The sequence below is a fragment of the Murinocardiopsis flavida genome (genome assembly GCF_003014485.1).
GTDB lineage: Bacteria > Actinomycetota > Actinomycetes > Streptosporangiales > Streptosporangiaceae > Murinocardiopsis > Murinocardiopsis flavida.
The window spans coordinates 334,789-389,038 of the sequence record NZ_PYGA01000003.1 but is presented as its reverse complement, the minus strand read 5'-3'; the positions used below and the strand labels follow the sequence as shown (position 1 = coordinate 389,038).

Here is a 54,250-nt window from a genome sequence, read left to right as displayed (position 1 = left end):
TCACGCACGTAAATACGCAGGTCAAGACGGATATTCCTGAGTGTTTACCGAGTGATGAACGAGCCGGTCCGGTGCCGTCAGGCCCCTTCCGAGCGGGCGATCCGCGCGATGCGCACCGCGAGGACGACCGCGCTGGCGGCGACGCCGATCCGGAGGCCGATCAGTCCGGTGTCGAGCAGCGACTCCAGGATCACCTGGTCGATGAACGGGGCGTTGCCCTGCCACAGCGCCATGCCGATCGCCGTCGCCGCGACCGGCACGCCCACCGCCACCCACTTGTCGTTGACCTCCCACACCGAGCTGAGCACCACTTGGACCGCCCCGATGACCCACACGAAGGCTATGGCGGTGATGAGCCCGCTGACCAGGTAGAGGGCGATCGAGAACACGTCCATGGGGTACCGCCGCGCCGCGGTGGCGAACCACAGCATCAGCATCGCGGGCGAGTTCTCGCGGAGCCCGCCGCCGCCTGCGGACCCGCCGCCGCCCGTGAAGGCGGTCTTCGCGCCGCCCGCGGGGGCGGGGTCGATGTCGGCGCGGCGCCGCAGCCGGGACCGCTTGGGGCCGCCCCGCCACGGCGGCGGGTCGCGCTCCAGCCGGACCGGCTGCGCCAGCCGCCCCAGCGACCGCTTGGGCTTCTTGCCGCTCACGGCGTGGGTGGTCCGTTCCGGGTCCGCGGCACCGGAATCGGCGGCGGCCCGCTCGGCTTCGGCCTTCTCGGCCACCTCGCGGGCGACCAGCGCGACCGGGTCGCCGAACCTGCGCAGTACCTGCCGCACCCGTGCGTCGTCGTCGCCCTTGCCCTTGGCCCGCGCGGCGTCGATCCGGTCCCGCAGATCGGCGACGTAGGCGGTGCGCCGCGTGGGCAGCAGGTACTGCTGCGCGGCGTCCGACGCCTTCGCCAAGTACTCCAGGACGAGCTGCTCCGCCCGCTCCGTCATTGCCGGCCCCCTCCGTCGTAGAAGACATGGTGCCCGAAGATCGCATTCTGGGCGTGGCCAATGGGGGTGGTATCCCACGACCACAACACCCACCCCGGCAAACGGCCTACCGGCAAGGCCACCCAACCGCACACTTCCGCCCCAGGGAGTGGGCCGCCGCCGCCCTCACCGCACACCCCCGACCCAGGGCGTGTGCCGCCGTCGCGGATGCGAAGCACCCGGCGGCACGAAACACCACGCCGTACCGTCCGCGCCAGCCCCGGGCCGAGGCGACCGCGCCCCCAAGCCGCCGCGACGCCCGACCGCAGCCCCTGGGCTGCGGCGACGTCCGACCGCGGCCCCTGGGCCGTGCGATGGCATAGCGTTGACACCGATGAGTGAGAACGAGCGACGGGGAGGCGGGCGGCCGCACACCTTCACCGCGTGGCTGCGCGACCGGCCCGACAGCGGGCTCGACGCGCTGTTCGCCGCGCGGCCCGACCTCATCACCCCGGTCCCCGCCGACATCGGAGCGCTGGCGGCGCGCGCGGTGGCGAAACCTGCGGTGCTGCGCGTCCTCGACCGCCTCGACCGCTTCGGGCTGCATGTCCTCGAAGCGCTGGTGGCGCTGGGCGACGACCGGCTGAGCGGCCCTTGGCGCGCCGGCGGCGACACCGGCACCGATCCGGACGCGCTCCCCGACCTGCTGGAGGCGCCGGCCGAGGCCGTCCGCGACACCGTCGGGCACCTGCTCGCGACCGCGCTGGTGTGGTCGGACGGCGGGCGGGTGCGGCCGGTCGCGGTGCTGCGCACCATCCTCACCACCCCGCTGGGCCTCGGCCCGCCGTTGGCGGCGCTGCTCGACGAGCTGCCCGCCGAGGGCGTCGAACGGGTCACCGCCGCGCTCGGGCTCCCCGGCGGGTACGGGGCGGGCGGCCCCGCCGAGCGGGCCGCCGATGCGCTGGCACGCCCCGACCGGCTCGAACCGCTGATCGCGGCGGCCGGAGCGGACGCCCGCGGCGTGCTGGAGCGGCTCGCCTGGGGGCCGCCGCACGGCAGCGTCAACGGAGCGGCGCGGCAGGTCGACGTCGCGTCGGCCGTGTCGCCCATCGACCGGCTGCTCGCGCGCGGCCTGCTGATCGCGACCGGCCCCGATACCGTGACCCTCCCCCGCGAGGTCGCCCTGCACCTGCGCCGCGGCCGCCTCGCCCGGCGCTCCGCCGCGCACGCCGACAGCGCAACCAACAGCACACCCGACAGCGCACCCGGCGCCGCCGCCGGGCCGGGGACGGCCGTGGCCGCCGCACCCGGGCCGCCCCCGCTGACCGGCCCGCAGCACACGCCGCGACTCGCCCTGCGCGCGGCGGCCGGCCAGGCGTTCACCGCCGTGCGCTCCGTCGAGGAGCTGCTGGAGCTGTGGGGCGCCGACCCGCCCGCTGTGCTGCGCAACGGCGGCCTCGGCGTGCGGGAGCTGCGCATCGCCGCGCGGGCGCTCGACTCCGACGAGGCGACCACCGCTGTCCTCGCCGAGACCGCCTACGCCGCCGGGCTGCTCGCGGCGGACGGTGACGTCGACGGCGAGTGGCTGCCGAGCACCGGCTACGACCTGTGGCGGGCGGCGGAGCCCGCCGCGCGCTGGGCCGCGTTGGCAGCGGCGTGGCTGCGCGGGAGCCGGGTGCCGAGCCTGAGCGGGTCCAAGGACGCGCGCGGCCGCACCCGCAACGTCCTGGGCGAAGGGCTGGAGCGCCGGTCGGCGCGCGAGGTGCGCGTGGACGTCCTCGACGCGCTCGCGGCGGCCCCGGAGGGCTGCGCGCCCACCGCGGAGTCCGTGGCCGAGCGCCTCGCCTGGCTGCGTCCGCGGCGCCAGGGCCCCGCCTACACGGAGCTGGTCGCCGCCGCGACGAACGAGGCCGCGGTGCTGGGGCTCACGGGGCGCGGCGCGCTCTCCCCGCACGGCAGGGCGCTGCTGGCCGAGCTGCGCGAGGGTGGCACGCTCGCGGAGGCGTCGGCCGCCGAGGCGTCGCTCGCTCCGGAGCTGCCCGAGCAGCTCGACCATTTCCTCGTCCAAGGCGATCTCACCGCCGTCGCGCCCGGCCCCCTGGTGCCCGCTCTCGCGCGGGAGCTCGCGCTGGCCGCCGACGTCGAGTCCACCGGCGGGGCGACCGTGTACCGGTTCAGCGACGCCTCGGTGCGGCGGGCGCTGGACTCGGGGCGGGGCGCCGCCGAGCTCACCGAACTGCTGGAGCGGCACTCCACGACCCCGCTGCCGCAGCCGCTGCGCTACCTCATCTCCGACGTGGCGCGCAGGCACGGGCGGCTGCGCGTGGGGACCGCGTCGAGCTACCTGCGCTGCGACGACCCCTCGGTGCTCGCCGAGTTGGCGGGCGACCGCAGGACGGCCGACCTCGCCCTGGTCCGCCTGGCGCCGACCGTCCTCGCGAGCCGCACCGCCCGGCCGGTCCTCCTCGCGCGGCTGGCCGAGCTCGGCTACCCGGCGGTGCCCGAGTCGGTGGACGGGTCCGTCCAGCTGAGCCGCCCCGAGGTGCGGCGCAGCGACGCGGGCACCGTCGCGGCCGGCGCCGCCGAGCCGCCCCAGCCGGGGCCCGCCGAGCGCGCGGCGTCGGTGCGCGCGGTGCGGGCCGGCGACGAGGCGGCGAACGCGGAACGCCACCCGATCGACCCGCCGGGCAGCGACCCGCCCCGTTCGGCCGCGTCGCACACGCTCACGGTGCTCTCGGCCGCGGCGTCGCAGGGGCGCCGGGTGTGGATCGGCTACCAGGACGCCGACGGGCGCGCGAGCAGCCGCATCGTCGACCCGGCGCGGGTCGAGGGCGGCTTCCTCACCGCCTATGACGCCACCCGCGCGGCGGTGAGCCGCTTCGCCGTGCACCGCATCACGGGGGTCGCCGACATCGCGGCGGCCGAACCGGCAGAATCGGGGCAGCGGTCGGGCGCTGCGGGCTCCCGCACCGGCCCGGGGCCGACCCGCCAGGGCGTCTGACAGGACGCCTGCGGGCCGCCGTTTCGGTCATGGGCCCCGGTTCGGCGGGGTCTTGGGGCGGCCGACCGGGTATGACGGTGCGCGGACCCCGCTGCGGGCGGGGCCGGGCCGATCCAGGGATCCGCGGAGAGGGACAGCGAGCACCGATGAGCAACCAGTCGCTACCGCCCGGGGCGTCCTCCCCCCGGGACGACCGTCCCGGGGCGCAGCGCGGCCGCGCCCCCCGCTGGGCCGGGGAGGTTCCCGAGCGCACCGGCGACCGCGCGGAGCGGGCCGCGGCGCCGCGCGCGGGCGCGCGGGGGTCCGACGGCGGGGACACCGCGGAGGACCGCGCCGCCCCCAGCGGGGGCGGGTCGAGCAGTTCCACCATGGCGATGTTGCTGAACGCGATGAGCATGCTGTGCTGCGCCAATGTGATCTTCGGGATCCCCGGTATCGTGTTCGCGGTGCGCGCCGCGCACAAGCGCGACCGCGGCCGCATGGCCGAGGCCGAGACGCTGACCCGCTACTCCTGGTACTGCCTCGGCGCGGGGGCCGTCTTCTTCGTGACGACGCTGATCCTGTTCGGTGTGCTGCTCACCCAGGCGGGCTCCTGGATCCAGGGGGTCAGCCCGGTCGACCAGTGGTGACCGGCCGCGGTGCCGCCGCGGAACCCGCGCCGGCCGCACCGCGTCCAAGGAAACGGCCGCTCGCCCCCCGGAGCGGCCGGCAGGAGGATGCCCGTGGAACCTCACGACTACGGCCCGGCCGCCGGCTCCGGCCCGGCCCACCGCCCCTGGTGCCGCACCGGCCCCGTGCCGCGTTCGGCCGATCGGATTCGGCGCGCCGCCGGACGCTGCACGGCGGGGGCGCGCGCCGGTCACGTGTGCGGTCCGCTCCGCCGGTGCCGTGCGGAGGCGGCGGCGCCCGTACGGCGGCACCGCCCATGATGGACAGTGGTCCCGACATCGTCTTCGAGGAGCGCATCGCATGAGCAACCAATGGCCCGGCGACTACTGGGGCCAGCAACCGGGGCACGGCGGCTACGGCCCGCCGCCGCCCGGCGACCCGTGGACCGGGGGGCAGCCGTCCGGCCCGTACGGCTCCGCGCAGGGCCCCTACGGCGGGTACCCGCCGCCCGGGGGTGGCTACCCGCCGCCCGGTGGCGGCGGCTACCCGCAGTCGCCGCCGGCGAAGGGCAGTGCCATCGCCGCGCTGATCGTGGCGATCCTCACTGTCGTGCTGTGCTGCGCGACGAACATCATCGGGATCGTGTTCGCCGCCATCGCCATCGGCAACGACCGCTCCCCCGAGGAGATGGAGAAGTTCACGCGCTACGCGTGGATCGCCAACATCGTGCACGTCGTCCTCGTCGTCGTGGGCTTCGGCGGCATCATGCTCCTCGGGCTCTCGGGCAGCCTCGACTGATCCGCGCGGCGGCCCCGCGCATATCCTGTGAGCCGCCCCGCGCGCACCCCGTCCGGTGCGCGCCGCGCGGCCCGGGCCGCCGTTTCGAATGCGAGGTCACCGAGTGAGCTGCCTGATCGTGCAGTCCGACAAGACGCTGCTGCTGGAGGTCGACCACGACCTCGCTGTCGACTGCCGGCGCGCGATCGCACCGTTCGCCGAGCTCGAACGCGCCCCTGAGCACGTGCACACCTACCGGATCACGCCGCTGGCGCTGTGGAACGCGCGGGCCGCCGGGCACGACGCCGAGCAGGTGGTCGACGCCCTCCTGGAGTACTCCCGCTACCCCGTGCCCCACGCGCTCCTGGTCGACATCGCCGAGACCATGGACCGCTACGGCCGGCTGCGGCTCACCACCCACCCCGCGCACGGGCTGGTCCTCCAGGCGCTCGACCGCGCCGTGCTGGAGGAGGTGGTGCGCGCCAAGCGGGTCAAGCCCATGCTGGGCGAGCGCATCGGGACCGACACCGTCGCCGTGCATCCCAGCGAGCGCGGGAACCTCAAGCAGGCGCTGCTGAAGCTCGGCTGGCCGGCCGAGGACGTCGCGGGCTTCGTCGACGGCGAGGCGCACGACATCGACCTCACCGAGGACGGCTGGGAGCTGCGCGGCTACCAGCGCGAGGCCGCCGACGGCTTCCACGCGGGCGGCTCGGGGGTCGTGGTGCTGCCGTGCGGCGCCGGCAAGACCATCGTCGGGGCCGCCGTCATGGCGCGCACCAAGGCCACCACGCTCATCCTGGTCACCAACACCGTGTCGCTGCACCAGTGGCGCGACGAACTGCTGCGGCGCACCTCGCTCACCGAGGACGAGATCGGCGAGTACTCGGGGACCCGCAAGGAGATCCGGCCGGTCACCATCGCGACCTACCAGGTGCTGGCGTCCCGGAAGAAGGGCGTCTACACCCACCTCGAACTGTTCGAGGCCCGCGACTGGGGCCTCGTCGTCTACGACGAGGTGCACCTGCTGCCGGCCCCGATCTTCCGCATGACCGCCGACCTCCAGGCCCGGCGCCGGCTCGGGCTGACCGCCACCCTGGTGCGCGAGGACGGCCGCGAGGGCGACGTCTTCTCCCTCATCGGCCCCAAGCGCTTCGACTCCCCGTGGAAGGAGATGGAGAACCAGGGCTGGATCGCCCCGGCCGACTGCGTCGAGGTGCGGGTCACCCTCACCGAGCCGGAGCGGATCGCCTACGCCACCGCCGAACCGGAGGACCGGTACCGGTTCTGCGCGTCGACCCAGGGCAAGACCGACGTCGTCCGCGAGCTGGTCGCCCGGCACAATGGCGAGCCGACCCTGGTCATCGGCTCCTACATCGACCAGCTCGACGAGATCGGGGCGGCGCTCGACGCGCCCGTCCTCAAGGGCGAGACCCGGGTCAAGGAGCGCGAGCGGCTGTACGCGGCGTTCCGTTCGGGGGAGCTTCCGGTGCTGGTGGTCTCCAAGGTCGCGAACTTCTCCATCGACCTGCCCGAGGCCGGTGTGGCGGTGCAGGTGTCGGGCTCGTTCGGGTCGCGCCAGGAGGAGGCGCAGCGGCTGGGCCGGGTGCTGCGGCCCAAGTCCGACGGCCGCACCGCGCGGTTCTACGCCGTGGTCGCCCGCGACACCCTCGACCAGGACTACGCTGCGCACCGCCAGCGGTTCCTCGCGGAGCAGGGCTACTCCTACCGCATCGCCGACGCCGGGGACGTGCTCTCGGGCGAGGAGATCTGAACCGCCGGGTGCGGCCCTCGGACAGGCCCGCGGGTCAGAACGACGGCAGCGCGCCGAGGACGTAGGTGAACCCGGCGAGCGCCCACGCCACCATGGAGTACAGCAGGGCCTGGGTGCGCAGTTCGGGGCGGCCGCGCAGGCCGGGCGCCGCGAACGCGGCGACCAGCAGGATGAGGGCGAGCATCGCCGGGATGAGCGAGGCGACGGCGAAGAGGGTCATCTGCTGGGTGCACGCCGTGTAACCGGGGGTCAGTTCGTCACCACAGAACACGGCCACTCCAAGGCTCATGGCGGCTTCATCGGACGGCGGGGCGGTCCGGCCGGGACCGCGGAACTCCGCCGGTACCGACGTTACCGCCGCGCGGCGGCACCCGCGGCCCGGAACGCGGCGGCGGAGCGATTCCACCGCCCGCACCCTTTACACGGGACGCCTCGGTGTCAAATCATGGGGGATGCCGACCGGCCCCGTGGAGGGAAGCGCCATGCCCGAACCGTCAGCGCCCGCACGCACCGCCCCCTACCGCGATGGTTTCCATTCGCTGCGCCCCGGCGGGCTGAACTGGGACTCGTTCCCGTTGCGGCTGTTCGCGAAGGGCAACGCCAAGTTCTGGAACCCCGCCGACATCGACATGTCCGCCGACGCCGCCGACTGGGAGTCGCTCACGGCGGAGGCGCAGGACCGCATCCTGCGGCTGTGCGCCCAGTTCGTCGCGGGCGAGGAGGCGGTCACCGAGGACATCCAGCCGTTCCTGCGCGCGATGGCCGCCGAGGGGCGCATCGGCGACGAGATGTACCTGACCCAGTTCGCGTTCGAGGAGGCGAAGCACGTCCAGGTGTTCCGCATGTGGCTGGACGCCCTCGGGGTCACCGCCGACCTGCACGCCCACGTCCGCGACAACCCCGGCTACCGGGTGCTGTTCTACGAGGAGCTGCCGGCGGCGCTGAACGCGCTCGACGCCGACCCCAGCCCGTACAACCAGGTCCGCGCCTCCGTGACCTACAACCACATCATCGAGGGGTCGCTGGCGCTGACCGGCTACTACGCCTGGAACCACGTGTGCACGGCCCGCCGCATCTTCCCCGGCATGCGGCAGATCATCCGCCGGATCGGCGACGACGAGCGCCGCCACATGGCGTGGGGGACGTTCACCTGCCGCCGCCTGGTCGCCGCCGACGACTCGCTGTGGGACGTGATCACCCGGCGGTTCGAGGAGCTCGTGCCGCACGTCCTGGCGACGGTCGACCGCACCGGCGAACCGCTCATGACCGTGGAGGAGCGGCAGTACCAGATCCCCACCGACGAACTGCTGGCCTACGCCACCGACCGGGCCGGGCGGCGGCTCGGCGCCATCGAGACCGCGCGCGGCGCGCCGCTGGCGAAGATCGACGTGGACGCCGCACCGGAGGTCCTGGAGGAGCGGTTCGGCGCGGAGGACCGCGCCGCTATGGAGCGGCTGGGCTGATCAGCGCTGGCCCTCGGCCAGGACCAGGTCGACGGTGATCCCGGAGGCCACGACCAGGGTCTTCAGCGGCTCGGGGAGGTTGGGGTAGCGGGGCCACAGCACGTAGGTGTCGGCGGCGGTGAACAGCTCGCCGAGGTCGGCGACGTGCCGGTTGACCTTCGCGATGGGGTGCTCGTTGGCGTCGACGATCTCGAAGTCGAAGCCCCAGAAGTCGCCCTTGATCGTGCCCAGGTGCCGCTTGTAGGGGTCGAGCAGCCGGAACCCGGCCTTGAACAGCTTGAAGTCCTGGTCGATGTAGCCGATGGGCGGGCCGCCCGGCACCGAGATGACGGTCTGCGCGGTCCACATCGACCACTTCTTCTCGATGACGAGCCGCGGGCGCCCCCATGCGTCGTCGACCCGGACGGTGCGGGCGAAGCCGGTGGTGTTCTTCGCCATGAAGCGGAGCGCCTGCATCCCCGCGCCGAGGTCGGCCTCGTGGACGTGCGCGATCTGCCGGCCCTGCGTGTCGTAGCAGAAGTACTCGGACTTGTCGACGAAGTACCGTTTGGGCTGCTTGACGACGACCGGTGCGGTGTTGAAGAGATCCACGGTGCGCTTAGACGCGCGCGCGGGCGCCGGGGTTCCGTGCCGGGGCAGAAAATCTCGCCCCGGCACGGAACGGCGCTCAGTACTCGGACGGGTCGGGGGCGCCGGTCATCGGGGGCCGCCTTCCCCGGGGAACGGCGCGCGGCGGGTGTTCTGGAAGGCGGCGAGGCGCCACCCGGATTCGGTGCGCACGGCAACGAGGGAGACGCGGGAGTCGTGCCCGGGGTCGGGCTCGTCTCCCGCGGCCATGGCCATGCCGCCCGCGTGGACGATGTGCGCGACGTCGGGGGTGAGGACGCGGATGGCGGGTTCCTCGGCGGGGGTGCTGCCGCGCCCGATGCGGGTGCCCTTGAGCGGGCCGTCGAACAGCCAGCGGTGGGCCTCGGTGATCTCGGTGCGCCCGTTCTGCTGCATCCCGTTGAAGACGATGTAGGTGGCGTCCTCGGTGAACAGGGCGCCGTAGGAGTCGGCGTCGCCGGCGTTCCACGCGGCGTAGAGGCGGTCGACCAGGTCGGCGGCTGCCGCGCGGGCGGATTCGGTGGCGGTGGCGGCGGTGTTGTCGGCGTACATGGTGTCTCTCCTGCTTTCCTGGTGCGGAATCGGTGTCCGGTCCGCTGGAGCAGGCGCCTATCGTGGTGGCTGTGAGGCCCGTGGTCGGCGCCGCTGTGCGGATCGTTCGGTCTCGGGTGGCCCCCGCCGGGTGTTGGCGCACGCGGCGGGGGCTTTCTGTATGTGTGCCGGCTTCTGCGTGGGTGCCGGCTTCTGGATGGGTGCTCAGTCGCTCCTGGTCATCCCTCCCGGAATGTTCTTCGACAGCTCCGTCATGTCGTCGGGCCACGACAGCGCCCCGGAGTCGAGGTCGGCGATCAGGGTCCGGACCCACTCCAGCTCGGCTGCGCGCAGGGCGCGCAGGTACTCGTTCTCCAGCAGCAGCACGCGCGGCAGGCCGAGCGAGGTGCTGCTGATGTCGAGCGAGGCGACCTCGCTCTCCAGCGCGGCTGCGCGGTGGCCGAGGCAGAAGCGGGTCTCGCCGATCGGCAGGCAGCCGATGAACGACATGGCCGCGACGAACGGCCGCGGGTCGGTGTCGGGGCGCTGGAGCAGGTAGCGCAGCCGCGATGTCAGCTCGGCGCGCCCTTCGGCGGTGAGCCGGTACACGGTGCGCTCGGGCCGGCCGCCCTCGCGGACCGTCTCGACCGATTCGATGAACTCGTCGCGCTCCAGCCGGGTCACCGCGTGGTAGAGGCTCCGCGGCAGGCCGGTGACGAAGTCCTTGTGCGTTTCGAGGACGATCCGGTGCATCTCGTAGGGGTGGCGGGGGCCGGTGTGGAGCAGCGCGAGAACGGTCAACCCGGTGAGGTCGGTCACCCCGCGCCGTTTGCCCGCCATTGCGCCCTCACTCCTCCACTCCTCGGTTCCTCGGTAGATAGTGCGGATTTCATTACTGCAATCTGCACTATAGCGCGGTGCATGTTCGGGTGCCAGGGGTCCAGGGTGCCAGGGGTCTAGGGTGCCAGGGGTCTAGGGTGCCAGGGGTCGGAGCGCCAGGGTTCCGGGGCGGGCGGCCGACCCTGGGGCTCCCCGCCCCATAGGCTGGCGCGCATGCGAACGAGTACTCCCGGCCCGCCACCGGCCCCGGCGATCGACGCGATCGCCTGGGTCCACGTGCGCGACGGCAGCCTGCTCTGCGTCCGGACCCGCGGCGTCGACCTCTTCTACCTGCCCGGCGGCAAGCGCGAACCGGGCGAGAGCGACGAGAGCGCCGTCGCCCGCGAGGTGAGCGAGGAGGTCGGGGTGGCGCTGCGCGCCGGGACGATCCGGCCGTTCGCCGTCGTCGACGAGGCCGCGCACAACTATCCCGAGGGCACCAGGGTCCGGCTGTCGTGCTACACCGCCGACCACGAGGGCGACCCCGTTCCCGCCAACGAGATCGAGGAGATGGCGTGGCTCGGCAGCGCCGACCGCGACCGCTGCGCCCCAGCCGTCCAGCGGATCCTCGACGCCCTACACCTCCGCGGCGAGGTGCGCTGACCCCGCGCCGACCGCCCGCCGCGGTCGGCCGACCGGTCAGCCGAGAGGAGGCGGATCCGGCAGGGCCGTGCGGGCGTCGGGGAGCCGTTCGCCGCCGCGGTGCGCAACGAGGCCGTCGGCGTTCGACCGGCCCGACAGCCACGCCAGCAGCGCGGGGCCGGGGCCCGAGGCGGTCAGCCCTTCGGGGGCCGGCGCACCGATGCGGTACTCGGCGCCGGTGTCGGCGTCGCGCAGCAGCACCGGCCCGAACCGGCCGTCCTCCGTGAACCGCTCCGCCAAGCGGGTGAGCTGGGCGGCGACGAACCCGGGGGCCCAGTGCCCGGGGCCGTACCCGGCGTCGAGGTCCACGTGGTGGTACTCGACCTCGGACAGGCGCATCGCCGGGACGTCGGCCGCGGAGAAGCGGAAGCCGCGGCGGTGCAGGATCCGGTACTCCCAGGCCGCCGGTTCGAGCGCGCGGGCCGCCGCGGCGAGGCGGTCGGCCGAGGCCCGGAGGTCGGCGCACTGCTCCGCTGCGGGCCGCCCGGCACCGGCGTCGATGTCGGCGTCGCGGGCGTCGTCGGAGGCGTACATGGGGACGTCGGCGCCGGTGCGCGCCGCGGTGAGGCCGTTCAGCAGGGCGTCGGCGTTGCGGCACAGGTGGCTGAGCACGTGCCCGCGGCTCCACCCCGGCAGCAGCGACGGCTCGGCGACCTCGTCGGGGGTGAGCGATTCGGCCGTGCGCAGCAGCCGCGCGGTGGCGCGGTCGAGGGCGGCGAGGTCGGTCTCCGGCGAGTAGTGGTGCCCGGCTTCGGTGCTCATCGGTCTCCTTACGCGGCGCCCCGCCACCCGCTGGCGGAGAGCGGAGCCGACTCTACCGTCGCCGCCCCGGCGGGGGCGGCCCCGGGAACGCCGAACGGGCGGCCCCGCGAGGGGACCGCCCGTTCGTGGGCCGGTGACGCCGGGGCGCCGGTGGCAAAGGACTCAGAAGTCCATGCCGCCCATGCCGCCGCTCGGGTCGGCGGCCGGGGCCGACTTCTCGGGCTTCTCGGCGATGACGGCCTCGGTGGTCAGGAACAGACCGGCGATGGAGGCCGCGTTCAGCAGCGCGGAGCGGGTGACCTTGGTGGGGTCGATGACGCCGTCCTTGAACAGGTCGGTGTACTCGCCCGTGGCGGCGTTGAGGCCGACACCGGCGTCGAGGTTCTTCACCTTCTCCGCGACGACGCCGCCTTCGAGGCCGGCGTTGATCGCGATCTGCTTCAGCGGCTCCTCGATGGCGCGGCGCACGATCTGCGCACCGATGGCCTCGTCGCCCAGCAGCTCCAGCTTCTCGAAGGCGGGGACGCCGGCCTGGAGCAGCGCGACGCCGCCACCGGGCAGCATGCCCTCTTCGACGGCGGCCTTCGCGTTGCGGACGGCGTCCTCGATGCGGTGCTTGCGCTCCTTGAGCTCCACCTCGGTGGCCGCACCGGCCTTGATGACCGCGACACCGCCGGCCAGGCGCGCGAGGCGCTCCTGGAGCTTCTCGCGGTCGTAGTCGGAGTCGGTGCGGTCGATCTCGCTGCGGATCTCGTTGACGCGCCCCGCGATGGCGGTGGCGTCGCCCGAACCGTCGACGATGGTGGTCTCGTCCTTGGTCACGACGACCTTGCGGGCGCGGCCGAGCATGTCGAGCTCGGTGTTCTCCAGCTTGAGGCCGACCTCCTCGGAGATGACCTGGCCGCCGGTCAGCACGGCGATGTCGCCGAGCTGGGCCTTGCGGCGGTCGCCGAAGCCCGGGGCCTTGACGGCGACGGACTTGAAGGTGCCGCGGATCTTGTTGACGACGAGGGTCTGGAGCGCGCCGCCCTCGACGTCCTCGGCGATGACCATCAGCGGCCGGCCGGCCTGGAGGACCTTCTCGACAACGGGCAGGAACTCGTTGTTGTTGGAGATCTTGGAGTTGACGATGAGGATGTAGGGGTCCTCGAGGACCGTCTCCATGCGCTCGAGGTCGGTGGCGAAGTACATCGAGATGGCGCCCTTGTCGAAGCGCATGCCCTCGGCGAGCTCGAGCTCGAGGCCGAAGGTCTGGCCCTCCTCGACGGTGATGACGCCTTCCTTGCCGACCTTGTCCATGGCCTCGGCGATGATCTCGCCGATCTGGGCGTCGCCGGCGGAGATGGAGGCGGTGGAGGCGATCTGCTCCTTGGTCTCCACGTCCTTGGAGAGGTTCGCCAGCTCGTCGTTGATGCGCGCGACGGCGGCCTCGATGCCCTTCTTCAGGCCGACGGGGTTGGCGCCGGCCGCGACGTTGCGCAGGCCCTCGCGTACCATGGCCTGGGCGAGCACGGTCGCGGTGGTGGTTCCGTCACCGGCGACGTCGTCGGTCTTCTTGGCGACCTCCTTGACGAGCTCGGCCCCGATCTTCTCCCACGGGTCTTCGAGCTCGATCTCCTTGGCGATGGAGACACCATCGTTGGTGATGGTGGGCGCGCCCCACTTCTTCTCCAGGACGACGTTGCGGCCCTTGGGGCCGAGCGTCACCTTCACGGCGTCAGCGAGCTGGTTCATGCCGCGCTCAAGGCCGCGCCGGGCCTCTTCGTCGAACGCGATGAGTTTGGCTGCCATAGGGTTCTAGTCCTCCCGGGACCGGGCTGGTACGCGAAGGAACGAGCCGATGCCCGCGACGGACGGCCGCGTGGCTGCCGGCAACCCGTCTGCCGGAGACCGCGGCCTCATCGCTCGATCCTGGATTAGCACTCGTGATCTCAGAGTGCTAACGATCCCTTTTTTAGCACTCTCCCCAGGCGAGTGCAAATGGCCGGCCCCTGCGACGCGCCCCTGATCCGCTCCAGTTCAGCGCGCGGGTCGCGGAGAGACGCGGCCGCCCCGCCCCAGCGCACCGCACTGCGGTGCCGGCCGGGACGGGGCGGCCCCGCAGTGGTCAGCAGCCCCCGGCGACCGCGGGGATGATCGACACCTGCGCACCGTCGGGGATCGCGGTGTCGAGGCCGTCGGCGAACCGGACGTCCTCGTCGCCCACGTAGACGTTCACGAAGCGGCGGACCTTGCCGTTGTCGTCCAGGATCCGGGCCCGGATCCCCGGGTGGTTCGCCTCCAGGTCGGCCAGCACCTCCTTGAGGGTGACCCCTTCGGCGGCGACCTGGGCGGCGTCCTTGGTGTAGGTGCGCAGGATCGTCGGGACGCGGACGCTGATGCTCATGGGTGCTGCAACTCCTCGGGTGACGGGCCGGCGGGACCGGCCGCGGGCAATCTGTCGGGGCGGGCGGGGCGGGGTAGGCGGTGGGGGCGGGGTCACACCAGCCCGGCGCCCTTGAACGCGTCGAGGGACGGCTTGATGGTGGCGGTGACACCGGAGTCGGCCACGGCGTTGAGGGTCTTGAGTCCGTCGCCGGTGTTCAGCACGACCGTGCTCGCTTCGGGGTCGAGCACGCCGTCGGCGACCAGCGCGCGCAGCACACCGGTGGTCACGCCGCCCGCGGTCTCGGCGAAGACGCCCTCGGTGCGGGCGAGCAGCTTGATGGAGTCGACGATGGCGTCGTCGCCCACGTGGACCACCGACCCGCCGGTGCGGCGGCAGATGTCGAGGACGTAGGGCCCGTCGGCGGGGTTGCCGATGGCGAGCGACTTGGCGATGGTGTCGGGCTTGACCGGCTGGATGACGTCGTGCCCGGCCTCCCACGCCCGCGCAACGGGCGAGCAGCCGGTGGCCTGCGCGCCGAAGATCCGGTAGGGCCGGTCCTCGACCAGGCCGAGCGCGATGAGCTCCTGGAACCCCTTGTCGATCTTGGTGAGCTGCGAGCCCGAGGCGATCGGGATGATGATCTGCTCGGGGAGCCGCCAGCCCAACTGCTCGGCGATCTCGTAGGCGAGGGTCTTGGACCCCTCGCCGTAGTACGGGCGCAGGTTGACGTTGACGAAGCCCCAGTCCTCGCCCGCGGGGTCGCCGATGAGTTCGGAGCAGAAGCGGTTCACGTCGTCGTAGTTGCCGTCGATGGCGACGACCTTGCCGCCGTAGACGGCCGCCATGACGACCTTGCCCTCCTCCAGCCCGGCCGGGATGAACACGCAGGACTCGAAGCCGGCGCGCGCGGCGGCGGCGCCAACGGCCCCGGCGAGGTTGCCGGTGGAGGAGCACGACAGGGTGCGGAAGCCGAAGGTGCGGGCCGCCTCGACCGCCATGGCGACGACGCGGTCCTTGAAGGAGTGGGTGGGGTTGGCGGAGTCGTCCTTGACGTGCAGGGAGCGCAGGCCCAGCTCGGCGGCGAGGCGGTCGGCCCGCACCAGCGGGGTCAGCCCGGGGTTCATGTTCGGCAGGTCGGCGACGTCGGCGGGGACGGGCAGCAGGCCGGCGTAGCGCCAGATGTTCTTGGGGCCGCGGGCGATCGACTCGCGGGTGACGGCGCCGGGCGTGAAGTCGTAGGCGACTTCGAGCGGGCCGAAGCAGAACTCGCACGCGAAGGTCGGGCCGAGCTCGACGCGCTGCCCGCACTCGCGACAGGACAGGGCCGTTGCGGGGCCGAAGGATCCGGTGGAGGCGGCGGGTTCGGTGGCGGTGAGCGCCATTGCGAGGTGTCTCCCCTCATCTGCCCCGGTGATCGATTTGATCCCGGGCCGGAGTTGGCACCTGTCCCGGCCGCCCCGCTCCTGTTAATGCGGGAGTCGAACGCCGAGATGGTTGCCGGGGCTTCGCAGGGCCGGTCCCTCCACCCCTCTGGATGAGCAATGTGAAGTTGTGGGGGCCGGGGTGATCGATCACCCTGGTCCGTTGGTCACTGTAACCGACGGCGCGCCCGCTTCTCCATCCCGGGTGACACGGGTCACTCCGGCCCGTCCACGGCGGACGGATCGGCGCCCCGGGCGGGCGAACGCCCGCGAAGCCGCGCGAAACGGCTCAGCGCAACGGACAAAACGGGTTTGCGCCGCGTCCTCCGGGGCGAAACCCACTCCGAGCGCGCGGTGGACCGTGGTCCGCCGCTGCGCGCGCGATCGCATCCTGGTGAGAGGCGGATTAGGTGGACAAGGCGCAGATCCTCGTCGCATCGAACAGAGGACCCGTGACCTTCTCGGTCGCCGACGACGGCTCCCTCGGTTTCCGGCGCGGCGGGGGCGGGCTCGTCTCCGGGCTCAGCGCCGTCGCCGACTCCGGCGCGGTCGACAGCCTCTGGGTGTGCGCCGCGCTGTCGGACGCCGACCGCAAGGCCGCGGCCGCCGCCCCCGACGGCCGCCTCGACCAGGCCGGGTACGGGCTCGACGGCTCCGGCGTCCGGATGCTCGACATCCCCGCCGCGACCTTCGACAACGCCTACACGCGGGTCGCCAACTCCACGCTGTGGTTCGTCCACCACATGCTCTACGACACACCCAACAAGCCCGTGTTCGACGCCGACTTCCGCGCGCAGTGGGCCGACTACCGCGCCTACAACGCCGCGTTCACCGAGGCGCTCATGACCGGCGCGGCGCAGAGCGCGCGGGTCGCCGTGCAGGACTACCACCTCGCGCTGGTGCCCCGGATGATCCGCGGCCGCCGCCCCGATCTGCGCATCGCCCACTTCTCGCACACGCCGTGGGCGCCGCCCGAGTACTTCCGGATGCTGCCGTCCGACATCGGCAGGGAACTCCTCGAAGGCATGCTCGGCGCCGACCACCTGGGCTTCCTCAGCCGCCGCTGGGCCGACGCGTTCCTGCGCTGCTGCGAGGCGTTCCTGCACAACGAGGTGAACTGGGACAGCCGCACCGTGGAGTTCGGCGGCCGGATCATCCGGGTCGGCGTCCACGGGCTCGGCGCCGACGCCGAGGGGCTGCGCGAACGCGCGGCAGCGGACGACGTCGCCGAGCGCCGCGAGAGCCTGCGCGCCTCGGTGGGCGACCGCCGCCTCATCGTCCGGGTCGACCGCACCGAGCTGTCCAAGAACATCGTGCGCGGCCTGGCCGCGTACCGGGAACTGCTCACGACCCGCCCCGAATGGCGCGGCAACGTCACCCACCTCGCGTTCGCCTACCCCAGCAGGGGCGACGTCCCCGAGTACCGCGCCTACACCGAGTCCGTGCGCACGCTCGCCGAGGAGATCAACCGGGAGTTCGGCACCGCCGACTGGACGCCGCTGATCCTCGCCGTGAACGACGACTACCCCCGCTCGCTCGCCGCCTACCAGCTCGCCGACGTGCTGCTGGTCAACCCCATCCGCGACGGCATGAACCTGGTCGCCAAGGAGGGCCCGGTGCTCTCGGCCGAGGGCTGCGCCCTGGTCCTGTCGACCGAGGCCGGGGCGGCCGACGACCTGGGGCGCGACGCGATCCTGATCAACCCCTTCGACGTCTCCGAGACCGCCGAGGCCCTGCACCGGGCGCTGTCGATGGACCCGGCCGAGCGCGCCGCCCGCTGCGGCCGCATGGCCGAGGCCGCCGCCTCACTCCCGCCGGAGCTGTGGTTCACCGACCAGCTCCGCTCGCTGGGCTGACGCGCCCCTACCCGGGACGGGCGGCCTACCCGGGGCGCCCGCCGTCGAGTGCGGCGGCGAGCTCCGCCAGCAGCTCCACCACGCCGTCGGGGCCGTCGACCACCAGGTCGGCGCGCTCGGCCAGGCCCCGCACCTCGGCCGACCCGCTGCACACCGTGATCCCGGCGACCGTGCCGAGGCGCAGCCGCTCGACGGCGTCGAACGCCGCGACGTCGCCGAGGTCGTCGCCGGTGTACAGGACGGACTCGGCCCCCTGCTCGGCCACGAACCCCGCGAGGGCGACGCCCTTGTCGGCCCCGCCGGGACGCAGCTCGATGACCAGCCGCCCGGGCTCGACCAGCAGCCCGGTCTCGCTGGCGAGCTCGGCGAGCGGGGTGCCGACCAGGTCGAGTGCCGCCTCGGGGTCGGCGGTGCGCCGGGTGTGCACCGCGAGCGCCTGGCCCTTGTCCTCGACCCAGATGCCCTCGGGCGCCTCCAGGTCCTTCAGCAGCTCCGGGAGCGCGTCGCGGGCCTGCTGGACGCCGGGGGACGGGTCGGGTGCGGACAGGACCCCGCCCTCCCACCGCTCCCTGCCGTACTGGCCGAGGACGACGATGCCCGGCACGGAGTCGAGGCCGCCGTACTCGACCGCCCGCTCTGCGGGGCGGCCGGTCACCACCGCGATCGACCGCACCAGCGGGGACAGGGCGCGCAGCAGGGGCGCGGCGCGGGGGTGCGCGCGGGCGTCGCGCGGATCGGGCACGACCGGCGCGAGCGTGCCGTCGAAGTCGAAGGCCAGGACTGCGGACGAGGGGGCGGCGACGATCCGTGCGAGTGCGGCGGCGCCGGCCGTGGTCCGAGGGGAAGGCAAGGTCATGCGTGCATTGTCGCGTAGCGGCCGCTCGTGGGGTACTCGCGGCCCGCCGGACGGGGCCGGGGAGCGGACCCGGACCGCGGGGCTAGAGCTGGATGCCGAGGGACCGCGCGGTGCGCTGGCGGCGGCGGTCGGCGCGCACCCGGCGCAGGCGCTTGACGGTCAGGGGGTCGAACGCCAGGGCGTCGGGGCGTTCGACCAGCCCGTTGAGGAGCTGGTAGTAGCGGGTGGCGGAGAAGCCGAACTCGTCGCGGATGGCCTGCTCCTTCGAGCCTTCGAGCTTCCACCACTGGCGTTCGAAGATGAGGATGCGGCGGTCGCGTTCGCCCAGGTCGGAGTCTTCCGCCGGACTCGCATCGGATGGTGGTGATTCGGATATTTCTTGATCAAATGGGCCGACATTCGGCATCGTGCGCCTCCTCGTCCGGATTGGCGCGACTTATGCTAGCGACTCATCGGGCGTGCGGAAGAGTAGATACCCTATGTCTGACCTTGCGGGTTACAGTTACCTGTCCTTTCTCACCGACTATGGTCGCGCCGACGGCTTCGTCGCGGTGTGCCATGGGCAGATGCTCCTCCACGCCCCCCGTGCGCGCGTCATCGACATCACCCACGACGTCCCGCCCGGCGACATCCGGCGCGGAGCGGCGGTCCTCGCCGAGGCGGTCGCCGACCTGCCCCCCGGTGTGCACGTCGCGGTGGTCGACCCCGGTGTGGGGACCGAGCGGCGCAGCGTCGCCGTGGCGGCGGGCGGGCACGTGCTCGTCGGCCCCGACAACGGCCTGCTGGCGTGGGCGGCCGACACGCTCGGCGGGGGCGACGCCGCCGTCGAACTCACCGAGCCGGCCCTGTGGCGGCACCCGGTGTCGGCGACCTTCCACGGCCGCGACGTCTACGCCCCGGTCGGCGCCCGCATCGCCGCCGGGCTGCCGGTCGCCGCCGCCGGGCGGCCCCTGCCGGCGGCGGACCTGCGGCGGCTGCCCGATCCGGTGCGCACCACCGGCCGCGGCACGGCCGAGGGCGAGGTCCACACCATCGACCGCTTCGGCAACTGCCAGTTGAGCCTGCGCGGCACCGACATCGCCGCGATGTGCGCCACAGGCGCAGCGGCGCTCGCCCTGCACGCGCACGGCACCGTGCGGGTCCTCCCCCTGGCGCGCACGTTCGGCGACGCCGGACCGGGCGAACTGCTGCTACTCACCGACTCCGCCGGGCGGCTCGCCGTCGCCGAGAACGGCGGCAGCGCGGCGTGCACGCTGGGCCTCGCCGTCGCCGACCGGGTGGGCCTCACCCTGGCCCCGGACCGGTGATGCGGGACCCGGCGCCGCACCCTGATGGCACAATGGCCAGCGCCGCGGCGCGACGGGCGCCGGCACACCGGTGGGAACGCGGACGGGAAGGGGCCGGCACCATGCGGGCGAGGAGGGCCGCGATCGCTGCGGCGACGGCCGTGCTGCTGAGCGCGCATCCCGCGGCGGCCGACACCGGCGGCGGCCTGCGCATGGACCAATGGGGCCTCGACACGGTCGGCGCCGCCGAGGCGTGGCGGCAGAGCGAGGGCTCCGGCGTCACCGTCGCCGTGCTCGACACCGGTGTGCGCGACGACCACCCCGACCTCACCGACGCCGTCACCCACGGCGACGACACCACCGGCCAGGACCGCGATCCCGGCGACCCGGAGTACGGCGACCGCGGCACCCGCACCGCCGGGCTGGTGGCGGCGCGCGGGCACGGCCGCGAGCACACCGGCGGCGTCATGGGCGTCGCGCCCGACGCGCGGATCCTGTCGGTCCGGGTCGCCGCCGACGCGGACGACCCGAAGGCGGGCGGCGTCGCGGAGGACGCGCAGGCGCGCGGTGTCCGCTCCGCCGTGGCCGACGGCGCCCAGGTCATCGCGCTGACCGCGGGGCCGGTCCCGAAGGGTGCCCGCGCCGGGCTGAGCGAGGCCGTCGGCTACGCCCGCCGCAACGGCGTCGTCGTCGTGCAGGCCGCCGGGCCGGGCGCGCCGAAGGGCGCGCTGAGCGTGCGCTCCGCGGCGCAGGGGGCGGCCGCCGGGGGCGGCGGCCTGTCCGCGCCCGGCGAGCAGGTCGAGACCACCAAGGCCGGGGGCGGCTACGGCACGGCGTCCGGCAACGGTGCGGCCGCCGCGTTCGCCGCGGGCACCGCGGCGCTGATCCGCTCCGCGCACCCGCAACTGCGCCCCTCCCAGGTGGCCGAGGCCATCACCAAGGGCGCCGACAACGGCATGCTCAGCGCGCCGGGTGCGCTCGACGCCGCCGGCGCGACCGCGAAGGACGTCCCGGCGTTCGATCCCGACCTCGCCGATGAGACCGAGGACAGCGCCATCCTGCCCGCGTGGGCGTTCTGGCTGGCGGGCGGGGTGCTCGCCGTGATCCTCGCCACCGTCGGCGTGTTCCTGCTCCGCAGGACCACCAGCAACCCCTACGACCTGCCGCCGCGCGCCGACGGGTCCGACGGGCCCGAGCAGCGCGACCCCCCGCGCAGGCGCGGGCGCGGCCGCCGCCGCGCAGCGTCGCGGCGCTGACCGGGGCCCGCGCCCCCTGGGGCGGCGCGTCAGTTCGCGAACGCCGCCCGGGCCGCCGCCCGCAGGTCGGCGAGGCCGGGGCGGCGGCGGCCGAAATGCACCGCGTTGGTCAAGAGGCCCACGTATCGGCCCGCATCGGGTTGCATAAAGAGACTCGTCCCGGTGTACCCGTGGTGGTAGACCACGCCACTGCCCGTGACCAGCCACGCGAGCCCGCGCGAACGGCGTTCGTCGACGACCACCTGCGGGCGCCAGCTCTGCCGCAGGAACCGCGCGAACGTGCTCGGCCCGCCCTCGCCGCCGTGCGCGCGCAGCAGGTCGCGGGCGAACGCGCCGAGGTCCGTCGCCGTGCTGAAGACCCCGCAGTGCCCGGCGACGCCGCCCATCAGCGCCGCTGCCTCGTCGTGCACGACGCCCCAGGTGGGCGCCGCGCCGACGATGCGGCGCCCCGTCGGCGCCACCGACGCCGAGCGCGGCAGCGGGCCGTAGGACGTCGCGGCCATGCCGGCGGCCCGCCACGTCTCCTCGGCGAGCCGGTCCAGCCGGCCGTCGAGCAGCCGCTCCAGCAGCATCCCGAGCAGGATGAACCCGCGGTCGATGGGGCGGTACCCCGGTTCGTCCAGCGGTTCGGAGAGGATCGACTCCAGCAGGTCCCTGTCGGTACCGACGTAGGGGTCGAGCCAGGCCACCGGATTCAGCCGCGAGGTGTGAGTGAGGATCGCGCGCACCGTCACCTCCCCTGCGGGAAACGGCCCGCCGGCCACGTACTCCGACAGCGGCGTGTCGAGGTCGAGCACGTCGTCGGCAAGTGCGCGCCCCACGAGCGGCCACGTGGCCATGACCTTGGTCAGGCTCGCGACGTCGTAGCGGACGTCCGGCGCGGTCTGCGCCGGGCCGGACCCCGGCCCGGGCTCCGGGCCCACCTCCCCGACGGTCACGAACTCCCACATGTTCCCGGTACCGACGACCGCGGCCCCGCCCGGCAGCCACTCGGCGTCCACCATGACCTTCAGCACGCCGCGGATCTCCGCGGCCGTGTCGGCAATCCAATCACCGTCCCGCACGTCGCCCCTCCTCGCAGGTCTCCCCCCGGCAACCCCGCTGAAAGGCGGATACCCGCCGCGGCGCGGGACTCACCAGAACGGTCCGCGCACATGCCCGATATCCGGTCAAGAACGAGGGCCGAAACAAAAACCCCCTCTCACCGGGCGCAACACGGCGTACGCCGGCCCGGGGTAGGCTCCGCACGGCCGCGAGATGTGCGACAGAGGGGTGACCATGCGAACCGAAGGATTCACCCTGCACGTCCCGGATCGGACGGACCTCGCCGACGTGCTCGCACTCCACGCCGAACACGATCCGGGGACCCCGGTGGTCGCCCGGATGCGGCCCGGCAACCGCGCCTCGCTCTCGACCGCCGCCGCTGCGGGCCTGCGACACATCGGAGACGACTCGGACGGCAGCCCAGTGCTCGCCGACAGGGATGTGGCGCCCGCAGTCCTTGCCGCGCTCCCAAGAACTCCTCGGCCAGGGTCGTGCACACCTGATGCAACCCATGGCGGACGGATCGGCGCGGACAGCCGGGACTGACCGTGCACAAGCGATTGGTGTAGCCCGATCGAATGTGCAATGAATGTGCAACGGCCGCCCGCTGAGTCGCGGGCGGCCGTTGGTTGTCTATGCTCTGACCTGCGGTGATACAGGTTCTTGGAGCCGGTGAGGGGATTTGAACCCCTAACCTATCGCTTACAAGGCGATTGCTCTGCCTGTTGAGCTACACCGGCCGGGCGCAGTGCACCACGTCGAAATGCTACCGGTTCGCGATCAGTGCCGGGACGACCTCCGGCGGGCCACCTCGTAGAGCGCGACGCCCGCGGCGACCGACGCGTTCAGCGACTCCGCCCCGGTGATCGGGATGCTCGCCACGGCGTCGCAGGTCTCCCTGACCAGCCGCGACAGGCCCTTGCCCTCGGAGCCGACCACGAGGACCAGCGGGCCGGTGGCGAGGTCGAGCCGGTCGAGGGGGGTGTCGCCCTCGCCGCCCAGCCCGACGACGAACAGGCCGGCCTTCTTGTACGCCTCCAGCGTGCGGGTGAGGTTGGTGGCCTGGGCGATCGGCAGCCGCGCGAGGGTGCCGGCCGAGGTCTTCCACGCGGCGGTGGTGACCCCCGCGGCGCGGCGCTCCGGGATGAGCAGGCCGTGGGAGCCGAACGCTGCGGCCGACCGGGCGACGGCCCCGAGGTTGTGCGGGTCGGTGACCCCGTCGAGGGCGATGATCAGCGCCGGGGCCTCGGCGGAGCGGGCGGCGTCGAGCAGGTCGCCGTCGGCCCAGTAGCGGTACGGCCGCACCTGGAGGGCGATGCCCTGGTGCACGGCGCCGGGGTGGCCGTTGCTCTCGCTTCGGCGGTCGAGTTCGGCCCGGTTGACCTCCAGGATCTCGACGCCCGCCGCACCGGCCAGCTTGGCGGCCTCGTTCACCCGGTCGTCGTTCTCCATGCTGTTGGCGAGGAACAGCCTGGTCGCGGGCATCCCGGCCCGCAGCGCCTCCACGACGGGGTTGCGGCCGATGAGCAGTTCGGACTTCGCTCCGCCGCCCCGGGAGCCGCCGGAGCGCGGCGCGCCGGGGCCGGACCTGTCCCCGGCGTCCGTGCCCTGCGCCGCGCGGCGCTGCTTCTGGCCGTGCCAGTGGCGCTCCTCGGCGGGCAGGGTGGTCTTCTTGCCTTCGAGCGAGCGCCGGCCCTTGCCCCCGCTGCCCTTGGTCGGGCCCTTCTTGCTCTTCTTCGCCGGCATCGCTGCCCGTCCTTCCGTGGAAACGCTCGCCCCGCGCGGACACGCGGGGCCCTCCCGCGCCGCGGCGCGGGAGGTTGGGCCGCATTCGGGCCCGTGCTGGCACGGGCGCAGATCGGCGTCGGTGGCCGGCACCGGGCGCGGGACGGCGCCCAGAGGCGCGGACGGTGCGCGGGCCGCCGCTTCAATGCCACCGCTTCAATGATGGCCGCGCGCGGGTTGTGGTTCAGCCGTGTTTGAGTTCCCAACGGGGACCGTTGGGGGTGTCTTCGACCACGATGCCCGCCTCGGCGAGCCGGTCGCGGATGGTGTCGGCGGTGGCGTAGTCCTTGCGGGCGCGGGCCGCCTGGCGCTGCTCGACGGCGACGGACACGAGGGCGTCGACGACGCCGCGCAGCCCGGAGTCGCCGGCGCCGGACCACTGCTCGGACAGCGGGTCGACCCCGAGGACGCCGAGCATGGCGCGCAGCTCGGCCGCGAGACCGGCGGCCCGCTCCTTCGCCCCTTCGGCGAGGGCGGAGTTGCCGTCGCGCACGTGGCCGTGCACCACCGCGAGAGCCTGGGAGACGCCGAGGTCGTCGTCGAGGGCCGCCGCGAAGCCGGCGGGGACGTCGGCGGTGCCCACCGGGCCCGTGATCTCGCCGGCCCGGGTGAGGAAGCCCTCGATGCGCTGGTACGCGGCCGCGGCCTCGTGCAGCGCCTCCTCGGAGTAGTCTTGGCTGGAGCGGTACTGCACCTGGCCGAGGTAGTAGCGCAGCTCGACGGGGCGCACCCGCTGGACGACGTCGGGGATGAGCAGCGAGTTGCCGAGGGACTTGCCCATCTTCTCGCCGCCCATGGTGAGCATGCCGTTGTGCAGCCAGTAGCGGGCGAACCCGTCGCCGGCGGCGCGCGACTGCGCCTCTTCGTTCTCGTGGTGCGGGAACACCAGGTCGAGGCCGCCGCCGTGGATGTCGAAGGTGCCGCCGAGGTACTTGGTGGCCATGGCGGAGCACTCCAGGTGCCACCCCGGGCGGCCGCGACCCCAGGGGGTGGCCCAGTCGGGCTCGCCGGGGCGGGCGCCCTTCCACAGCGCGAAGTCGCGGGAGTCGCGCTTGGCGCGGCCCCCGCCGTCGTCGGCGTCGCGCATTTCGTCCGGGCGCTGGCCGGAGAGCTCGCCGTAGGCGGGGTAGGAGTCGACCTTGAAGTAGACGTCGCCGGAGCCGTCGTCGGCGGCGTAGGCGTGCCCGCGGTCGATGAGCCGCCGCATGAGCTCGATCATCTCCGGGATGTGCCCGGTGGCGCGCGGCTCGACGGTAGGCGGCAGGCAGCCCAGGATCTCGTAGGCGCGGGTGAAGGCGCGCTGGTTGCGCTCGCTGACGCGCCACCACTCGACGGCCTCGGCCTTCGCGAGGTTGATGATCTTGTCGTCGATGTCGGTGACATTGCGGCAGAACGTGACGTCGTAGCCCTTGTGGAGGAGCCACCGCCGCAGGATGTCGAATGTCACACCGGAGCGGATGTGCCCGATGTGCGGCGGCGCCTGCACCGTGGCGCCGCACAGGTACAGCGAGACGCACCCCTCGCGCAGGGGGGTGAAATCGCGGACCTCGCGGGCTCGGGTGTCGTAGAAGCGCAGACTCACGCGTCCCAGCCTAGCCGCACCGCGGCCTATCACGCGGCCACATGGGACGGTACGGCGGCCCGCCCCGACCCGGCCCGCCGCCGTGCCGCCGCGGCCGCGCGGACCGCTGTCCTGCGCAGTTCCGCCGACGGCGGCCGCAGCCGGGTGCGCACGTCCCGCCGGTATCCCGCCGTTTTCGTGCGTGACCTCGAATTACCGGCGCAAACCGGGGTACCCTGCTGCCCACGATGGCCGAAAAAACCTCCCAGCCGACCGCCGGCCCCTCCGCCGACCGGAGGCCCGCTCCGGGTTCACCGATCTCCGTCATCATTCTGGGCGGCGTCGGTGTCACCGTTATCGCGGCGCTCGCCGTCTTCGTCTCCTACAACGGCATGTACCAGGTCGCCCGGCAGGGCAACATCTCCGCGGAAATGGCGCATCTTTATCCGGCCATTTTCACGCTGCTCCTGGTCATGGCGTTCTGGACGACCTATCTGCTCCGCGCGGCGCCGCCGTCGCAGCGGGTCTGGGTCGACATCCTGGTCCTCGCCCTCATCGGCATCGCCGCGACGACGACGGCCCTGCACCTGCTCAACCGGGAGTTGTACGCGGACTTCGCCCCGGTGCTCGCCGCCGTCGCCCCCTGGGCGGCCCTGCTCATGGCGTTCCGGCTCTGGCTGTGGGTCATCGTGCACCTGCGCGACGGCCGCGCACGGCCCCGTGCGGCGGTGCGGGCGCCCCGGCGGGCGCGGCGCACCGCCGAACTCCCCCCCGACGACGACACCGTGGCGGACGAGCCCGTGGAGCAGCCGCGCCACGCCCGCGGCGCCCCCGATACCGTCCCGCTCCGCTCCTCGGCCGTCGTCCCTGGGTTCGACGCTCCGGGACCGGTCGCGGCCGACACCCCGCTCTCAGCCGAGGTCCCGCGCACCGAGGTGGCCGGCGACGCGTGGTTCCGCAGCGACGGCCCCGAGGACTCCGACGACGCGACCGTGCGGGTGCTCGACCGCGACGAGGTCGCCGACCTTGCCGAGGCCGAGGCCGGGCCGCCACGGTCCGATGACGGCGACGCACCGGCGCCCGAAGCCGCGGCGCTTGACGCTGAGCCGGCCGGATCCGGACCCGCCGAACCGCTCCGGGCGTCCGAGGAACCCTTCGTGCCCGCCGCCCGCACCGACGACGACCTCGACGGGGCCGACACCGCCGCCCCCGTCGAGGCGGCCGAAGAGCACGACGGGGAGCGGGACGAGGAGCGGGACGAGGAGCGGCACGGAGATCGGGGCGAGCCGGCCGACACCGCCGCCCCGGCCGCCGAGCCGACCGACGAAGCGCCGGCACCCGCCGCGGTGAACAGCGCGACGCACGACGACGCTGCAGCCCTCGCCGCGGCCTCCGATGTCCCGGTGCTGCCCAAGCGCACCCCCACCGGCAACCCCATCAAGCACGCGTCCACGAACGCCGCGGCGCCCGACTCCGCCGACACCGAGGACGACGGTTTCGCCGGGGACCTCCTCGCCGACGACCCCACCAGCGACGAAGCGCACCCGCTGATCGCGGCGCCCACCGGTCCGGCGTTCGACGGCGCGGCGCCCGAGGCCGCTGACGAGCCCACGACCGCACCCACCCCGCGGTTGCACAAGCACCCGATGGTGCTCAAACCGCGCCGCGGAACCGCGCCGAGCGTGCCGCCGGGCCCGCCGTCGCTGCGGGTGCGCAGCGGCCCGATCCCGCCCGAGGGCTGAGCGCCCGGCACGGCCCACAGCAACGGAAACGGAAACGGAAACGGCACCCGGCGGGCTAGTCGGCGGGGTCGCGCGCCACGCACAGGGCCGTGGCGATGGCGGCGATCCCCTCGCCCCTGCCGGTGAGGCCGAGGCCGTCGGTCGTGGTGGCCGAGAGCGACACAGGGGCCCCCACGGCGTCGGAGAGCACCTTCTCGGCCTCGCCGCGGCGCGGGGCGAACGCGGGGCGGTTGCCGATGATCTGCACGGCGACGTTGCCGATGGCGAAGCCGGCCGCGCGGACCCGCGCGGCCGCCTCGGCGAGCAGCGCGACACCGGAGGCGCCCTTCCAGGCGGGGTCGGCCGTGCCGAACTGGGCGCCGAGGTCGCCCAGCCCGCAGGCGGAGAAGAGGGCGTCGCACGCGGCGTGCGCGGCGACGTCGCCGTCGGAGTGGCCGCTGACCCCGTCCTCGCCCGGCCATTGCAGCCCGGCGAGGAAAAGGGGGCGGCCGGACATGAACGGGTGGACGTCGCTACCGACGCCCACCCGGGGCATATTCACCATGAATATGATGTTCTCAGTGTTCTTCAGTTGGTGAGGACTTCGTCGAGAAGTGCTTCGGCCTTGTCCTCATTGGTCTTTTCGGCGAGGGCGAGTTCACTCACCAGAATCTGGCGGGCCTTTGCCAGCATTCGCTTTTCGCCGGCGGAGAGACCGCGTTCCTTGTCGCGCCGCCATAGGTCGCGCACGACCTCGGCGACCTTGTTGACGTCGCCCGAGGCGAGCTTCTCCAGGTTCGCCTTGTAGCGCCGCGACCAGTTCGTGGGCTCCTCGGTGTGCGGAGCGCGCAACACCTCGAACACCCGGTCCAAGCCTTCTTGTCCCACCACGTCCCGGACGCCGACGTCCTGGGCGTTCTCGGCGGGCACGCGCACCGTGAGGTCGCCCTTGTCGACCTTCAGTACGAGATAAGACCGATCCACACCTTTGATGGCGCGGGTCTCGATCGCTTCAATACGAGCAGCCCCATGATGGGGGTAGACAACGGTGTCGCCGACCTTGAAAGTCATGTGACAAGTACCCCTTCCGCTATACCCAGGGTACCACGAATCTGTGACTTACCGTACCTGCCAGATTTACGAACGCGCAGGTCAGCCCCGCATTTTGGGCCTTGACAAAGCCAGGGACCGGTGCATGCGCCAGCCGGCGGGGGCGGCCCGGAACCCGCTCCGGAGGGCCGCCGCCCCCGCCCTGGACCCGCTGTTCCGCGGGCCTCGCGGGGTCACGCCTCGGGCTCGTAGTCCTTCGGCTTCTCGCCCGTGACCATGTACACCAGGTTGTCGGCGACGTGCACCGCGTGGTCGCCGAACCGCTCGTAGAACCGGCCGACGAGGGTGACGTCCATGGTCGCCTCCACGCCGTGCGACCAGCTCGGGTCGAGGATCCGCTTGAGGAGCTTGCGGCGGAGCTTGTCCATGCGGTCGTCGTCGGAGTCGAGCTCCAGCGCGGTGTCGGCGTCGCGGTTGGAGATGACCTCGCCGGCCTTGATGACCAGCAGTTCGGCCTGGTGGCCCATCTCCAGGACGGTGGAGCGCAGCTCCGGCGGGATCGCGGAATCGGGGTGCCGGCGCCGGGCGACCTTCGCGAGGTGGACGGCGTGGTCGCCCATGCGCTCCAGGTCGCCGCCCATGTGCAGGGCCGTGATGATGACGCGGAGGTCCTGCGCCACCGGCTGCTGGCGCGCCATCAGGTCGAACGCGCTGCGCTCGATCTCGTCGTCGAGCAGGTTGATCGCTTCGTCCCCCGAGATGACCTCCTGTGCGGCGGAGAGGTCGGCGTCGAGCAGAGCGGTGGTGGCCCTCGCGATGGCGTGCCGGGCGAGCCGGGTCATTTCGACAAGGCGGCCGCCCAGGGCGTCGAGGTCCTCGTGGTAAGTGTCGCGCATGGTCAAATCGTCCCAGGTGCTAGCTGAATCATTTCGTACTCAACGGTGAACTCTCGGGGAACCTCGGTTGTAACACGTGGTCATGCGGGTAAAGCCGCGGGCCGGACGCTTACGATCGAGATGTGCAAGCCGAGCTTCTAGCCGCGATCGCCGGCCTCGTCGGACTCGCTACTGGAGTCGCGGCCGGTCTGGCGTTCCGTATCAGTGAGGCGAGACCGGGCTACAAAGGCGTCCCCGATCCGGTCCAGCAGTCAGAACTCCCATCGGGGATCGCCGAGGTCCTGTCGGCCCTGCCGTCGTCGGCGGTGGTGCTCGACTCCGCCGACCGGGTGCTGCGCGCGAGCTCGGCCGCCCGCGCGTTCGGGATCGTGCGCGGCGAGGAGCTGGTCATCCCGGAACTCCTCGCGCTGGCCCGCCATGTGCGGCGCGACGGGGTGATCCGCGAGACCGAGATCGAGGTCGCCGTCCGCAAGTTCGGACCCGACGTCACCTCCTTCGCTGTCAGGGTCGCCCCGCTGGGCGGCACCGGGCTGGTGCTGGTCCTCGCCGAGGACCAGACCGAGCGGCGCAGGGTCGAGGCGGTGCGCCGCGACTTCGTCGCCAACGTCAGCCACGAGCTGAAGACCCCCGTGGGCGCGCTCTCGCTGCTCGCCGAGACCATCGCCGATGCCAGCGACGACCCTGAGGCGGTGCGGCGGTTCACCGGCCGCATGCAGAAGGAGGCCGCGCGGTTGACCAGTGTCATCCAGGACCTCATCACATTGTCGCGGATCCAGGGCGCCGAGCCCATGGCCGAACCCGCCGACGTGGACCTCGCCCACGTCGTCGAGGAGGCGCTGGAGTCGGTGCGCATGGCGGCCGACGCCAAGGAGATCCAGCTCGTCGCGAGCGGAACGGCCGGCGTGACCGTCCTCGGCGACGAGGGCCTGCTCGTGACCGCCATGCGCAACCTGGTCGCCAACGCCGTCGCCTACAGTCCGGAGCGTACCCGCGTCTCGGTGACTGCGGCGGTGACCGAGACCACCGCCGAGGTGAGCGTCGCCGACCAGGGCATCGGCATCCCGCCGCAGGACCTCGAACGGATCTTCGAGCGGTTCTACCGGGTGGACGCCGCTCGGAGCCGGGCCACCGGAGGTACCGGACTCGGCCTGGCCATTGTGAAGCACATCTCGACACACCACCGTGGAGACGTGACCGTGTGGAGCAAGGAAGGGTCGGGGTCGACGTTCACACTGCGGCTGCCCCGCCCGCAGCCCCGGGTTCGCCAGAGCCCAGGGCAGGACAACTACCGGGAGGCACCACAGTGACGCGTGTACTCGTCGTTGAGGACGAGGAATCCTACAGCGATGCCCTTTCGTACATGCTGCGCAAGGAGGGCTTCGAGGTGGCCGTGGCACCGACCGGCGACCAGGCGCTCGACACCTTCGACCGCACAGGCGCCGACCTGGTGCTCCTCGACCTGATGCTGCCCGGCCTGCCGGGAACCGAGGTCTGCCGCACCCTGCGGCAGAAGTCCAACGTCCCCGTCATCATGCTGACGGCGAAGGACAGCGAGATCGACAAGGTCGTCGGCCTGGAGCTGGGCGCCGACGACTACGTCACCAAGCCGTTCTCCTCGCGGGAGCTCGTGGCGCGCATCCGCGCGGTGCTGCGCCGCCGCGGTGAGGACGACGCCATGGTGCCGGCCACCCTTGAGGCGGGGCCGGTGCGCATGGACGTCGAGCGGCACGTGGTGACCGTGCGCGGCGAGGGCGTCCAGCTTCCGCTGAAGGAGTTCGAGCTGCTGGAGGTGCTGCTGCGCAACGCGGGGCGGGTCCTCACCCGCATGCAGCTCATCGACAGGGTGTGGGGCGCCGACTACGTGGGCGACACCAAGACCCTCGACGTCCACGTGAAGCGCCTGCGCGCGAAGATCGAGTCGGACCCCGGCAACCCCGCGTTCATCGTCACGGTGCGCGGCCTCGGCTACAAGTTCGAGCTGACGGCGGTCTGACCCGCGGGGCCGCCGCCCCCCTCCGGAGCGCCGCGCCGCGGTGCCGCCGCGGGCGGGTCGGCGGGCTCCAGGTCCGCCGCTGCCATGGGCGGCCCGGGGAGCGGTTCCGCCGCCGGGGCGCGGAGCCCGGCGATGAGCAGTTCGACCAGCCTGCGGGGCGCCGCGCGGGCGGCCTCGGCGCCGGTACCGGCGGGCAGGTGCAGGTGCAGGGCGAAGACCGAGCTGATGTCGCCCAGGCCGACGTCGCGGCGCAGCGCGCCTTCGGCGTGCGCGCGTTCGATGATGCCGGTCAGCACGGCGAGCAGCGCGCGCCGGTCGCGGGTCACGTCGGGCCCCCGCCGGATGCGGTCGTGCATTTCGGGGTCGACCGACGCGTGCAGTGCGCCGTTGTGCAGCTCGCCGTAGGCGCGCAGGTAGCGCACGAGGGCGTGCCAGCCGTCAGGTTCCTCTTCCGCCGCCGCGCGCGCCGTGGCGAGCATCCGCCGCATTGCATCGGCCGACACCGCGTGCAGCAGGCTCTCCCGATCGGGGAAGCGGCGGTACAGGGTGCCCACGCCGACCCCGGCGCAGCGGGCGATCTCCTCCATGGGGACCTTCGCGCCGTGCTCGGCGAAGAGTGCGCGCGCCGAGGCGACGATGCGGTCGCGGTTGCGCCGGGCGTCGGCACGCAGCCCGCCCCGGGTGTCCTCCGCCATCGGCAGGCACCGCCTCTCTGCGCGCCGCGGTTCCCGAGCGACCGCGGCACCACGATAGTGCGGGGCCGACCCGGCCGAGTGGACGTCCGCCGTCCGCTCGCATAGCTTTCGGATTCAAGCGGACGAAATTCTTCCGCTTGGATCCGAGGAGGACACATGCGCATCGGGCTGCTGCTGGACGAGCGGGGCATGGCGTTCGCCGACCTCGCCGGCGCGGTACGGGACGCCGCGGAGGGCGGACTCTCCGCCGTCTGGGCCGGCCACCACTACTCCTGGGACCCGCTGACCTCCCTGGCCGTCGCCGGGCGCGAGGCACCGGGGATCGCCGTCGGCACCGCGATCGTGCCGAGCTTCCCCGTGCATCCCCGCGCGCTGGCGAGCCAGGCGCTGACCGCCGCCGCGGCACTGGGGCCGGGACGCCTGACCCTCGGCGTCGGAGTGAGCCATCAGCCGATCATCGAAGGGCAGTTCGGGATCTCCTTCGACCGGCCGGCCCGGCACCTGCGCGAGTACCTCTCGGTCCTCGGCCCGCTGCTGCGCGGCGCGGACGCCGAATACGCGGGCGAGACCCTCGCGAGCGCCGGACCCGTCCCGGCCCCGGGCGCAGAGGCGCCCTCGCTGCTCGTCGCGGCGCTCGGACCGGTGATGCTGCGGATCGCCGGTGAGCTCGCCGACGGGACGGTCACGACGTGGACGGGACCGGTCGGCCTCGACGCGCACATCGTTCCGGTGCTGAGCGCGGCCGCCCATGCGGCCGGACGCCCTGGACCCCGTGTCGTCGCCGGGGTGTTCGCCGCGGTCACGGGCGACCCCGACGGGGTCAGGGACCGGTTCGGCGACGCGTTCGCCATCGCCGGGGAGCTGGCGAGCTACCGCGCGGTCCTGCGGCGCGAAGGCGCCTCGGCACCCGGCGACCTGCTCGTCGCGGGCGACGAGGCCGCTGTCGAGCGCGCGCTCCGCCGCCATCTGGAGGCGGGGGCGACCGAACTCGCCGTCAGCGTGTTCGGCACACCGGAGGAGCAGCGGCGGACCATGGCCCTGCTGCGCGCCCTGAGCGCCTGACCAGGGGACGTCGATCGTGCTTCACGTCCAGGGCACCCTGCGCACACCTTCGGGCCGGACGGTCCGCGCATAATCCTCGTGCACCGTCCCCCGATCCTGGAGAGCGCATGCGCCCCTTCGTCCACCGGACCCTTTCCGTCGCCGCTGCGGCCGTCCTCGCCGCCGCACTGCTGCCGGGTGCGCCCGCGGCGGCCGACTCCGACGGCGGCCCCGTCATCGGCCCGCCGCGCGGCGACCAGATGCACGTCATGTCGTACAACATCCGCTACGACAACCCCGACGACGCCAACACCTGGACGGAGCGCCGCCCCGCCCTGAAGCGGCTGCTCGCCGAGGAGCGGCCGACCGTCCTCGGCATCCAGGAGGGCCTGTACAACCAGGTCCGCGACATCGAGGCCGACCTGCCCGACCGCTACGACTGGATCGGCCTCGGCCGCCAGGGCGGCAGCAAGGACGAGTTCGCCGCGATCTACTACGACACCGGCCGGGTGGCGCCGGTCGCCTACGACCACTTCTGGCTGTCCGACACCCCCGATGTCATCGGCTCCACGAGCTGGGGCAACGAGATCACCCGGATGGTGACCTGGGTGCGGTTCGAGGACCGCCGCACCGGCGCGGAGTTCGTGCACGTCAACACGCACTTCGACCACCAGTCGGAGAACTCCCGGCGCAAGAGCGCCGAGCTGGTGCGCGAGCGCATCGGCGCCATGGGCGAGGACGTGCCCGTCGTGCTGACCGGCGACTTCAACGCCCCGGCCGGGGACTCCGCGCCCTTCGACATCCTCACCGGCGACGGCGCGCTCTCCGACACCTGGGACACCGCAGCGGAGCGGGCGACCCCCGCCTACGGCACCTTCAACAACTACGAGGAGCCGGTCGAGGGCGGCGAGCGGATCGACTGGCTGCTCGCCAACAGCGGGGTCGAGGTGCGGCAGGCCGCGATCAACCCGTTCACCCACGGCGGCCTGCACCCGTCCGACCACCTGCCGGTCCACGCACTGGTCGAGCTGGAATAACTCCGCTGCCGCCGACCTGAAAAAGAGGAGCGGTACGCCCCACGCCCACCCTTCGGCTCCGCGCGGGGGTGCCGCGGGGAAGACGAGCGGCGCCCCCCGCCACCGGCGGGGGGCGCCGCTGACGGCGGGGCCGTTACTTCTTGCCCTGGTTCTTCACGGCCTCGATGGCGTCCTTCGCCGCCTCGGGGTCGAGGTACTCGCCGCCCTTCTTGCGCGGCGTGAAGTCGTCGTTCAGCTCGTACCGGAGCGGGATGCCCGTGGGGATGTTGAGCCCGGAGATGGTGGCGTCGTCGATGCCGTCGAGGTGCTTGACCAGGGCGCGCAGCGAGTTGCCGTGCGCGGCGAGCAGCACGGTGCGGCCGGCGGCGAGGTCGGGCACGACGGAGTCGTACCAGTACGGCAGCATCCGGTCTACGACATCGGCGAGGCACTCGGTGCGCGGCATCAGCTCGGGCGGCAGCTCGGCGTAGCGGCGCTCGCCGGCCTGCGACCACTGGTCGTCGTCGGCGATGGGCGGCGGCGGGGTGTCGAAGGAGCGGCGCCAGGTCATGAACTGCTCTTCGCCGTACTCTTCGCGGGTCTGCGCCTTGTTCTTGCCCTGGAGCGCACCGTAGTGCCGCTCGTTCAGCCGCCAGGAGCGCTTGACCGGCAGCCAGTGCAGGTCGGCGGCGTTGAGCGCGATCTCGGCCGTGCGGATCGCGCGGCGCAGCACCGAGGTGTGCACGATGTCGGGCCGCAGGTCGGCGCCGACCAGGAGTTCGCCGCCGCGGCGGGCCTCCTCCTCGCCCTTCGCGGAGAGGTCGACGTCCACCCAGCCGGTGAACAGCCCTTCGGCGTTCCACACGCTTTCGCCATGGCGAAGCAGCACAAGAGTTCCCATGCGCCCCAGCCTAGCGGGGCGCCCGCGAGCGCCCCTCGCGCGGCGGAGCCCTGCCCGCGCGGGGCCGCGGCGGGCGGGCGCCGCCCGGGCCGGTGGCGCCGCGGCCACCCTCGGGCGGCGTCCCAGTCCGGGCGGTCCGGGCAGTCAGGTCAGTCCGGCCCGGCCGCCTCCGCACCCTCCACGAGGGACCGGAACGCCTCCAGATTGCGGGGCTGCTGGCCGTTGCGGACCCGCCACGCCCACTCCTTGCGGATGGCGCTCGCGAAGCCCCGTTCCAGTGCGGCGTTGAAGTTGTCGTCGGAGTAGCTGAGCGCGCAGCCGAGCAGCCGGTCGACCTCCGCCGGGACGATGCCCGACAGCGGGAGGCGGCCGGTGATGTAGACGTCCCCGACGTCGTCGGCGGTGAACGCCATGCCGAACATGTCCTCGTTGCGGCGCATCAGCCACCGGTAGAAGTCGGCGTGGTTCTCGTCGGGGCGGCGGCAGAAGAACGTCTTCACGAGCAGGCTGTGGTCGCCGACCCGCAACCACACCAGCGTCTTCAGCTTGCGGCGGCCCGGCAGGGCCACGACGAACGACCCGCGGTCGGGGCGCTCGGCGTCGAGCCCTGCGTCGGCGAGCGCGGCCTCGACGGCCGCGACCGCCTGTTCCTGCGGTGTCATGCTGTGGACGCTCCCGGTTCGGGTGACTGCTACTGGTCCGCCTATTGGTTCGCCGCGACCGGCAGCGCGCGGCGGCCGGCCAGGGTCCCACGGTAGACGCCGATCAGGCCGTCGACCGTCGCCTCCCAGCTCAGTCCGGCGGCGTGGGCGACCCCCGCCGCGCCCATGCGCGCGCCGAGCCGGGGTTCGGCGAGGATCCGGTGCAGCGCGCGGGCGTAGTCGGCGGGGTCGTGTCCGGCCACGAGGATCCCGGAGACGCCGTCGCGCACCGCGGTGGGCAGCCCGCCGACCCGAGCGGCGACCACCGGTGTCGCGCACGCCTGCGACTCCACGGCTACCAGGCCGAACGACTCCGAGTGCGACGGCACCACGGTCGCGGCCGCCGCGCGGTAGTAGTGGGCGAGTTCGGCGCGCGAGCGGGGCGGCTCCATGCGCACGTTGTCCTCGATGCCGAGGCTGCGCGCCAGGTCGGCGAGGCGGCGCGGTTCGCCGGTGCCGCCGCCGGAGAGGCCGCCGACGACGGCGACCACCAGCCGGTCGCGCAGGCCGGGGTCGCGCTCCAGCAGCGCCGCTGCGGCGCGCAACAGCACGTCGGGGGCCTTCAGCCGCTGCACCCTGCCGACGAAGAGCAGCAGGACGGCGTCGGGGGGCAGGCCCACCCGCCGCAGCGCGTCGGCGCGCGGGCCGGGCCGGAACACGTCGAGGTCGACGCCGGGCGGGACCGTGCTGACCCGCGACGGGTCGGCGCCGTAATGGCTGCCGAGCTGGCGCGCCTCGTCGGCGGTGTTGGCGACGAGGTGGTCGGCGCGGCGCACCAGGCCGTCCTCGCCGCGCAGGCGGACGTCGGGCTCGCGGGTGTCGCCCGCCGCCAGCGCCGCGTTCTTCACCCGCGCGAGGGTGTGCATCGACTGGACCATGGGCACCCCCCAGCGCTGGGCCGCGACCAGGCCCGCCCGACCGGACAGCCAGTAGTGGCCGTGGACGAGGTCGTAGTGGCCGGGGTCGGCGCCGGCCTCGGTGCGCAGCACACCGAAGGTGAAGGGGCACAGGTGCCGGGTCAGGGTGTGCTTGTCGAGGGTCCCGAACGGCCCGGCGGCGATGTTGTGGACGGTGAAACCGGGGGCGGGCCGCACCTCCGCAGGCTGGGCCGGGCCGGTGGCGCGGGTGAACACGTCCACGGCGACCCCGCGCTCCGCCAGCCGGCGGGCCGTCTCGACGACGTACACGTTCATGCCGCCGGCGTCGCCGCTGCCGGGCTGCTCCAGTGGGGACGTGTGCAGGCTGATCATCGCGATCCTGCGCGGTCCTCCTGCTGTCTCCGGTCCCTCATCGCGCGCGACAGACGTCTCCGGCACCGGCTGCTCCCTGTTCCTGTCGGCCCTGCCGGAATCGACCCGGCCCCGCCTCATTGCTCAACAGCGGTGGACCGGTCGCGTGTTCCCCAACGGGGCTGCTGTGCGCAGGGAGGCGGTGCGGGGCTGCCGGGAGCGCCCGGCAGCCACCGCGCCCGCCGCGCCGGGCGCGCCGGGCGCGGTGGCGGGAACCCCGGCGCGGCGGGGATTCCGGGGCGGGGCGCGGCCTTTTCGGGGGGCGCGACGTGCGGTAGTACTACCAGAAGTAGACTTCCCAACATGAATCGGCTCGGCGACCTTGAACGCGCGGTAATGGATGTACTGTGGGAGCGAAACGAGCCGTTGACGGTCCGCGAGGTGGGGCGCGCCCTCTCTGATCGCGATCTCGCCCACACGACCGTGATGACCGTGCTCGATCGACTCGCCAAGAAGGGTGTCGTCGACCGGACCCGCGAGGGCCGCGCTTGGCGCTACCGTCCGGCAGCCAGCCGGGAGGGTTACGTATCAGAACTGATGTTCGACGCGCTGGGCCAGACCGGCGATCGCGACGCCGCACTCGCGGCGTTCGTCCGTTCGATGAGCGGGCCCGAAGCCGAGGCGCTTCGCCGCGCCCTCGCTGAGGACGACGACCAGCCAAGGACGTAGCCGTATGGTCAGTGCCGCACTGCTCGCCACAATCGCTTCCGGTTGTCTTATCGCGGCAGCGCGGCTGAGGCGTGCCGAATGGCCCCTGCGCGGCCCCTACGTCGCCGTCGTCGCCTGGCAGGCGCTCGGACTCGCCTGGGGCGTCTCCACCATCGGCGCGCTGCTGGCGTTCGGCCTCGCCCCCTATGGCCGCGGCGTGTTCGGCGGGCTCGTCGCCCTGGTCACCGACGCCGCGACCCACAACCTCGTCCTCTCCGAACTCGCCGGCACTCCTTTCGGCGCCACCCAGGTCGCCGCGGTCTTCGCCGCCTTGGCGCTCACCCTGGTGCTGTTCTGGGGCCTGGTGGTGTCGTTCGTGCAGGTGCTGCGCACCCGCAGGCGGCACCGCGAACTGCTCGCCCTGGTCGCCCGCGACGACCCCGAGGTGCCCGGCGCGCGGGTCCTCGACCACCCCGCCGCCGCGGCGTACTGCCTGCCGGGCGTGCTCCGCTCGCAGGTGGTCATCAGCGCGGGCGCGCTCGCCGTGCTCGACCGCCACGAGCTCGCCGCGGTCCTCGCCCACGAGCACGCGCACCTGCGCCAGCGCCACGACCTCGTCCTGCTGCCGTTCTCCTCGCTGAAACGGGCGTTCCCGAACGTCGGTGTCGTGGCGACCTCCTACAAGGCGGTCGCCCTGCTCATCGAGATGTGCGCCGACGACCAGGCGCGGCGCGTGCGCTCGGCGAAGGAGCTGGCCATGGCGCTGATGCGGTTCGGCTCGGCGGGGTCGGCGCAGGTCCCCGCCGGCGCGCTCGCCGTCAAGGGCGACGACCAGCCCGAGGTCGTGGCCCGGGTCTCGCGGCTGCTCAACCCCTCCGCGGAGCTGTCGTGGGCCGCGACCGCCGCCGTGCTCTCCTCCGCGGCCGTGCTCATGTGCACCACGCTGTGGCTGTGGCACCTCCCCATGTGAGGGTCCGCCGCGCCGCCCGCAGGTAGGGGGCGCGGGTCCGCCCCGTAGGCAGGGACGGGGGCGCCGCGTACCGGTCCGCTCCGCGCCCGGGCACGATTTCGCCGATCCGGGCGTTTATGGTGGGTGACGGGGCGAATGCGTCCCGCCGCCGGCGCCGCACGAGAGGGCAGGGTACGTGTCATGGAGGCATTGATGTTCTTCGACCTGCTCTGGAAGGGCATCTACCTGGTCATCTTCGTGGTGAACCTGTATGCCCTGGTCGAGGCGGTCCGCACGCCGTCGCAGGCGTTCCCCCTCATGGACAAGCAGACCAAGGGCCTCTGGGTGGGCCTGCTGGGTGTGGGGACCGTCCTGGCGCTGAGCGCCGTCATGGGCTCCTTCGCGCTCCTCGTCCTGCTGTCGCTCGCGGCGTCGCTGATCTTCATGCTCGACGTCCGCCCCGCTGTGCGCGGTGTCAGCGGCAACCGCAACGAAGGCCCCTACGGCCCCTGGTAGCCCGCGCTACTGCACGAGGTCGTCCGCCGCGCTCCAGGTGTTGCACACCCCCGGGTCCTGCTTCGCGATCCCGTGGTCCATCCACCGCACGCTGTTGTCGGCCGAGCCGTGGGTGCGCTCGTCGTCGGAGCTGCCCTCGCGGTCGGCCGTCGCCGCCGCGTCGTCGAGGACGTTCGCCCGCTCGGCGTCGCCGAGCGGGAAGCTGACCCGGACCGCTCCGAGGAACGCCCCCGCCATGCAGTTGGCCTGGAGCTCGCTCTTGCGGGTCCAGGAGTTCTGCACGCTGCGGTCGGCCTCGTTGCGCCGCTGCTCGTGGTAGTAGTCGAGCAGCCCCGATTCGCCCTGCACGTGGTGGGAGTACTCGTGCGCGAGCAGCGACGCGTACACGGCGGGGTCCTCGACCCCGTTCCACTTGCGCACGACGTCGCTGGTGCCGATGTAGATGCTCTTGCTGGCACGGCAGTAGAACGCTCCCGCGCTCGACGGGTAGTCGCGGCACGGGCTCGTCCCCGGCACCTCCCAGAACACCCGCTGCGGCGGGTCGTAGGGGATCCCGGCCCGCGCGAACTGGGTCGCCCAGGTGTGGTCCAGGCAGTCGGCGACGGTGTCGAGCAGCGCCTTCATCGACGCGGACTCCGTGACGTCGAGGTCGGGCGCCGGGCACGGGAGCGGGGCGAGCCGCCCGGTGGCGTAGAGCGGGTTGTCGACGAGGGCGTCCTCCCCGGTTGGCCTGCCGGTTCCCCCGCCCGACGGCGCGCCGCCGCCGGGCAGGCCCCGGTGCCCGTCCTCGGCGAAGGACCCCGGCGAGGCGGTCCCGCCCGTCGCCTTCGCCGAGGACGGGCCGCCGCCCCACTGCACGAGCGCGGCGCCCGGGCCGCTCACCGACCACACGAGGACCGCCAGCGACACGGCGAGGACCACGAGCGAGGTGAGGAGGGCGGCGCGTCCGGACCGCAGGGACGCGTCGCGGCGGGCGGCGCGCTCGCGCCGCCCGCCGTCGCCACCGTGTCCTGCCGCCACCGGCGCCCCCTGCCGCCCTCAGCCGGCCCGGACGCCGGGCGCCGCACGGCCGACCGGGGACATGCGGCCGTGGCGCGGGATCGACATCACTCGACCAGTTCCTCCCCTGCCTGCCAGGTGTTGCACGCCGCGGGGTCGCGGCGGTCCATTCCGTGCTTCGTCCACAGTTCGGCGTTGCCGGGTGTGCCGTGCTCGCGGCCCGTGGTGTCGCGGTCGCTGCGGCGCCCGGCGTCTTCGAGGATATTCGCCCGCTCGCGGCCGCCGATGGGGAAGCTCTTGCGCGCGGCCCCGAGGAACGCCCCGCTCAGGCAGTTCGCCTGGAGTTCACTGCGGCGGGTCAGGTTGTCGCGCCCTTCGCCGTCGGCCGCGTCGCCGCGGGCCTTGCGGAAGCCGTCGAGGATGCCCGCCTCGGACTGCACGTGGTGGCCGTACTCGTGGCCGAGGAGGAAGGTGTACGCCTCGGGGTGCTCCACACCGTCGCTCGACGCGACGATGTCCTCGACGCCGAGGTAGAGGCCCTTGTTCGACGGGCAGTAGAACGCGGCCGAGCCGTTGGCGGGGTACTCGCCGCACGGGCTGTTGCCGGACCTGGTCCAGTAGACGCGGGTGGGCGCGCTGTAGGCGAGGTCGCGCTGCTCGAACTCGGTCTGCCACGCGGTGTCGAGGCAGTCGGTCATGCGGTGCAGGTAGCGCTCCATCGACGCGGAGTCCTCGGCGTCGAGCTTCGGGGCGGGGCACTCGGCTTCGGCGAGCTCTCCGGCGGAGTACAGCGGGCTCTGGCCGAGCGCGTCGGGGCCGCCTTCGCCGGTGCCTTCGTCGGGGGTGCCGGCGGCCTGCGGCGGGCGGAGGGTCAGCGGGTCGGCGCCCGACGCGTGCGCCCTGTCGCCGTCGAAAAGGGCCGCGACACCGAGGAACGCCGCGAATCCCAGCGCGCCGAGGCCGACGACGAGCACGCTCATGACGCCGAGGCCGAGCCGCTGCCGGGGCTTCTGCGCGTACGGCGGGAGCCGGCGGCCGCCGCGCCGCCCGTACGTGCGCACCGCACCGTGTCCCCGCTCCGGCATACCCGCCTGCCACCCCGCTTCCCGATGCCCGATATTCGGCCCAACCTCTCGATTATGGCGGTTGCCGGCGCGCGGCGCTCCTCCCCGCCGCCGATCCGTGATCAGGACGTACTCGGCGCGCAGTGAACAGATAGGCTCATTCGCCATGTGGACGGTTCGATCGGCGCGCCGTGCCGCCGGCGCGGTCATCGCCGCCGCGGCGCTCGTGGCAGGCCCCGCCGCCCTCGCGGCGGCCCAGGACGGCCCTTCGGGGGCCGGCTCGGGCGGCTCCGGCGGGGCCGTCACCAACGACGTCACCCTCGACCTCGACCGCGGCGGCGTCATGAGCGCCGAGGAGTCGCTCTTCTTCGGCGGGGAGCCGCCCGAGGAGTTCACCCGCACCTTCGTCGTGCGCACGGCCTACGACTCCGACCACGAGCGCCGCTACGCGGTGTCCGGTGTCAGCGCCGAGGACGGCGACGGCAAGCCCGTCGAAGTCGACGTCGACACCACCGGGAACACCCTGACCATGCGGTTCGCCCCTGCCGAACAGGTCACGCTGCGCTATGACGTGCGCGGCGGGGTCGACCGCGTCGGCCAGCGGCAGGAACTGGAGTGGGCGGCGGTGGGCGGGTACAGCGCCCCCGTCGAGACGACCACCGTGCAGGTCGACGCCGGCGCCCCACCGGTGGCACTGGCGTGCGCCGCCGGCGACCCCCGCAGCTCCATCTACTGCACGTCCTCGGACATGGGCGGGCACGAGGCGGTGGTGGCGCGGTTCACCCAGGCGCGGCTGGAACCGGGGCAGCAGCTGAGCATCGTGGTCGGCTACCCGGCCGGCACGATGAACAGCGAGGCGATCCTCGACCGGGTGTGGTCGGTGAACTCGGCGTTCGCCATCACCCCTGCGACGACGACCGTGTTCGGGCTGGTGCTGGTCGTCCTGGTCGGCGGGCTCGTCGCGCTGATCCGAGTGCGCAGCCGCGACGAGCGCGCGCTGCGCGCCGAGGCCGCCAACGGCGAGGCCCCGCCCCTCCGGCGGGCGGGCCGCGGCCGTATGCGCTTCCACCCGCCCGACAACGTCCACCCCGGCCAGATCGGCACGCTCATCGACGAGCAGGCCGACGTCGTCGACATCACCGCGACGGTGGTCGACCTCGCCGTGCGCGGCCACCTGGAGATCCGGGAGCTGTCCCACCGCCAGTTCAGCGCCGTCGACTGGGAGCTGACCGCCACGGGCGGGCCCGCGGGAGCCGAGGGCGGCGGGGGCGGCGGGGACACCGAGGGTCCCGAGGGCGCAGAGCACACCGGAGGCGTCGAGGACACGGGCACCGGGGACGCCGACGACCCCGACGATCCCGAAGGCGGCAGGGACGACGGGGACACCGAGGAGCCGCCCGACGAGCTGCTGGAGTACGAGCGGCTGCTGCTCACCGCGCTGTTCCGCGACGGCGGCTCCGTGCGCGTCTCGCAGCTCAACGGCGCCGGCGACACCGAGGGCAGCGAGCGGGCGCAGCGGTTCACCGAGGAGCTCGCCGCCGTCCGCGACGAGATGTACCGCGACATGGTCCGCCTCAAGTGGTTCGCGCGCAGCCCCAACCTCGAACGCAACCGGTGGACCGGGACGGGCATCACCATCACGCTCGCCGGGGTGGCGCTCACGGCGCTGCTCGCGGTGTTCACACACGCGGCGTTCACCGGCCTCGCGGTGATCATCGCGGGGGCGGCGGTGACGGTCGGCGCGCAGTACATGCCGGCGAAGACGAAGCTGGGCAGCGCCGTGTACGCGCACACCCTGGGCTTCAGCCGGTTCCTGCACAGCGCCGCGGCAGAGGACATCCCCGTGGACGAGGGCCGGCGAGTCGAGCTGTTCTCGCGGTACCTGCCCTACGCGATCATCTTCGACAACGTCGACCACTGGGCGCGTGCGCTGGCCCGGGCCGGCGCCGAGGAGCTCGACCGCGACGACCTTCCCTGGTACCACGGCCCCGAGGAGTGGCGGATCAGCGACTTCGCCGATTCGATCACGATGTTCAGCCTCACCCTGTCCGGCATCATCTCCAACAGCCGCCAGTTCAAGACCCTCAAGTAGCGGGGCCCGCGGCACACGGGAAAGGAGGCCCCTGCCGATGCGTTCGGTCGTGCAGCGGGTGGCGCGCGCCTCGGTGACGGTGGCCGGCGAGGTCACCGGCGCCATCGAGGGGCCGGGGCTGCTCGCCCTGGTCGGGGTCACCCACACCGACACCGCCGCCGAGGCTGCGGCCATGGCGCGCAAGCTGTGGACGCTGCGCCTGCTGCCCGGCGAGCTGTCGTGCTCCGACATCGGCGCGCCGCTGCTCGTCGTGAGCCAGTTCACCCTCTACGGCGACGCGCGCAAAGGGCGCCGTCCCACGTGGCAGGCTGCCGCCCCGGGTCCGGTCGCAGAGCCGCTGGTGGACGCCGTTGTGGCGGAGCTGCGCGCGCTCGGCGCGACGGTCGGCACCGGTGTGTTCGGCGCCGAGATGGCGGTCGAGCTGACCAACGAGGGTCCGTTCACCGTCATCGTGGAGGTCGACAACCGCGCCGCGGCGGCGGCTCAGTAGACGAGCGCCTGCACTCCGGGCTGGGTGACCTCCTCGACGAACGACGGCGCGCCCGCGATGCGGACGCCGTCGACCAGGGCGTCCTCGGTGAGGTCGCGCCGGGCCGCGCACTGGGTGCACACGGTGACCGTGCCGCCGGCGAGGACCCCGGCGAGGAGGTCGTCGAGCGGGGCCGCGTGCGGCAGCGTGAACGCCGCCGCGCGGCCGGGGACGGCGAGCCATGAGGCCTCGCCGGTCAGCCACAGTGAGACGCGCACCCCGCTGGCGACCGCGGTCGCGGCGACCGTGAACGCCTGGTTGCACCGTTCAGGGGAGTCCTCGCCCGCTGTGGCCTTGATCACCAGTACCCGATCCATGCGGGTCAGCGTAGCGGCTGCGCGGGATCGGAGCCGCACGGGACCAGAGAGCAGGGAGCAGGGGGCAGCGGCGCAGGGGTCAGAGGAGCAGCAGTGTGGCGCCGGAGCCGGCGGACGCGATGGCGGCGGCGCCGAGCATCAGCGCGGTGGCGGGTGTCGGGCGCTCGCCGGTCTCGGCGGCCCCGCCCACCTCGATGCGCAGCCGGGCGTCGGGCGGCGCGACGAGGACGGGCCGCCCCTCGCGCATCGCGACCTGGCCGTGGACGACGACCCGCTCGCCGGAGCGGATGATCCACTCGCGGTACTCGAACTCGATGGTCTCGCCGCGGAAGACACCCGAGATGCGGCCCTTGACCCGCGCCAGCAGGTCGTCGGCCTGCGCCGCGACGCCGCGCTGCGGGCGCCCCACGATCCGTTGCAGGCACATGTCGACCTTGACGAACTCGGCGTCCTCGGGGTCGACCAGGAGGAGCCGGGCGGGGTCGCGCTCGGCTCGTCCGGGGCCCGCCAGGGCGAACAGGTCGGTGGAGCCGTAGTCGGCGATGGAGTCGCAGCCCCGTTCACCGTCGCCGCCGCGTCCGGGCGCCACCTGCCGGAAGTGCCGGAGGACCTCGTGCGCGTGCCACACGCAGGGGGCGCCGGCCAGCCGCGACTCGATGGCGCCGCCGGGTCCCGGCAGCACCTCGCCGTACAGGCTGACCTGCCGGCCGGCCCGGGTGGCGATCGCCTTCGGCCGGAGTTCGGCGAGGTGGCTGCGGAGCGTCCATCGGCGCCCCGCGACCAGTGCGGCCGCGAGCAGGAGCGCCGCGCCGAGTAGGAGGGCCGTCCCGATTGCCAGCATCGCAGGCCGCCTCTTTTCCGTCCGTACCCTGCCGCCGGATCGGACCGCGGGTGTGTCGGTGTTCTCCCCCGGGCGGCGGCGTTCGTCGTCCTCTCTACCAGGTTCGCAGGACACCGGGTGCCGTCGAGTACGGAAGAGGGGCGCGGGACGCGGTGATCCGCCGCACTTCCGGCCGTGTCCCGGCGGGTCCGCTGCCCTGGCTCCAGTCGTACCGGGCGCGGACGTCCGCCCCGTGAATCACGGATGGATAACGCCGGATGCCCGGCGGGCGCTCTGGTGCCGTGCGGCGCCCGGCGGTGCGGGCGCGGTGGTCGGCGCACCGCCCGCCCGCGGCTAGTCTCGATGACTATGCAGCCTGAGCTTCATCCTGATCTGGAGAAACTGTCGTTCCTGATCGGCCGCTGGGAAGGGGTCGGCGTCGCCGGGTATCCGGAGGTGCCGGAGTTCCAGTTCGGCCAGGAGGTCGAGTTCACGCCCGATGTCGGGCCCTGCCTGAGCTACCGCAGCAGGGTCTGGCGCCTCACCGAGGACGGCGCGCTGGGCGAGTACGTCGCCTCGGAGTCCGGGTACTGGCGCATGCGCCCCGAGGGCGGCGCCGACAGCGGGTCGCCCGAGGTCCCCGCCGTGCACATCGAAGCGCTGTTCGTGCACCCCGAGGGCTACAACGAGGTGTACCTGGGGAACGTGTTCGCGAACCGGGTGGAGCTGACCACCGACGCCGTGCTGCACACGGAGACCGGGTTGGAGGCCACCGCGGGGCACCGGCTCTACGGGCTGTTCGGCGACAACCGCGAGACCCTGGGCTACGCGTGGGACCTCGCCGCGAACGGCCACAAGCTCCAGTCGTTCATGTCGGCCCAGTTGAAGCGGGTGGAGAAGCGGGTGGAGAACGCGGAGTAGCCGCGGGCATGGGCAGACCCCCGGGCGTGCTCTCCGCCGGGTGGCGGAGGACCGGCGGACAAGTCCGGTCGCCCGAGGGCCTGGGTGTCCAGATGTGGATTCGCCAGAGCGACTCCGCAATCAGCATCGCGCCCTAGCGGACGGACACCTCGCAAGTCCGATGAGAAATCACTGTTCGGACCACCTCCTTTCCTGCTGTCTGCGACGCTACGCGCTGTGCGACGGCAGGGGCAAATGTTTTTCCGCCGCCCTTTTCCCGCCCCCCGCCGGACCCCCCGGGCGGCCGCGGCGCGGGCGGGCGCGCCGCATAGGCTCAGGGGTATGAACTCTCCGCTGCTGACCCTGTCCGGCGCGGTCGCCGCTGAGGAGCCCGACTCCGATGTCGCCGCGCACTACGGCGCGCCCGCCCAGGAGGGGCGCGCCATGGAGCGCGGCGCCGCCTGGACCGACCGGAGCAACCGCGGCGTCGTCCGGGTCACCGGCCCCGACCGGTTGAGCTGGCTGCACAGCATGACCAGCCAGCACCTGACCGGGCTGAGCCCGGCCGAGGGCGTGACCGAGTCGCTGGTCATGGACGCCAACGGGCGTGTCCAGCACCACATGTCGATCGTCGACGACGGCGCCGCGCTGTGGGCGCACACCGAGCCGGGCACGGGCGCCGAGCTCGCGCGGTTCCTCGACTCCATGCGGTTCATGATGCGCGTCGAGGTCGACGACCTGAGCGGGCGCTACGCGGTGCTCACCCTCAGCGGCCCCGACCGCGGGAGCGGCACAGCGGCGCTGCGCGCGGCCGGCCTCCTCGGCGACGCACCCGTCCGCGACGACGCCGCCAACGCCGAGACCGACCTGCTGCTGCCGGCCGACTCCCTCGGCGCCGCGGCCGACACCCTCACCGGCGCCGGTGTGGTCCCGGCGGGGCTGTGGGCCTACGAGGCGGCCCGCATCGCCGCGCACCGCCCCCGCCTGGGCCTCGACACCGACCCCCGCGCCATCCCGCACGAGATGGGCTGGGTGGGGCCCGCGGTGCACCTCGACAAGGGCTGCTACCCCGGCCAGGAGGTCGTCGCGCGGATCCACAACGTGGGCCGCCCGCCGCGCCGCCTGGTCATGCTGCACCTCGACGGCACGGCCGAGCGGCTGCCCGCGCGCGGGGCCGCGCTGGAGTCCGGGGGCCGCACGGTGGGCTTCGCCGGCTCCTCCGCCCGGCACCACGAACTCGGCCCCATCGGGCTCGGCCTGGTCAAGCGGAACACCCCGGTCGACGCGGAGTTCACGGTCAACGGGATCGCCGCCGCGCAGGAGGTCGTCGTCAGCCCCGACACCGGCGCCAACGCGCAGATCGACATGCGGCGGCGGCCGCGCTGACCCGCACCGCGGCGGTCACTGCTCGCCCGGCAGCCGCGCCTGCGCCAGCCGCGTGCCGGGGCGCCGCCCGGGCGTGAACCGGGTGGGCCGGAAGTCGGCGAGGAGTCCGGCGGGGCTGCCGCCGAGCACCTCGGCCGCGACCATCGGCGCGAGCGCCGGGGCGAGTGTGATCCCGCTGTGCGTGGCGACCGTGTAGAGGGTGCGCCGGTCGTCGGTGAACCCGCACACGGTGAGGCCGTCCGCGGGCAGCGCCCGCTGTCCCACGCGCACCTGCTCGATCTCGGCGTACTCGCCGCCCACGACGGTCTCGGCGAGGCGGTCGCGCAGTGTCCGCGCGACCGGTGAACCGGGTCCGGGCTGCTGGGCCGCGCCGGGGTCGGCCGCGGGGTCGAGGTCCAGCCCTTGGAGTACCAGCCGCCCGTTGCCGTCGGGGCGGACGTTCAGCGTCGACGTGGTGAGGACGCGGTTCAGCCGCACGGGCGCCGGGGCGGTGTAGGCGAGGTAGCCCACTGTCGCGCCGCCCGCGGCGTCGGGGTCGGCCATGGGCACGTGCACGCCGGCGTCCGCGAGCAGCGGCTCGGTCCAGCGGCCGACCGCGGTGACGACCGCGTCGGCGGCCAACTCCGTGCCGTCGGCGAGGGTGATCCGGGCCCCGTCGGCGCCGGCGTCGATGGCGCGCACCTCGGCGGGTGCGCGCAGCTCCGCGCCGCCGGCGATCGCGTCGGTGAGGAGGCGGCCGAGGAACTCCCCCGGCAGCACGTAGCCCTCGTCGGCGAACAGCACTGCGGACTCCACCCCCGCGGGGATCCGCACGCCCGGTTCGAGCGCGCGGGCCTGGTCGGCGGTCAGCCGCTCGACGGTGCCGCCCTGCTCCTCGACCGCCGCCGCCGCTGCGGTGAGCGCCGTGGCGTGGGCGGGGTCTGCGGCCCATTCGAGGTTGCCGGTGGGCACGAACCAGCGCGGCCCCTCCGTCAGGTCGTTGTGCAGCGCGTGGTGGGCAAGGAGCCCGGCCCGGTTCAGCGCCTGGTAGGACGCCGGGCGCTTGAGGTGGGCGTTGATCCACGCGAACGAGGTCGCGCTGGTCCCCGCCCCGGGGTGCCGCCGTTCGAGGACGGTGACCCGGGCGCCCTCCCGCACCAGTTCGCGTGCGATCGCGAGGCCCACGGCCCCTGCTCCGATGACGGCGATGTGCACGGTCGTTCCCTTTCGCTCGGTTGCGGTTGCGGGTGTGCGGTCAGGCGGACGGGACCGGGGCGCCGCCCCGCCCGGACATCCTGCCGATGGCGATGGCGGCGAGCATGCACCCCAGGGAGGCGGCGATGCCGTACACCGCGTAGGGCACGGTCGTCCCGGCGATCTGGGCCACCGCGCTCCCGATGACGCCGCCGCCCATCGCGGCGAGCGCGATCAACGGTGTCAGGCGGACCCGGGAGCGCAGGGCGAACCCGACGAAGAGGGGCACCGCCAGGGACGCCGCGGAGTAGGCGTAGGTCGCCACGAGCCAGTCGAGCGCGGTGGGGAAGGTGATGGCGAGGACCGCCGCCGCTGCGGTGACCGCCACGGTGAGGAGCTTGGACATCCGCACCAGTTCCCGCTCCGGCCGCACCCCGCCGCGGACCTGCTGGTAGAGGTCGCGCACCAGGTTGGTGACCACCGAGTGCAGCGCGCTGGAGGTCGTGGAGACGATGGTCGCCACGAGGAACGCGGCGAACACCGCCGCGACCCACACCGGGAGCTGGGTGATGTACCAGCCGGCGGCCTGCTCGCGCTCCGCAACGGAGAAGTCGGCGCCCATCGCGCGGATGACCAGTCCGAGGACGCCGGCGTACACCCCGGCGATGAGGGTCATGAACGCGCTGATGACGAGGCTCTTGCGGACCATGGCGACGTTCTTCGTCGCGAACACGCGCTGGTAGTACAGCTGGTTGGTGAGGGTGCCAGGGATGATCGCAAAGGCCCACAGGACCATCGTCTCCCACCCCACGAGCGTGACCGAGCCGGGCGACCACAGCCGTTCGGGGACCGAGGCGGTGATCCCGCCCCACCCGCCGACCATGTACAGCGCGTAGCCGACGATGAAGAGGGTGATGATCAGCATGAAGACGCCGAAGATGTAGTCCGACCAGGCGACGGAGAGCAGGCCGCCGGGCAGGACGAACAGCAGCGAGGCGACCGCCATCACCGCGATGAGCACCGGTATCGAGATGCCGGTGATCTGCGCGAAGAGCTGCGCGAACGCGACGAACTGGGTCGCCAGCCAGCCGAACGGCACCACGATGGAGCACAGGGCCGCGATGACGACGACCCGCTTGTCCAGGCCGAAGAGCCGGCTGATGACCTGCGGCACCGTGTCGAACTTCTGCTCGCGCAGCCAGTTGGCGAGCACGACGAGCAGCAGCAGGCCCACCATGCAGGCGACCTCGTACGCCATGACGGACCAGCCCCACGCGTAGCCGATGCCGACGTGGGCGACCAGCACGCCGCCGCCGGAGGCGGTGGCGAACTGGCTGAAGACGACGACACGGAGCGGCAGGCTGCGGCCGCCGACGATCCAGTCGTCGGAGGTCTTGGCGCGGCGGCCCACGTAGAAGGCGATGGCGGCGCCGGCCGCCAGCACGACCAGCGCGGAGCCGATGATCATTGTGAGCGTTAAGGGGTTGTCAGTCATGTTCTGGTCCCGGTTTTCGGGCATGCCGGGGGCGCGGCATGGCGGGCGGGTGCGCGAGCGGGGAGGGGGCGGGGCAGGGTCCGGCCCCCGCGCGCCTTGAGCGGGGTGGCGCGGCCGCCGGTCAGAGCCTGCGCGCGGGGTCGAGCCGGGAGATGTCGTGCCGGGTGGCGCCGTCGACGACCAGGTCGGCGAGCGCGTCGCCGAACAGCGGCGAGAGTTTGAAGCCGTGCCCGGAGAACCCCGCAGCGGCATAGAGGCCGGGCGACCCCGGCAGCGCGCCGAGCACCGCGTGGCCGTCGGGGGTGAAGGCGTCGGCGTAGGCGGCGATGCGGACGGGGTCGGGGTGCAGCGCGGGCAGGTGGTCCCGGACGATGGCGCGGGTGGCGGCGAGGAGCTCGGGTGTCGAGCTGCGCGCGAGGCCGTCGGGCGAGCCGACGTCCGGCCGGGGCGCGCTGTGCGTGCTGACCTTGACCGAGACCCCGTCCATGACGGGGAAGCACGAGTACGCGGGGTCGCCCACGCGGATCACGACGGGATTGTGCTCGGGGGTGAGCGCGCCGGGGTCGCGAGCGGGGAACCAGTGCAGCGTGATCTGGCGCGCCACCAGCCCGAACCCGGCCAGCATCGCGTGGGCCGGGCCCTCGGCCGCGCCCCACGCGCCGGGGGCGAGCACCACGGCGTCGACGTCGTGGGCCGTGTCGCCGGTGCTGACCATCCAGCCGCCGCCGCGGGGCTCGATGCGGGTGACGGGCGTGTACCCGGCGATGGCGGCGCCCAGTTCGGCGGCGCGGCGGGCGGCGGCGATCAGTGCGAGGTCGGGGCGGATCACCCCGGCCGCCGGGTCGAGGAAGGCGGTCTCGCCGGTGCGCAGCGGGTGCTGCGGATACCGGTCGGCCGCTGCGACGGGCCCGAGGACCTCGTGGTCGAGGCCGTGCTCCTCGGCCCCCGCGCGGAGCTCGCGCATGGCGGGGTCGTCGGGGGCGCCGATGGTCATCGCGCCGCACATCCGCAGCAGCGAGGTGCCGGTCTCCTGTTCGAGCCGGCGCCACAGCCCGGCCGCGCTGCGCAGCGCGGGGATGTAGCCGCGTCCCTCCATGTAGGCGGTGCGGAAGATGCGGGACTCGCCGCCCGCCGCGCCGCGGTCGTGTCCCGGCGCGAAGTGGTCGAAGGCGAGGACCTGCGCACCGCGTGCGGCCAGCCGCCAGGCCGCCATCGTGCCGATGGTGCCGGCGCCGACGATCGCCACGCGGGGCGGGTGTTGGGTGGGCAAGGGCCGATCTCCTCGCTGCTAGTCCGAGGGGTGTGCGCCCTCGGAGAGTGACTGCTCGATGTAGAACGGGCTGGCGCCGGGCAGCAGCAGGGATTCGAAGGTCTCCGCCGCGCGCCCGTCGGTCAGCCAGAGGTGCCTCCTGAGGTGGAACACCGGCGTACCGGGCGGTTTCCGCAGGGCATCGGCTTCCTCGCCGGTGAGCACGCGGGGTTCGACGTACATGCGGGACCGGTGGACGGGCACGCCGGTCCGCCGGAGGTAGGCGATCGTCGTGAGGTCCTCCAGCGGCTCGTCCAGCAGGCGCGGGGCGAGCGCGAAGGGGATCACGGCGAGTTCGGTGGCGATGGGGTGTTCGGCGGTGTCGAGCTTGGTGCGCCGCAGCTGCACCACGGGGGCGTCGTCGTCGACGCCGGGGGCCGCCAGGCGGGCGGCCGCGTCGCGCGCGGGGATCACCCGCGCGTCGGACACGATGTGCCGTCCCTCGATCTCGGGGCCCGCGTTCAGCGGGTTGGCGAGACCGAGCAGGTTGCGTTCCGGGACCGCCTGCGCGACGAAGGAGCCTTTGCGCCGGTAGCGGACCACGAGTCCCTGCTGGACGAGTTGCTGCACCGCCCTCTGCACGGTCACGCGGCTCACACCGTAGCTGCGGCCCAGTTCCGCCTCTGTGGGGACCCGGGTGCCGGGGGGCCATTCCCCCGAGGAGATCTTCGCCTCCAGATCGCTCCGGATGCGGTCGTAGAGTGCGAGCTCCATATTTGAGTTAACCAATCTAGTATTTGATAAGTCAATAGTGTGCGCCGATGAACACGGTTGGTCGCCTGAACAAAATTTCAACCAATTATTGTGCGGCCGGTCCTATGCCGGGCCGATCCGGCGCACCTACGGTCCCCGTAACGCCCTGACATGCGGTGGCGGCGCCTCCTCGGCGCCACCCGCCCCCTGGACCGCGCCCGGGGAGGCGCCACCACCGCGGGACCGCCCCCTCGCGGCACGCCCCGCGGACCCCCGCCGCCCCGCCCCCACTCCCTCCCCCGCGAACAGGAGGCCCGCATGAGTGCGGCCGCACCGACCTCTCGCCGCCCCCAGGCGCGCGTCATCACGGCAAGTGTCACCGGCAGCGCCATCGAGTGGTTCGACTTCTTCCTCTACGGCACCGCCGCGGGGCTCGTCTTCGACACCCTGTTCTTCCCCGCCAGCGACCCCGTCGTGTCGCTGATGCTGTCCTACCTGTCGTTCTCCCTGACCTTCTTCGTGCGCCCGTTCGGCGGGCTGATCTTCTCCCACATCGGCGACCGCATCGGGCGCAAGCGGACGCTCGTCATCACCCTGTCGCTGATGGGCGGCGCGACGGTGCTGATCGGGCTGCTGCCCACCTACGCCCAGATCGGCGTCTGGGCGCCCATCCTGCTGATCCTCATGCGGCTGATCCAGGGCCTGGGCATCGGCGGCGAATGGGGCGGGGCGCTGCTGCTCGCCTACGAGTACGCGCCGCGCGAACGCCGCGGCCTGTTCGGCAGCGTGCCGCAGATGGGCGTCACCATCGGCATGCTCCTGGCGAGCCTCTCGCTGACCGTCATGGGGCTGCTCTCCGCCGACCAGTTCACGACCTGGGGCTGGCGGGTGCCGTTCATCGCCAGCATCGTCCTGGTCCTCGTGGGCCTGTGGATCCGGTCGGGCATCGACGAGACCCCGGCGTTCCGCGCGGCGCAGGAGTCCGGCACCGTCTCGAAGCTGCCGATCATCGACACCTTCCGGCTGCACTGGCGCTCCGTGCTCGTCGCGATCGGCGCCAAGGTCGTCGAGACCGCGCCGTTCTACATCTTCGGGACGTTCGTCGTCAGCTACGCGACGGGCACCCTCGACTTCTCCGACACCACGGTGCTCAACGCCGTCACGGTCGGCGCGGTCGCCGCGACGGCCATGATCCCGCTCATGGGCCTGCTCTCCGACCGCTTCGGCCGGGTGCCGGTCTACCAGACGGGCGCCGTCCTGATCGGCCTGTTCGCCGTGCCGTACTTCGTGCTGCTGAACCTGGGCACCACCTGGGCGCTGTTCGGCGCGACGGTCATCGCGCTGGGCGTCTGCTGGCCACCGGTGACCGCCACGCTCGGCACGCTGAGCTCGGAGATCTTCACCACCAAGGTGCGCTACACCGGCGTGACCCTCGGGTACCAGGTGGGCGCGGCGCTGGCCGGCGGCACGGCGCCGCTCATCGGCACCTGGCTGATGGGCGCGTTCCACGACTCGTGGCTGCCGCTCGCGGTCTACCTCATGGGCACCGCCGCGGTCTCCATCACCGCCGTGGCGCTGTCGCGCCGGCTGCACGTCGCCGACTGACAACGGCCGGGGCCGGTGCGCGCCGCAGTGGCGCGCACCGGCCCCGGCCGTGATGCGGGTGCCTACAGGGCCGCCGCCAGGCGCTCCTCGTGCAGGGTCTCGCCCCAGGACGGCGGCAGCGGCGGGATCTCGCCGACCCGCCAGCGCAGCAGCAGGTCGGCGAGTGCCGGGTTGCGCGGCAGCGCCGGGCCGTGCAGGTAGGTGCCGAGGACCTGCCCCTGGTAGGCGCCCTCGGTGTGGTCGTCGTTGCCGATGCCCTTGACGGTGGTCGACAGCGGCGTGGCCTGCGCGCCGATGGCGGTGCGGCCCTGGTGGTTCTCGAAGCCGGTGATGCGGCCGACACCGAGGGACGGGTCGACGTCGGCGACGATCTCGCCGACCGCGCGGGTCGCGCCGCGCCCGCTGCGGATGTCGATGATGCCGACGCCCGGCAGCGGCTTGTCGTCGTCGTCGCCGTAGGTCTCGCCGATGATCTGGTACCCGGCGCACACCGAGAAGACGCACGCGCCCCGCGCGGCCGCGCGCTTCAGGCCGCCGTCGGCGATGAGGCGCTCGGCCGCGAGGATCTGTGGGCGGTCCTCGCCGCCGCCGAGCAGGTAGATGTCGCCCTCGACGGGGACGGAGTCGCTGGAGTGGACGTGCACGATCTCGGTCGGGATGCCCCGCTGCTCGGCGCGGCGCCGCAGGATCAGGACGTTGCCCTGGTCGCCATAGGTGCTGAGCAGGTCGGGGTAGATCCAGACGATGCGCAGCCTGCTGCTGGTGTCGCTCATGACGGTGGCTCCTACTGCACGCGGCCGTAGGCCGTGCGGATCTGCTGGAAGGCGGTGTAGTTGGCGATGACGTCGACCTTGGCGGCGTCGGGGCGCTCGGACTTCAGCTTGGCGACCACGGCGTCGACCCGGTCGGCGGTCTCGAAGGCGACGTCGTCGGTCTCCAGCCGCAGCGCGAGGTCGGTGCGGCGCTCGCCCATGACGAACACCCTGCGGCCGCGCAGCACGGTGTAGTCGACGTCCCACAGCCAGGAGGTGTCCTTGCCGTCGGGGATCTGGGCGTTC

General features: G+C 73.3%; 53 protein-coding genes, 1 tRNA gene and 1 riboswitch (1 of these 55 cut by a window edge). Of the genes, 22 read left to right on the top strand and 32 right to left on the bottom strand.

Going from position 1 to position 54,250, the window contains the following annotated elements; translation table 11 throughout:
• Positions 1-77 precede the first annotated feature (77 nt).
• The gene (locus tag CLV63_RS06965; protein ID WP_106582044.1) at positions 78-941 is read right to left on the bottom strand and encodes an HAAS signaling domain-containing protein; all 864 of its coding nucleotides are present in this window, start codon (positions 939-941) and stop codon (positions 78-80) included.
• Between the two features lie 373 nt (positions 942-1,314).
• Between CLV63_RS06965 and CLV63_RS06960 the strand changes: the two genes are divergently transcribed.
• The 4 genes from CLV63_RS06960 to CLV63_RS06945 all read left to right on the top strand — a co-directional run bounded on the left by CLV63_RS06960 (position 1,315) and on the right by CLV63_RS06945 (position 7,078).
• Entirely contained in the window at positions 1,315-3,921 is a 2,607-nt protein-coding gene (locus tag CLV63_RS06960) for a helicase-associated domain-containing protein (protein ID WP_106582043.1), read from the top strand.
• A 146-nt stretch (positions 3,922-4,067) separates the two neighbouring features.
• Positions 4,068-4,550 (top strand): hypothetical protein, encoded by a 483-nt coding sequence (locus CLV63_RS06955; protein WP_106582042.1) that lies wholly within the window; start codon positions 4,068-4,070, stop codon positions 4,548-4,550.
• Positions 4,551-4,890: 340 nt separating this feature from the next.
• Entirely contained in the window at positions 4,891-5,328 is a 438-nt protein-coding gene (locus CLV63_RS06950; RefSeq protein ID WP_106582041.1) for a hypothetical protein, read from the top strand.
• A 103-nt stretch (positions 5,329-5,431) separates the two neighbouring features.
• Positions 5,432-7,078 carry a DNA repair helicase XPB gene (locus CLV63_RS06945; RefSeq protein ID WP_106582040.1) on the top strand — a complete coding sequence of 549 codons (1,647 nt, stop codon included), beginning with the start codon at positions 5,432-5,434 and terminating at the stop codon, positions 7,076-7,078.
• A 34-nt stretch (positions 7,079-7,112) separates the two neighbouring features.
• On the opposite strand, the gene CLV63_RS06940 is transcribed toward CLV63_RS06945, so the two are convergent.
• Entirely contained in the window at positions 7,113-7,349 is a 237-nt protein-coding gene (locus tag CLV63_RS06940; RefSeq protein ID WP_106582117.1) for a hypothetical protein, read from the bottom strand.
• Between the two features lie 211 nt (positions 7,350-7,560).
• Here CLV63_RS06940 and CLV63_RS06935 point away from each other — a divergent pair, with 211 nt between their 5' ends.
• On the top strand, positions 7,561-8,541 hold the full coding sequence (locus CLV63_RS06935; protein WP_106582039.1) for a R2-like ligand-binding oxidase: 981 nt from the start codon (positions 7,561-7,563) through the stop codon (positions 8,539-8,541).
• Here CLV63_RS06935 and CLV63_RS06930 read toward each other — a convergent pair whose 3' ends face one another.
• From CLV63_RS06930 to CLV63_RS06920, 3 genes are all read right to left on the bottom strand, one after another.
• Positions 8,542-9,132 carry an LURP-one-related/scramblase family protein gene (locus CLV63_RS06930; RefSeq protein WP_106582038.1) on the bottom strand — a complete coding sequence of 197 codons (591 nt, stop codon included), beginning with the start codon at positions 9,130-9,132 and terminating at the stop codon, positions 8,542-8,544.
• A gap of 105 nt (positions 9,133-9,237) precedes the next feature.
• Positions 9,238-9,699 carry an SgcJ/EcaC family oxidoreductase gene (locus CLV63_RS06925; protein WP_106582037.1) on the bottom strand — a complete coding sequence of 154 codons (462 nt, stop codon included), beginning with the start codon at positions 9,697-9,699 and terminating at the stop codon, positions 9,238-9,240.
• A gap of 204 nt (positions 9,700-9,903) precedes the next feature.
• Positions 9,904-10,518 (bottom strand): PadR family transcriptional regulator, encoded by a 615-nt coding sequence (locus CLV63_RS06920; protein ID WP_106582036.1) that lies wholly within the window; start codon positions 10,516-10,518, stop codon positions 9,904-9,906.
• Positions 10,519-10,731: 213 nt separating this feature from the next.
• On the opposite strand from CLV63_RS06920, the gene CLV63_RS06915 reads away from it, so the two are divergent.
• Positions 10,732-11,160 (top strand): NUDIX hydrolase, encoded by a 429-nt coding sequence (locus CLV63_RS06915; protein ID WP_106582035.1) that lies wholly within the window; start codon positions 10,732-10,734, stop codon positions 11,158-11,160.
• A 36-nt stretch (positions 11,161-11,196) separates the two neighbouring features.
• Here CLV63_RS06915 and CLV63_RS06910 read toward each other — a convergent pair whose 3' ends face one another.
• The 4 genes from CLV63_RS06910 to thrC form a co-directional block, all read right to left on the bottom strand.
• On the bottom strand, positions 11,197-11,961 hold the full coding sequence (locus CLV63_RS06910; RefSeq protein ID WP_106582034.1) for a maleylpyruvate isomerase family mycothiol-dependent enzyme: 765 nt from the start codon (positions 11,959-11,961) through the stop codon (positions 11,197-11,199).
• Between the two features lie 162 nt (positions 11,962-12,123).
• Positions 12,124-13,752: a chaperonin GroEL gene (groL, locus tag CLV63_RS06905; RefSeq protein WP_106582033.1), complete on the bottom strand. Its 1,629-nt coding sequence runs from the start codon at positions 13,750-13,752 to the stop codon at positions 12,124-12,126.
• A 316-nt stretch (positions 13,753-14,068) separates the two neighbouring features.
• Positions 14,069-14,347 (bottom strand): ubiquitin-like small modifier protein 1, encoded by a 279-nt coding sequence (locus CLV63_RS06900; RefSeq protein ID WP_106582032.1) that lies wholly within the window; start codon positions 14,345-14,347, stop codon positions 14,069-14,071.
• A gap of 92 nt (positions 14,348-14,439) precedes the next feature.
• Positions 14,440-15,711, bottom strand: a complete 1,272-nt coding sequence (gene thrC / locus CLV63_RS06895; protein ID WP_106582031.1) for a threonine synthase — start codon at positions 15,709-15,711, stop codon at positions 14,440-14,442.
• Positions 15,712-15,724: 13 nt separating this feature from the next.
• Positions 15,725-15,870: riboswitch (SAM riboswitch) on the bottom strand.
• Between the two features lie 290 nt (positions 15,871-16,160).
• Between thrC and CLV63_RS06890 the strand changes: the two genes are divergently transcribed.
• Positions 16,161-17,606, top strand: coding sequence for an alpha,alpha-trehalose-phosphate synthase (UDP-forming) (locus tag CLV63_RS06890; protein WP_106582030.1), 1,446 nt, complete (start codon positions 16,161-16,163; stop codon positions 17,604-17,606).
• 25 nt (positions 17,607-17,631) lie between these two features.
• On the opposite strand, the gene otsB is transcribed toward CLV63_RS06890, so the two are convergent.
• Entirely contained in the window at positions 17,632-18,462 is an 831-nt protein-coding gene (gene otsB, locus CLV63_RS06885) for a trehalose-phosphatase (protein WP_106582029.1), read from the bottom strand.
• Between the two features lie 82 nt (positions 18,463-18,544).
• Positions 18,545-18,868, bottom strand: coding sequence for a DUF3263 domain-containing protein (locus CLV63_RS06880; protein ID WP_106582028.1), 324 nt, complete (start codon positions 18,866-18,868; stop codon positions 18,545-18,547).
• A 73-nt stretch (positions 18,869-18,941) separates the two neighbouring features.
• Between CLV63_RS06880 and CLV63_RS06875 the strand changes: the two genes are divergently transcribed.
• Positions 18,942-19,769, top strand: a complete 828-nt coding sequence (locus tag CLV63_RS06875; protein WP_106582027.1) for an SAM hydrolase/SAM-dependent halogenase family protein — start codon at positions 18,942-18,944, stop codon at positions 19,767-19,769.
• 101 nt (positions 19,770-19,870) lie between these two features.
• Positions 19,871-21,004, top strand: coding sequence for a S8 family serine peptidase (locus CLV63_RS06870; protein WP_170134161.1), 1,134 nt, complete (start codon positions 19,871-19,873; stop codon positions 21,002-21,004).
• Positions 21,005-21,033: 29 nt separating this feature from the next.
• On the opposite strand, the gene CLV63_RS06865 is transcribed toward CLV63_RS06870, so the two are convergent.
• The 4 genes from CLV63_RS06865 to cysS all read right to left on the bottom strand — a co-directional run bounded on the left by CLV63_RS06865 (position 21,034) and on the right by cysS (position 25,415).
• Entirely contained in the window at positions 21,034-22,068 is a 1,035-nt protein-coding gene (locus CLV63_RS06865) for a serine hydrolase domain-containing protein (RefSeq protein WP_106582025.1), read from the bottom strand.
• 644 nt (positions 22,069-22,712) lie between these two features.
• A tRNA-Thr gene (locus CLV63_RS06860) sits at positions 22,713-22,788 on the bottom strand.
• Between the two features lie 40 nt (positions 22,789-22,828).
• Entirely contained in the window at positions 22,829-23,794 is a 966-nt protein-coding gene (gene rlmB, locus CLV63_RS06855; protein WP_106582024.1) for a 23S rRNA (guanosine(2251)-2'-O)-methyltransferase RlmB, read from the bottom strand.
• 223 nt (positions 23,795-24,017) lie between these two features.
• Positions 24,018-25,415: a cysteine--tRNA ligase gene (gene cysS, locus CLV63_RS06850; RefSeq protein ID WP_106582023.1), complete on the bottom strand. Its 1,398-nt coding sequence runs from the start codon at positions 25,413-25,415 to the stop codon at positions 24,018-24,020.
• Between the two features lie 227 nt (positions 25,416-25,642).
• On the opposite strand from cysS, the gene CLV63_RS06845 reads away from it, so the two are divergent.
• Positions 25,643-27,136 carry a DUF2637 domain-containing protein gene (locus CLV63_RS06845; RefSeq protein WP_106582022.1) on the top strand — a complete coding sequence of 498 codons (1,494 nt, stop codon included), beginning with the start codon at positions 25,643-25,645 and terminating at the stop codon, positions 27,134-27,136.
• Between the two features lie 55 nt (positions 27,137-27,191).
• Here the strand turns inward: CLV63_RS06845 and ispF are convergent, their stop codons facing one another.
• The 3 genes from ispF to phoU all read right to left on the bottom strand — a co-directional run bounded on the left by ispF (position 27,192) and on the right by phoU (position 29,061).
• Positions 27,192-27,671 (bottom strand): 2-C-methyl-D-erythritol 2,4-cyclodiphosphate synthase, encoded by a 480-nt coding sequence (gene ispF / locus CLV63_RS06840; RefSeq protein WP_211301198.1) that lies wholly within the window; start codon positions 27,669-27,671, stop codon positions 27,192-27,194.
• Positions 27,672-27,703: 32 nt separating this feature from the next.
• On the bottom strand, positions 27,704-28,186 hold the full coding sequence (locus tag CLV63_RS06835) for a CarD family transcriptional regulator (protein ID WP_106582020.1): 483 nt from the start codon (positions 28,184-28,186) through the stop codon (positions 27,704-27,706).
• 212 nt (positions 28,187-28,398) lie between these two features.
• On the bottom strand, positions 28,399-29,061 hold the full coding sequence (gene phoU, locus CLV63_RS06830; RefSeq protein ID WP_106582019.1) for a phosphate signaling complex protein PhoU: 663 nt from the start codon (positions 29,059-29,061) through the stop codon (positions 28,399-28,401).
• A gap of 146 nt (positions 29,062-29,207) precedes the next feature.
• Here phoU and CLV63_RS06825 point away from each other — a divergent pair, with 146 nt between their 5' ends.
• The gene (locus tag CLV63_RS06825) at positions 29,208-30,368 is read left to right on the top strand and encodes a sensor histidine kinase (RefSeq protein WP_394339751.1); all 1,161 of its coding nucleotides are present in this window, start codon (positions 29,208-29,210) and stop codon (positions 30,366-30,368) included.
• A complete protein-coding gene (locus tag CLV63_RS06820) occupies positions 30,365-31,054 on the top strand; it encodes a response regulator transcription factor (protein WP_106582017.1) in 690 nt (229 codons plus the stop codon). Before CLV63_RS06825 ends, CLV63_RS06820 begins: the two co-directional genes overlap by 4 nt.
• On the opposite strand, the gene CLV63_RS06815 is transcribed toward CLV63_RS06820, so the two are convergent.
• A complete protein-coding gene (locus CLV63_RS06815; RefSeq protein ID WP_106582016.1) occupies positions 31,027-31,749 on the bottom strand; it encodes a TetR/AcrR family transcriptional regulator in 723 nt (240 codons plus the stop codon). The two genes, CLV63_RS06820 and CLV63_RS06815, sit on opposite strands and share 28 nt — an antisense overlap.
• A gap of 156 nt (positions 31,750-31,905) precedes the next feature.
• Between CLV63_RS06815 and CLV63_RS06810 the strand changes: the two genes are divergently transcribed.
• Complete coding sequence (locus tag CLV63_RS06810; RefSeq protein ID WP_106582015.1) at positions 31,906-32,811, top strand: TIGR03564 family F420-dependent LLM class oxidoreductase; 906 nt, start codon at positions 31,906-31,908, stop codon at positions 32,809-32,811.
• 107 nt (positions 32,812-32,918) lie between these two features.
• Entirely contained in the window at positions 32,919-33,827 is a 909-nt protein-coding gene (locus tag CLV63_RS06805) for an endonuclease/exonuclease/phosphatase family protein (RefSeq protein ID WP_106582014.1), read from the top strand.
• A gap of 133 nt (positions 33,828-33,960) precedes the next feature.
• On the opposite strand, the gene CLV63_RS06800 is transcribed toward CLV63_RS06805, so the two are convergent.
• The 3 genes from CLV63_RS06800 to mshA form a co-directional block, all read right to left on the bottom strand.
• On the bottom strand, positions 33,961-34,707 hold the full coding sequence (locus CLV63_RS06800) for a phosphoglyceromutase (protein ID WP_106582013.1): 747 nt from the start codon (positions 34,705-34,707) through the stop codon (positions 33,961-33,963).
• Between the two features lie 149 nt (positions 34,708-34,856).
• On the bottom strand, positions 34,857-35,369 hold the full coding sequence (locus tag CLV63_RS06795; RefSeq protein WP_106582012.1) for a YbjN domain-containing protein: 513 nt from the start codon (positions 35,367-35,369) through the stop codon (positions 34,857-34,859).
• A gap of 41 nt (positions 35,370-35,410) precedes the next feature.
• On the bottom strand, positions 35,411-36,658 hold the full coding sequence (gene mshA / locus CLV63_RS06790) for a D-inositol-3-phosphate glycosyltransferase (protein ID WP_245928635.1): 1,248 nt from the start codon (positions 36,656-36,658) through the stop codon (positions 35,411-35,413).
• 342 nt (positions 36,659-37,000) lie between these two features.
• Between mshA and CLV63_RS06785 the strand changes: the two genes are divergently transcribed.
• From CLV63_RS06785 to CLV63_RS06775, 3 genes are all read left to right on the top strand, one after another.
• Positions 37,001-37,366 (top strand): BlaI/MecI/CopY family transcriptional regulator, encoded by a 366-nt coding sequence (locus CLV63_RS06785; RefSeq protein ID WP_106582010.1) that lies wholly within the window; start codon positions 37,001-37,003, stop codon positions 37,364-37,366.
• A 4-nt stretch (positions 37,367-37,370) separates the two neighbouring features.
• Positions 37,371-38,315 carry a M56 family metallopeptidase gene (locus CLV63_RS06780; protein WP_106582009.1) on the top strand — a complete coding sequence of 315 codons (945 nt, stop codon included), beginning with the start codon at positions 37,371-37,373 and terminating at the stop codon, positions 38,313-38,315.
• 180 nt (positions 38,316-38,495) lie between these two features.
• On the top strand, positions 38,496-38,810 hold the full coding sequence (locus CLV63_RS06775; protein WP_245928620.1) for a DUF2516 family protein: 315 nt from the start codon (positions 38,496-38,498) through the stop codon (positions 38,808-38,810).
• 6 nt (positions 38,811-38,816) lie between these two features.
• On the opposite strand, the gene CLV63_RS06770 is transcribed toward CLV63_RS06775, so the two are convergent.
• The gene (locus tag CLV63_RS06770; RefSeq protein ID WP_394339748.1) at positions 38,817-39,830 is read right to left on the bottom strand and encodes a neutral zinc metallopeptidase; all 1,014 of its coding nucleotides are present in this window, start codon (positions 39,828-39,830) and stop codon (positions 38,817-38,819) included.
• An 86-nt stretch (positions 39,831-39,916) separates the two neighbouring features.
• On the bottom strand, positions 39,917-40,894 hold the full coding sequence (locus CLV63_RS06765) for a neutral zinc metallopeptidase (protein WP_106582115.1): 978 nt from the start codon (positions 40,892-40,894) through the stop codon (positions 39,917-39,919).
• A gap of 145 nt (positions 40,895-41,039) precedes the next feature.
• Between CLV63_RS06765 and CLV63_RS06760 the strand changes: the two genes are divergently transcribed.
• Positions 41,040-42,965, top strand: coding sequence for a DUF2207 family protein (locus CLV63_RS06760; RefSeq protein WP_170134160.1), 1,926 nt, complete (start codon positions 41,040-41,042; stop codon positions 42,963-42,965).
• A gap of 37 nt (positions 42,966-43,002) precedes the next feature.
• Positions 43,003-43,455, top strand: a complete 453-nt coding sequence (dtd, locus tag CLV63_RS06755; RefSeq protein ID WP_106582006.1) for a D-aminoacyl-tRNA deacylase — start codon at positions 43,003-43,005, stop codon at positions 43,453-43,455.
• Here the strand turns inward: dtd and CLV63_RS06750 are convergent.
• Both CLV63_RS06750 and CLV63_RS06745 read right to left on the bottom strand, forming a co-directional pair.
• Complete coding sequence (locus CLV63_RS06750; protein ID WP_106582005.1) at positions 43,449-43,811, bottom strand: DsrE family protein; 363 nt, start codon at positions 43,809-43,811, stop codon at positions 43,449-43,451. The two genes, dtd and CLV63_RS06750, sit on opposite strands and share 7 nt — an antisense overlap.
• 79 nt (positions 43,812-43,890) lie before the next feature.
• A complete protein-coding gene (locus CLV63_RS06745; RefSeq protein ID WP_106582004.1) occupies positions 43,891-44,652 on the bottom strand; it encodes a hypothetical protein in 762 nt (253 codons plus the stop codon).
• 348 nt (positions 44,653-45,000) lie between these two features.
• On the opposite strand from CLV63_RS06745, the gene CLV63_RS06740 reads away from it, so the two are divergent.
• Complete coding sequence (locus CLV63_RS06740; RefSeq protein ID WP_106582003.1) at positions 45,001-45,552, top strand: nitrobindin family protein; 552 nt, start codon at positions 45,001-45,003, stop codon at positions 45,550-45,552.
• A gap of 321 nt (positions 45,553-45,873) precedes the next feature.
• Positions 45,874-46,917: a CAF17-like 4Fe-4S cluster assembly/insertion protein YgfZ gene (gene ygfZ, locus CLV63_RS06735; protein WP_106582002.1), complete on the top strand. Its 1,044-nt coding sequence runs from the start codon at positions 45,874-45,876 to the stop codon at positions 46,915-46,917.
• Between the two features lie 15 nt (positions 46,918-46,932).
• Here the strand turns inward: ygfZ and CLV63_RS06730 are convergent, their stop codons facing one another.
• The 4 genes from CLV63_RS06730 to CLV63_RS06715 all read right to left on the bottom strand — a co-directional run bounded on the left by CLV63_RS06730 (position 46,933) and on the right by CLV63_RS06715 (position 51,608).
• On the bottom strand, positions 46,933-48,111 hold the full coding sequence (locus CLV63_RS06730) for an NAD(P)/FAD-dependent oxidoreductase (protein WP_106582001.1): 1,179 nt from the start codon (positions 48,109-48,111) through the stop codon (positions 46,933-46,935).
• A 40-nt stretch (positions 48,112-48,151) separates the two neighbouring features.
• Positions 48,152-49,585 carry a sodium:solute symporter family protein gene (locus CLV63_RS06725; protein WP_106582000.1) on the bottom strand — a complete coding sequence of 478 codons (1,434 nt, stop codon included), beginning with the start codon at positions 49,583-49,585 and terminating at the stop codon, positions 48,152-48,154.
• Positions 49,586-49,706: 121 nt separating this feature from the next.
• Positions 49,707-50,855 (bottom strand): N-methyl-L-tryptophan oxidase, encoded by a 1,149-nt coding sequence (solA, locus tag CLV63_RS06720; protein WP_106581999.1) that lies wholly within the window; start codon positions 50,853-50,855, stop codon positions 49,707-49,709.
• A gap of 18 nt (positions 50,856-50,873) precedes the next feature.
• Entirely contained in the window at positions 50,874-51,608 is a 735-nt protein-coding gene (locus CLV63_RS06715) for a GntR family transcriptional regulator (RefSeq protein ID WP_106581998.1), read from the bottom strand.
• Positions 51,609-51,905: 297 nt separating this feature from the next.
• Here CLV63_RS06715 and CLV63_RS06710 point away from each other — a divergent pair, with 297 nt between their 5' ends.
• Positions 51,906-53,192 carry an MFS transporter gene (locus CLV63_RS06710; RefSeq protein ID WP_106581997.1) on the top strand — a complete coding sequence of 429 codons (1,287 nt, stop codon included), beginning with the start codon at positions 51,906-51,908 and terminating at the stop codon, positions 53,190-53,192.
• A 62-nt stretch (positions 53,193-53,254) separates the two neighbouring features.
• On the opposite strand, the gene CLV63_RS06705 is transcribed toward CLV63_RS06710, so the two are convergent.
• Together CLV63_RS06705 and CLV63_RS06700 are read right to left on the bottom strand one after the other, a co-directional pair.
• The gene (locus CLV63_RS06705; RefSeq protein ID WP_106581996.1) at positions 53,255-53,965 is read right to left on the bottom strand and encodes a type 1 glutamine amidotransferase; all 711 of its coding nucleotides are present in this window, start codon (positions 53,963-53,965) and stop codon (positions 53,255-53,257) included.
• 11 nt (positions 53,966-53,976) lie between these two features.
• On the bottom strand, positions 53,977-54,250 hold the final stretch of the coding sequence (locus CLV63_RS06700; protein WP_106581995.1) for a MurT ligase domain-containing protein. Its footprint extends 983 nt past the window's final position; only the last 274 of its 1,257 coding nucleotides appear in the window; its start codon lies beyond the right edge, outside the window; its stop codon occupies positions 53,977-53,979.

What these genes read in the sequence shown, in the direction of transcription:
- CLV63_RS06965 (WP_106582044.1), bottom strand. Translation starts at nt 941, where the DNA reads ATGACGGAGCGGGCGGAGCAGCTCGTCCTGGAGTACTTGGCGAAGGCG.
- CLV63_RS06960 (WP_106582043.1), top strand. Translation starts at nt 1,315, where the DNA reads ATGAGTGAGAACGAGCGACGGGGAGGCGGGCGGCCGCACACCTTCACC.
- CLV63_RS06955 (WP_106582042.1), top strand. Translation starts at nt 4,068, where the DNA reads ATGAGCAACCAGTCGCTACCGCCCGGGGCGTCCTCCCCCCGGGACGAC.
- CLV63_RS06950 (WP_106582041.1), top strand. Translation starts at nt 4,891, where the DNA reads ATGAGCAACCAATGGCCCGGCGACTACTGGGGCCAGCAACCGGGGCAC.
- CLV63_RS06935 (WP_106582039.1), top strand. Translation starts at nt 7,561, where the DNA reads ATGCCCGAACCGTCAGCGCCCGCACGCACCGCCCCCTACCGCGATGGT.
- CLV63_RS06925 (WP_106582037.1), bottom strand. Translation starts at nt 9,699, where the DNA reads ATGTACGCCGACAACACCGCCGCCACCGCCACCGAATCCGCCCGCGCG.
- CLV63_RS06920 (WP_106582036.1), bottom strand. Translation starts at nt 10,518, where the DNA reads ATGGCGGGCAAACGGCGCGGGGTGACCGACCTCACCGGGTTGACCGTT.
- CLV63_RS06915 (WP_106582035.1), top strand. Translation starts at nt 10,732, where the DNA reads ATGCGAACGAGTACTCCCGGCCCGCCACCGGCCCCGGCGATCGACGCG.
- CLV63_RS06910 (WP_106582034.1), bottom strand. Translation starts at nt 11,961, where the DNA reads ATGAGCACCGAAGCCGGGCACCACTACTCGCCGGAGACCGACCTCGCC.
- groL (WP_106582033.1), bottom strand. Translation starts at nt 13,752, where the DNA reads ATGGCAGCCAAACTCATCGCGTTCGACGAAGAGGCCCGGCGCGGCCTT.
- CLV63_RS06900 (WP_106582032.1), bottom strand. Translation starts at nt 14,347, where the DNA reads ATGAGCATCAGCGTCCGCGTCCCGACGATCCTGCGCACCTACACCAAG.
- thrC (WP_106582031.1), bottom strand. Translation starts at nt 15,711, where the DNA reads ATGGCGCTCACCGCCACCGAACCCGCCGCCTCCACCGGATCCTTCGGC.
- otsB (WP_106582029.1), bottom strand. Translation starts at nt 18,462, where the DNA reads ATGACCTTGCCTTCCCCTCGGACCACGGCCGGCGCCGCCGCACTCGCA.
- CLV63_RS06880 (WP_106582028.1), bottom strand. Translation starts at nt 18,868, where the DNA reads ATGCCGAATGTCGGCCCATTTGATCAAGAAATATCCGAATCACCACCA.
- CLV63_RS06875 (WP_106582027.1), top strand. Translation starts at nt 18,942, where the DNA reads ATGTCTGACCTTGCGGGTTACAGTTACCTGTCCTTTCTCACCGACTAT.
- CLV63_RS06870 (WP_170134161.1), top strand. Translation starts at nt 19,871, where the DNA reads ATGCGGGCGAGGAGGGCCGCGATCGCTGCGGCGACGGCCGTGCTGCTG.
- rlmB (WP_106582024.1), bottom strand. Translation starts at nt 23,794, where the DNA reads ATGCCGGCGAAGAAGAGCAAGAAGGGCCCGACCAAGGGCAGCGGGGGC.
- CLV63_RS06845 (WP_106582022.1), top strand. Translation starts at nt 25,643, where the DNA reads ATGGCCGAAAAAACCTCCCAGCCGACCGCCGGCCCCTCCGCCGACCGG.
- ispF (WP_211301198.1), bottom strand. Translation starts at nt 27,671, where the DNA reads ATGCCCCGGGTGGGCGTCGGTAGCGACGTCCACCCGTTCATGTCCGGC.
- CLV63_RS06835 (WP_106582020.1), bottom strand. Translation starts at nt 28,186, where the DNA reads ATGACTTTCAAGGTCGGCGACACCGTTGTCTACCCCCATCATGGGGCT.
- phoU (WP_106582019.1), bottom strand. Translation starts at nt 29,061, where the DNA reads ATGCGCGACACTTACCACGAGGACCTCGACGCCCTGGGCGGCCGCCTT.
- CLV63_RS06815 (WP_106582016.1), bottom strand. Translation starts at nt 31,749, where the DNA reads ATGGCGGAGGACACCCGGGGCGGGCTGCGTGCCGACGCCCGGCGCAAC.
- CLV63_RS06810 (WP_106582015.1), top strand. Translation starts at nt 31,906, where the DNA reads ATGCGCATCGGGCTGCTGCTGGACGAGCGGGGCATGGCGTTCGCCGAC.
- CLV63_RS06805 (WP_106582014.1), top strand. Translation starts at nt 32,919, where the DNA reads ATGCGCCCCTTCGTCCACCGGACCCTTTCCGTCGCCGCTGCGGCCGTC.
- CLV63_RS06800 (WP_106582013.1), bottom strand. Translation starts at nt 34,707, where the DNA reads ATGGGAACTCTTGTGCTGCTTCGCCATGGCGAAAGCGTGTGGAACGCC.
- CLV63_RS06795 (WP_106582012.1), bottom strand. Translation starts at nt 35,369, where the DNA reads ATGACACCGCAGGAACAGGCGGTCGCGGCCGTCGAGGCCGCGCTCGCC.
- mshA (WP_245928635.1), bottom strand. Translation starts at nt 36,658, where the DNA reads ATGATCAGCCTGCACACGTCCCCACTGGAGCAGCCCGGCAGCGGCGAC.
- CLV63_RS06785 (WP_106582010.1), top strand. Translation starts at nt 37,001, where the DNA reads ATGAATCGGCTCGGCGACCTTGAACGCGCGGTAATGGATGTACTGTGG.
- CLV63_RS06780 (WP_106582009.1), top strand. Translation starts at nt 37,371, where the DNA reads ATGGTCAGTGCCGCACTGCTCGCCACAATCGCTTCCGGTTGTCTTATC.
- CLV63_RS06775 (WP_245928620.1), top strand. Translation starts at nt 38,496, where the DNA reads ATGGAGGCATTGATGTTCTTCGACCTGCTCTGGAAGGGCATCTACCTG.
- CLV63_RS06765 (WP_106582115.1), bottom strand. Translation starts at nt 40,894, where the DNA reads ATGCCGGAGCGGGGACACGGTGCGGTGCGCACGTACGGGCGGCGCGGC.
- CLV63_RS06760 (WP_170134160.1), top strand. Translation starts at nt 41,040, where the DNA reads ATGTGGACGGTTCGATCGGCGCGCCGTGCCGCCGGCGCGGTCATCGCC.
- dtd (WP_106582006.1), top strand. Translation starts at nt 43,003, where the DNA reads ATGCGTTCGGTCGTGCAGCGGGTGGCGCGCGCCTCGGTGACGGTGGCC.
- CLV63_RS06750 (WP_106582005.1), bottom strand. Translation starts at nt 43,811, where the DNA reads ATGGATCGGGTACTGGTGATCAAGGCCACAGCGGGCGAGGACTCCCCT.
- CLV63_RS06745 (WP_106582004.1), bottom strand. Translation starts at nt 44,652, where the DNA reads ATGCTGGCAATCGGGACGGCCCTCCTACTCGGCGCGGCGCTCCTGCTC.
- CLV63_RS06740 (WP_106582003.1), top strand. Translation starts at nt 45,001, where the DNA reads ATGCAGCCTGAGCTTCATCCTGATCTGGAGAAACTGTCGTTCCTGATC.
- ygfZ (WP_106582002.1), top strand. Translation starts at nt 45,874, where the DNA reads ATGAACTCTCCGCTGCTGACCCTGTCCGGCGCGGTCGCCGCTGAGGAG.
- CLV63_RS06725 (WP_106582000.1), bottom strand. Translation starts at nt 49,585, where the DNA reads ATGACTGACAACCCCTTAACGCTCACAATGATCATCGGCTCCGCGCTG.
- CLV63_RS06715 (WP_106581998.1), bottom strand. Translation starts at nt 51,608, where the DNA reads ATGGAGCTCGCACTCTACGACCGCATCCGGAGCGATCTGGAGGCGAAG.
- CLV63_RS06710 (WP_106581997.1), top strand. Translation starts at nt 51,906, where the DNA reads ATGAGTGCGGCCGCACCGACCTCTCGCCGCCCCCAGGCGCGCGTCATC.
- CLV63_RS06705 (WP_106581996.1), bottom strand. Translation starts at nt 53,965, where the DNA reads ATGAGCGACACCAGCAGCAGGCTGCGCATCGTCTGGATCTACCCCGAC.